Genomic DNA, 56,130 nt, shown 5'->3' with positions numbered 1-56,130 from the left:
GCAGCCTCGGTCGCCTGTACGCGATGGGTGTGGATGCCTATCGCTTGGCGCCGCGCCTGGGTCAACTCAAAGCGCTGCCAGACAGCCGCATCGACGGTGAATCGGGCAGCCTCGGCATGACTCCGACTCAGCGCGTTGTGCGCCAGTTGCCTTGGGCACAATTCGTCAGCGGTCAGGTTCAGCGTCTGCCGGACACCCCGCGCTAATGCCCGACAGGTCACGCTCGCAAAGCGGCAAGGATGCCGAGCGCCAAGCGCTCGAGCATCTGCAGAATCAAGGCTTGCGCCTCTTGGCGCAGAACTGGTTATGCAAACGCGGCGAGCTTGATCTGGTCATGCTTGATGGCGATACAGTAGTATTCGTTGAAGTTCGTTACAGAAAAAACACTCAATGGGGTGGCGCGCTCGCTAGCATCGATGGGCGCAAGCAGCAGAAACTGATTTTCGCTGCGCAGTATTTTCTTCAGCGCGAGTCGCGTTGGGCCAATTCCCCCTGCCGCTTCGATGTGGTGGCGATCGACAGCCATCCGAATCAGCTGAACTGGTTGCAGAATGCTTTCGACAGTTGATGGCCTGCATCCCGAACCGGACAATTCCACCGACAACTTTTGCTCTTTGCTTTGCGGGCTGCACATTCATGTGCCGGACAGCCGCGCTACTTAAGGTCACACAGATGGACATGCAATCCCGAATTCGCCAGCTTTTCCAGGCCAGTATCGACACCAAGCAACAGGCGATGGACGTACTTGCACCGCACATCGAGCAAGCCAGCCAGATCATGGTCAACGCCCTGCTCAACGAGGGCAAAATGCTCTCGTGCGGCAACGGTGGTTCGGCCGGCGACGCCCAGCACTTCTCGTCGGAGCTGCTCAACCGCTTCGAGCGCGAGCGTCCCAGCCTGCCAGCCCTCGCCCTGACCACCGATTCGTCGACGATCACCTCGATCGCCAACGACTACAGCTACAACGAAATCTTCTCCAAGCAAATCCGCGCACTCGGCCAACCCGGCGATGTGCTGCTGGCGATTTCGACCAGCGGTAACTCGGCGAACATTATTCAAGCGATCCAGGCCGCACATGATCGCGAAATGATTGTCGTAGCTTTGACCGGACGCGATGGCGGCGGCATGGCGTCGCTGCTGTTGCCCGAGGACGTCGAGATTCGCGTACCGGCCAACGTCACAGCACGTATTCAAGAAGTCCACTTGCTGGCGATCCATTGCCTTTGCGATCTGATCGACAGCCAACTGTTCGGGAGTGAAGAATGACCCCTAATCGCCTTGGCCTTCTGGCCTTGACCCTGTGCCTCGGCATCAGTGGCTGCACCTCGGTGGTGAACGCCAGCCGTGAAGCACCGATCGACGACGACCGTGGCACCCGCACCTTCGGCAGCAAGATCGACGATTCGTTGATCGAAACCAAAGTGGGTGTAAACGTGGCCAAGGCCGACCCTGCTCTGGACAACGATTCGCACATCGTCGTGACCAGTTTCAATGGTGTTGTGCTGCTGGCCGGTCAAACGCCGCGCGCAGACTTGAAAGCCAAGGCTGAGCAAGCAGCATCAGCCGTGCAACGGGTAAAAACCGTTCACAACGAACTTCAGGTCATTCCGCCGTCTGGCTTCCTGGCGCGCCAGAACGACACCTGGCTGACCTCCAAGATCAAAACGCAGATGCTCACTGACGCCAGCATTCCTGGCTCGCGCATCAAGGTCGTGACCGAGAACGGCATCGTCTACCTGCTCGGCCTGCTGACCAAACAGGAAGCCACTCAGGCGACCAACCTGGTTCAGGGCGTTTCCGGTGTGCAGAAGATTGTGAAACTGTTCGAGTACATCGACTGACAGCCGAAACGCGCCCACAAAAAAAGGCGATCCATCTGGATCGCCTTTTTTATTACTTCACCACTTTCAGGCTTGGCCGGCCACTTGGGCGCGGCGGCTCGCTGTCCGGAGGCGGCTGGTCGTCATCCAGCTCGATGTCGTCTTCGTCATCCATAGGCGACTCGAGATCGAACACCATGCCCTGACCGTTCTCCCGGGCGTAGATACCCAGGATCGCACTGATCGGCACGTACAGGCTGTGCGGGACACCACCGAAGCGACCTTCGAAGGTCACCACGTCGTTATCCATGTGCAAATGACGCACGGCACTCGGCGAAATATTCAGCACAATCTGCCCGTCACTGGCAAAACCCTGCGGCACTTGCACCGCCGGGTATTCGGAATTGACCAGCATGTGCGGGGTGCAATCGTTATCGACAATCCACTCGTAGAGCGCGCGGACCAGATAAGGTCGACTGGAGTTCATAGCGGCTCCTTAAGCCTTAGCGCATATCGCGTTCGACACCAGACAGACTCGCCTGGAAAGCCTCACGCGCAAACTGGCGCTCCATGTAATCAAGCAGCGGCTTGGCTGGCCGCGGCAGTTCAATACCCAGAATCGGCAGACGCCAGAGTATTGGTAATAGGCAGCAATCCACCAGACTTTGTTCCTCACTGAGGAAAAACGGCTTGTCGGCAAACAGCGGCGACACGCCCGTCAGGCTTTCACGCAACTCCTTGCGCGCCACGACTCGCGCGGCTTCCTTGCTCTTCGGATCCAGAATCAGATCCACCAGCCCACACCAGTCGCGCTGAATCCGATGAATCAGCAGACGGCTGTTGGCACGCGCCACCGGGTAAACCGGCATCAATGGCGGGTGCGGGTAACGCTCATCCAGATATTCCATCACCACGGTCGACTCCCACAACGCCAGGTCACGATCGACCAGAGTTGGGAGACTGCCGTAAGGGTTCACTTCAATCAGTTTAGGCGGCTGGCGACCAGCTTCCACATAAATGATTTCGGCGCTGACACCCTTCTCTGCAAGCACAATGCGCACTCGGTGGGAATAGTGGTCGGCGGGGTCGGAGTAACAGGCCAACCGATTGGTCACGCCCATGGCGATCCTCCTCGCTTGTTGAAATTATCGGAACCGGAAAAACGCGCGCGCCCAAAGGGCGCCTCCCGCAACCTCTGGCTGACCAGACGTTGCGTTATCGGAGGCGCCCTTGGGCGCGCGCGATTAACAGCAATGCTTGAAGCGTATCAGTGCACGTCTTTCCAGTATTCACGCTTGAGCAGATAGGCGAACACAAAGAAGAACGCCAGGTACAGCAAAACGTAAGTACCGATGCGCTGATGTTGCAGCTTAACCGGGTTAGCCGAGTAAGCCAGGAAGGTTACCAGATTCTTGACCTTATCATCGAACTGCTCTTTATCCAGAGTACCGGTCTTCGGCACGATGGTCAGCTGATCGCACGCTTCATGAGTCAACGCAGTACCGGTCAGCGGATCATATTGCGTCTTGCCGTTTTCGACGATCGGCACCTGTTTGCAGCCGACCACCTGACGACCTTGCAGACCGACGAGCACGTTTGGCATGCCGACGTTCGGGAAGACCTTGTTGTTTACGCCCCAAGGACGTGTCGGATCTTCGTAGAACGAATGCAGGTAGCCGTAAAGCCAGTCGGTGCCGCGCACGCGCGCGACCAGGGTCAGGTCCGGCGGCGCAGCGCCAAACCAGGTCTTGGCGTCGGCCGGTTGCATGCCGATGTTCATGTGGTCGCCGATCTTGGCACCGGTGAACACCAGCTTCTCCAGCATCATTTCGTGTGGAATGCCCAAGTCATCGGCAACCCGCTCGTAACGCTGGAACTTGGCACTGTGGCAACCCATGCAATAGTTGGCAAACGTACGCGCACCATCCTGCAGGGCAGCTTTGTCGGCGAGGTCGATATCGACTTTTTCCAGCTCCGGACCACCGTGTTCAGCGGCGAAAGACAGCACTGGCAGCGCAGCAAAAATCAGAGCAAAAAATAACTTTTTCATCAGCCAGTCACCCTTTCCGGAACCGGTTTGGTCTTCTCGAGCCTGGTGTAGAACGGCATCAGAATGAAGTAAGCGAAGTACAGGAAGGTGCAGATCTGCGACACCAGAGTCCGCTCCGGCGTCGGCGCCAGAACGCCAAGAATGCCGAGAATCACGAACGAAATGCAGAACACCACCAGCCAGATTTTGCTCATCCAGCCTTTATAGCGCATCGATTTGACCGGACTCCGATCGAGCCACGGCAGCACAAACAGCAAGGCAATCGAGGCGCCCATGGCGATTACGCCCATGAGCTTGTCGGGGATCGCCCGCAGGATTGCGTAGAACGGCGTGAAGTACCAGACCGGCGCGATATGCTCTGGCGTCTTGAACGGGTTGGCTTGCTCGAAGTTTGGTTTTTCGAGGAAGTAGCCACCCATTTCCGGGAAGAAGAACACAATGAAGCAGAAGATAAACAGGAACACCACGACACCGACAATGTCTTTCACGGTGTAGTACGGGTGGAAGGCAATGCCGTCCAGCGGGATGCCGTTTTCGTCTTTGTGCTTCTTGATGTCGACGCCGTCAGGGTTGTTCGAACCCACTTCGTGCAGTGCCAGAATGTGCAGCACCACCAAGCCGAGGATCACGATCGGCAGTGCGACAACGTGCAAGGCAAAGAAGCGGTTCAGGGTGATGCCGGAGATCAGATAGTCACCACGAATCCACTGCGTGAGGTCATTACCGATGACCGGAATCGCACCGAACAGCGAGATGATTACCTGGGCACCCCAATAGGACATCTGACCCCATGGCAGCAGGTAACCCATGAAGGCTTCGGCCATCAGCGCCAAGTAAATCAGCATGCCGAAGACCCAGACCAGCTCGCGCGGTTTTTGATATGAACCGTAGAGCAGGCCACGGAACATGTGCAGATACACCACGATGAAGAACGCTGAGGCACCGGTCGAGTGCAGCAAACGCAGGATCGAGCCGTACTCGACGTCGCGCATGATGTATTCAACGGAGGCGAACGCTTCTTCTGCCGACGGCGTGTAACTCATCGTCAGCCAGACACCGGTGACGATCTGGTTGACCAGCACCAGCAGCGCCAGCGAGCCGAAGAAATAGAAGAAGTTGAAGTTTTTTGGGGCGTAATACTTGCTGAGATGGTCTTCCCACATTTTGGTCGCAGGAAAGCGCGCATCAACCCAATCCATGAACTTGCTCATCACGCTTTCTCCGTATCGACGCCAATGACAATCAGGTCATCGGTCTCATAGGAATGCGGGGGAACTGGCAGGTTCAAAGGCGCAGGTTGCGACTTGTAGACGCGGCCAGCCAGATCGTAGTGGGAACCATGGCAAGGGCAGAAATAGCCGCCGACCCAGTCTTTGCCCAGATCCGCAGGTGCCACTTCGGGACGGAAGGTTGGTGAGCAACCCAGGTGAGTGCAGATCCCGATCAGCAGCAGAATTTCCGGCTTGATCGAGCGCACTTCAGGGTCGACATAGGTGGGTTGCGTGGAGTTTTTGGAGGTTGGATCGGAGAGCTGGCCCTCGATCTTCTTGAGATTCCCCAGGATTTCCTCGGTACGGCGGACAATGAACACCGGCTGGCCGCGCCACTCAGCAATCATCTGCTGTCCTGGCTCGATTTTGCTGACATTCACTTTCACCGGTGCACCAGCGGCTTTCGCCTTGGCACTGGGAAACCATGACCCCACGAACGGGACCGCAGCCCCCACCGCTCCTGCAGCACCCACCACGGATGTGGCTGCTACCAAGAAGCGACGCCGGCCTGCATTCACGCCGTCATTGCTCATTCAGTCCTCTCCCATCAGCTTTTGTGGCCTGTTAAATCAGGCATCTACTAAATAAATCAATGTTACTTATAAAAATTTTGCCGAGATGGTAATGAAAAGCCCCAATTCTGACAAGGGAATTACCCGGAGCTCATACCCTCAAGCCTTGCAGTATAGGGGGTCTACGGAAGTGGCAAGTTGTCGCAGCGCAATTCTTTGATAAATCACAGGCATAAAAAAACGCCCGCTTCCGTGAGGAGGCGGGCGTTCTTTTTGAACGTGGAAGCGGAATTAACGCTTCGAGTACTGCGGACGCTTACGCGCTTTACGCAGACCAACTTTCTTACGTTCAACTTCACGGGCGTCGCGAGTAACGAAGCCAGCTTTGCGCAGAGCGCCACGCAGGGTTTCGTCGTAGTCCATCAGAGCGCGAGTGATACCGTGGCGGATTGCGCCAGCTTGACCACTTACACCACCACCGATCACGGTGACGTAGATGTCGAACTTCTCGACAGTCTCAGTCAGCTCCAGCGGCTGACGAACTACCATGCGGGCAGTTTCGCGGCCGAAGAAGTTTTCCAGCGAACGGTTGTTGATGGAAATGTTACCAGTACCCGGACGCAGGAAAACGCGTGCGGTTGCGGTCTTGCGACGGCCAGTGCCGTAATTTTGAGTCGCCGACATAATGTACTATTCCGTTAAAACTTCAGTTCTTGGGGCTGCTGAGCAGTATGTGGGTGTGCAGCGCCCGCATAGACTTTCAGCTTACGGTACATGTCGCGACCCAGTGGGTTTTTAGGCAGCATGCCTTTAACCGCGGTCTCGATCACGCGCTCAGGGGCTTTAGCGATCAGCTTTTCAAAGTTGATCGACTTGATGCCGCCCGGGAAACCGGAGTGGGAGTAGTACATTTTGTCAGTGGTTTTAGCACCGGTAACACGAATCTGCTCAGCGTTGATTACGACGATGTAGTCGCCGGTGTCAACGTGAGGAGTGTACTCAGGCTTGTGCTTGCCACGCAGACGGCTCGCGATTTCGGTGGCCAGACGACCCAGGGTCTGACCAGCAGCGTCGACGACAAACCAGTCGCGCTTTACTGTTTCCGGTTTAGCAGTAAAAGTTTTCATTCTTTATAGCCTCAGGGGCCGCCCTGTAAATTAGACGGCGGATCTTACTGAATAGTGCGTACTTTGACAAGTCAAAGGCAGCCGGATACAGACGCTTTCGGGGGCTCGGGTCGGCGCGTCCGTTCAACGGCAAGATTCTTCGGCGGCGGCGCATCACTTCCACTGCAGAAAGAGGTCGGCAATTATGCAGATTGCGAAAAATATTTCAACCTGCTTTTATGATTGTTTTGCCCAAGGAGCACCCGATGGACTATCGCCAGCTAGGCCGTACCGACCTGAACGTGAGTGCAATCTGCCTCGGCACCATGACCTGGGGCGAGCAAAACACTGAAGCTGAAGCCTTCGCCCAGATCGAACGGGCCAAGGAAGCCGGGATCAATTTCATCGACACCGCCGAGATGTACCCGGTGCCGCCAAAAGCCGATACCTACGCCACCACCGAGCGCTACATCGGCAATTACTTCAAAAGTCGCGGCGACCGAGCCGACTGGATCCTCGCCAGCAAGGTCGCCGGCCCGGGCAACACCATCGACTACATCCGCGACAAAAATCTGCGCCACAACCGCCAGCACATTACCGCCGCAGTGGATGCCAGCCTCGAGCGCCTGCAGACCGATTACATCGATCTGTACCAGTTGCACTGGCCGGAGCGCAGCACCAACTTTTTCGGACAACTGGGCTACAAACACAAGATCGAAGCCAACCTGACTCCGCTCGAGGACACCCTCGAAGCCCTCGACGAGCAAGTGAAGGCCGGCAAGATCCGCCACATCGGCCTGTCCAACGAAACGCCGTGGGGCACCATGCGTTTTCTGGCCTTGGCCGAAGCCCGTGGCTGGCCGCGTGCGGTATCGATCCAGAACCCGTACAACCTGCTCAACCGCAGCTTTGAAGTGGGCTTGGCGGAAATCGCCATCCGCGAACAGTGCGGCCTGCTCGCCTATTCGCCGCTGGCGTTTGGTTTCCTGTCCGGCAAGTACGAAGGTGGCGCTCGCCCGCCAAAAGGCCGTCTGAGCCTCTACAGCCGCTTCAGCCGCTATTTCAATGCGCAGTCGGAAGCAGCGTGCAGCCGTTATGTGGCGCTGGCCCGTGAACACGGTCTGGACCCGGCGCAGATGGCGTTGGCGTTCGTGACGCAGCAGCCGTTTGTCACCAGCAACATCATTGGTGCGACAACGCTGGAGCAACTGGACAGCAACATTGCCAGTTTCGATCTGAAGCTTTCCGATGAAGTGCTGGCAGGGATTGAAGCGATTCACAAGGATCATCCGAACCCTGCACCGTGATTAAACGCTAAAAGCTTCGCGAGCAGGCTCGCTCCCACAGATACTGTGAACTTCTGTGGGAGCGAGCCTGCTCGCGAAGAGGCCGATCAGATCACCACCAAAGCGGAACGCGGAGCGTCCCCGGCGGCATTCCCACGCAGAGCGTGGGAACGATCATCAAAGCGAGCGCGCAATGATCTCCTTCATGATTTCATTGGTGCCGGCATAGATCCGCTGCACCCGCGCATCCGCCCACGCTCGGGCCACCGGGTATTCCCACATGAAACCGTAGCCGCCATGCAACTGCACGCATTCGTCGAGCACTTTGCATTGCAGGTCAGTGCCCCAGTATTTCGCCATCGCCGCCGTCGGTACGTCGAGCTTACCTTGGAGGTGCAATTCCAGACATTTGTCGACGAACACTCGACCGATCTGAATTTCCGTGGCCATCTCCGCGAGTTTGAAGCGTGTGTTCTGGAAGTCAGCAATCGCCTTGCCGAAGGCCTTACGGTCGCGGGTGTAATCCAGCGTCCACTGCAACGCCGCTTCAGCAGAAGCCAGACCACCAATTGCCACCGTCAGACGCTCTTGCGGCAATTCCTGCATCAGGTAGGCGAACCCGGCCCCAGCCTGACCCAACAGGTTTTCTTTCGGCACACGCACGTCCTGGAAGAATAATTCCGACGTGTCCTGGGCCTTCATTCCCACCTTCTCCAGGCGTTTGCCCTTCTCGAAGCCGGGCGTATTCGCCTCCACCAGAAACAGGCTGGTGCCCTTGGCGCCGGCCTTGGGATCGGTCTTGGCGACGACGATCACCAGGTCCGCAAGAAAGCCGTTGGTGATGAAGGTCTTCGAACCGTTGATGACGTATTCATCGCCATCCAGCACGGCGGTGGTTTTCACGCCTTGCAGGTCGGAGCCAGCGCCCGGCTCGGTCATGGCAATCGCCGTGACCATCTCGCCGGAGACCAGTTTTGGCAGGTATTTGTGCTTCAGTGCTTCACTGCCGTAATGCAGGATGTAGGGTGCGACGATGTCGGAATGCAGGGAGAAACCGATCCCGGTCAGACCGAGCCGGCCGACCTCTTCGATCACGACCGCGCTGTAGAGAAAGTCCGCCCCCAGCCCGCCATATTCTTCCGGCAGGTGCGAGCAGAGCATCCCCGCCTCCCCCGCCTTGTTCCACAGTTTGCGGTCGATATGGCCTTGTTTCTCCCATTGCGCATGGAACGGCACGGCCTCTTTTTCGAGGAAGGTTCGTACGCTGTCGCGGAACAATTCGTGCTCGGAGCTGAACAAGGTTCTGGGGATCATGCGGCACCTTTCTTTCTTGTTGGAGGGAGACGACCTTCAGAGACTAAGCCTCCCCTCTGACACAGGACACTGGACACATCCGACAAAAAATAAGACGATCCAGCCGTCTGGTGACCACTTTCCCTTATAAAAACAAAACAAAAGTTGAATTATGTCCAAGCAAGTCTCCACGCCCTTGCGGCGCGTCAGCATCCTGGCGATCGACCGGGTTTTCGCTTACACCCTCATGCAAGCCAAGGATTTTTTCCATGTGGCGAGCCTTCGTTACGGCAAACAACTGGGCCACGGCCTGACGCCAGCGTTTGAAACGCGGCTGGTCAGCCCCGATGGCCAACCGGTGAAAAGCTTCAGCGATGTCATGATGCCGGTGGATGGCGGCCTGGAAAACACCGATATCATCATACTCCCGGCGTTCTGGGATGATTTCGAGGCGCTGTGCAGCCGTTATCCACAGATCCTGCCCTGGCTGCGCGAACAGCATGCCCGCGGCGCCGTCCTGTGCGGCGAAGCGACCGGCGTGTTCTGGCTGGCCGAGGCCGGATTGCTGGATGGCAAGGAAGCGACGACCTACTGGCGTTTCTTCAACGCTTTCGCCGAACGCTTTCCGAAGGTTTACCTCAATCAGGACAAGCACCTGACCGACGCCGACAACCTCTATTGCGCCGGCGGCACCACATCGGCCTGCGACCTGTATATCTATCTGATCGAGCGTTTCTGCGGGGCGAACGTGGCGCAAGCCGTGGCCCGCGACATTCTTTACGAAGTGCAGCGCAGCTATGCGCCGGGCCGCATCGGTTTCGGCGGACAGAAGCTGCATCAGGACGTGATCATCCTGCAGATCCAGCACTGGCTCGAAGAGCATTTTGCCGACAAATTCCGCTTCGAAGACGTCGCCCGCGAGCATGGCATGAGCATTCGTAACTTCATGCGGCGCTTCCAGACTGCGACTGGCGACAAGCCCCTGCATTACCTTCAACGCCTGCGTATCGAGACGGCCAAAGGCTTGTTGTCAGGCACCCGCAAGAGCATCAAGACTATCAGTTATGAGGTCGGTTACGACGACGCGAGCTTCTTTGCGCGGTTGTTCCGCCAGCACACTGAATTGTCGCCGAATCAGTATCGGCAGCAGTTTCAGCAGGCTGCGTAGCACCTCGCAACAACGTAATGCCTCTGTGGGAGCGAGCCTGCTCGCGAAAGCGGTATGTCAGCCAACAATATCGTTGAATGTGATACCGAATTCGCGAGCAGGCTCGCTCCCACAGGAGGAATTCAGTGCCAATAAAAAGGGCCTGCAATTGCAGGCCCTTTTCGTTTGCCGAATCCGCTTAGGGCTTGTGCGCCCGCGACAGGAATTCGTGGGATTGCATCTCCAGCAGTCGGCTCAGCGTACGCTGGAATTCGAAATTCAGACGGCCGCCGGTGTACAGATCCTTCAGCTCGACTTCAGCAGAAATGATCAACTTCACGTTACGGTCGTAGAACTCGTCGACCATGTTGATGAAGCGGCGAGCGATGTCGTCGGTGGTGACGCTCATCTGCTCGACACCGCTCAGCAGCACGGCGTGGAAGATCTTGCCCAGTTCGATGTAGTCGTTCTGGCTACGCGGGCCGTCGCACAGTTCGCGGAAGTCGAACCAGGCAACGTCATCGCAAGTACGCAGGGCACGGATTTCACGATTCTCGATGATCAGTACATCGTTCTCGACCGCGGCAGTGCACTCCGGCGTCAGTGCCTTGAAGCTCTTGCGCAGGCTTTCGTGAGCGGCCTCGTCGAGTGGATAGTGAAACAACTCCGCTTGTTCGAGGTGACGCAAACGGTAGTCGACGCCGCTGTCGACGTTGACGATCTCGGTGTTCTGCTTGATCAGCGCAATGGCTGGCAGGAAGCGCGCGCGTTGCAGACCGTCCTTGTACAGACCGTCCGGGACGATGTTCGACGTCGCGACCAGGGTCACGCCGTTCTTGAACAATTCTTCCATCAACGTGCCGAGGATCATCGCGTCGGTGATGTCGGAGACGAAGAATTCATCGAAGCAGATCACCCGCGACTCGGTCGCGAAACGCTTGGCGATGATGGTCAGCGGGTTTTTCTCGCCGCCGAGGGTTTTCATTTCTTCGTGCACGCGCTTCATGAAGCGGTGGAAGTGGGTGCGGGTCTTTTCCTTGAACGGCAGCGCTTCGAAGAAGGTGTCGACCAGATAAGTTTTGCCGCGACCCACGCCGCCCCAGAAATACAGGCCCTTGACCGGCGTCTGATCTTTTTTGCCGAACAGTTTGCTCAGCAGACCCGGCTTGTTCTGATCGGCGGCGATCAGATCCTCGTACAGACGCTGCAAGTGACGCACGGCAGTTTCCTGCGCGGCGTCATGGAAGAAGTCCGGGCGTTTCAGATCAGCTTGGTATCGTTCTAAGGGCGTCATAATTCGTTAGCAAGGCAACAAAAACGGGCCGTCACTGTAGCGACGGCCCGTGGGAATGGCAATCGGCCCTTGGTCGGACCGTGCCGCCGATTAGTCCTGAACCGGGGTCAGCGCGACGCGCAGCGCCTCGATGGCGGCGTCACGCGCAGCCGCATCGGCGAACGCCGGGCTGTCGCCAACGCACTCGCCTTCCAGCCAGACACTGAAATTCAGGCCTTCGCTGCGCACATCCAGTGGCTGGCCGGATTGCAGCTGCTTGGTCACCTGCCCAGCGGCTTTGCCGTCGGCGAAGTTGCGCGACAGCAGCAATTGCTCGCCATCGGCTGCCAGCAGACGGAAACGGAAGCTGCCATCGTCTTCACGGAAGCTGACGAAACGCGCGGCTTTCGCGGCTTTCTTCTTGGTGGTCGCGGCAACCTGAACCTGATTGACGAAAGAGCGCAGGCCAACGGCTTCGCGCAGTTCGTTGAGGAACGGCGTTGCCACGGCACGGGCCTTCTTGGCACCGATTTGCAGAATGTCTTCCAGATCCGCCGGACGCTCGATCAACTGGTGATACTTGTCGCGCGCTTCGCCGAGATCGTTGTCGAGCAACTGGAATAGGCGGTTCTTCGCCTCGCCCCAACCCAGACCACCGAGCAGTTCGCTGCGGAACTCGTCAGCCTGCGCTGGCGTGGCGAACGCCTGGAACAGGGTGAACAGGTGCGAGTTGTCCGGATCCTTGGCTTCGCCAGGCGCTTTGGAGTCGGTGACGATCCGCGAGATCGCGTCCTTCATCTCTTTCGCGCTGGAGAACAACGGGATGGTGTTGTCGTAGCTCTTCGACATCTTGCGACCGTCGAGGCCTGGCAAGGTCGCCACGCTTTCTTCGATCAGCGCTTCGGGCATGGTGAAGAATTCTTTGCCCTGACCGAACAAGTGGTTGAAGCGTTGGCCGATATCGCGGGCCATTTCCACGTGCTGGATCTGGTCACGACCGACCGGCACTTTGTGCGCGTTGAACATCAGGATGTCTGCGGCCATCAGCACCGGGTAGCTGTAGAGGCCCATGGTGATGCCGGCGTCCGGGTCTTCACCGGTTTCGACGTTCTTGTCGACCGAGGCCTTGTAGGCGTGCGCGCGGTTGAGCAGGCCCTTGGCCGCAACGCAGGTGAGCAGCCATGTCAGTTCAGGGATTTCCGGGATGTCGGACTGGCGGTAGAAGGTCACGCGGTCGACATCGAGGCCACCGGCCAGCCAGGTCGCGGCGATTTCCAGACGCGAGCGCTGGATGCGCAGCGGGTCATCGCATTTGATCAGGGCGTGGTAGTCGGCCAGGAAGTAGAACGAATCGGCATTGCTGTCGCGACTGGCGAGGATCGCCGGGCGGATGGCGCCGGCGTAGTTGCCTAGGTGCGGCGTGCCGGTGGTGGTGATGCCGGTGAGGATACGGGTACGGTTCGTCATGGGTAATCGCTTGTCAGACTGCAATCAATTCGAGAGACGCGGCAGGATCAGATCCTTGAGATCGGTCAGCTTGCCATGAAAAAAGTGTCCGCATTCTGCCACTTTCAGCAGCTCATGGGGGCGCTGGAGTTGTTCCGACCAGTTGTAAACCAGTTGCGGATCGATGACTTCGTCGGTTTCCGGCTGGATCACGGTAAGTTCGCCGTGTTGCGGCAGTTGATCCTGCTCGCCCAGACGCATCACCGCTGGCGCGACCATGAACAGGTGCTTGAGCTGCTCGCCCTGTGCTTCGAGACGCCCGCCGAGACTTGCTGCAACAAATCCGCCGAAGGAGAAACCGAACAGGGTCAGCGGCAGATCCGGGTGTTTCTCGCGCAGCCATTGGGCGGCAGCCTGGGCGTCATCGACTTCACCGGTGCCCATATCATGGGAACCTTCGCTGGCGCCGACGCCGCGATAGTTGAAGCGCAAGGTAATCAGACCGGCGTCACGCGCGGTGCGCTGCAGGGTCGAGACGACTTTGTTGAGCATGGTGCCGCCCTGCACCGGGTTAGGATGGCAGATCAGCGCGATGCCGCGCGGCTGCTCGTTATCCAAGCTCTTGTTTTCAAGAAGCAGCGCTTCAATTTGGCCAACTGGGCCGGCAATCACTACAGGGGTTTCACGCATCAGCAAGGAAGGAACTCCGTGACCTCGAATCGGGTCGACTCGTCTAGCAAATTGTCTGTGCCAATCTATTGCGAGTGAATCGCGGTATACAGCGCAGGTTCGAGCCGTTAACGTAAAGCAAAGCCGTTTATAGAGGAAGGACTCGTGGAACACTCGCTCTTAGTTTGGTTGTTACCGACTCTTGCCCTGGTTGTGGGTGTCGCCATTGGATTCCTGATCGCGCGCGTTGCGCCGAACGCCGCGCCGAGCCGCACGCAGCGTCAACTGGATGATATCCAGGAGCGCTTCGACAGCTATCAAAACGAGGTGGTCACCCACTTCAACAGCACCGCGATGCTGGTCAAGAAGCTGACCCAGAGCTATCAGGAAGTGCAGGATCATCTCGCCGAGGGCGCCAATCGTCTGGCCCTGGACGAGCAGACCCGCCAGCGCCTGATCGCTGCCCTGCACGCAGACGCGGCAGTGGCACCACGCGAACGCCTGACGCCGCCGCGCGATCAGGAGCCGCCACGCGACTACGCACCGAAGACCCCGAACTCACCGGGCATGCTCGATGAGCAATATGGTCTGAAGAAGTAATCAGCCTGCGCTGACAACAAAAAGCCCCCGGACAGTGATGTGTCCGGGGGCTTTTTTGTGTCTGGAATCTTCGGTGTTTGCAGCGCACCCTTCGCGAGCAGGCTCGCTCCCACAGGGGGAATGCATTTCAAATGTGGGAGCGAGCAAGCTCGCGAAGGGGCCGGCACAGGCCACACAAAAAAATGCCCGATCGCAGGACCGGGCATTCTTCATTCAGGCATTCAGTTACGGATACTGCTGAACCGTACCCGGCTGCTGTTGCTGCTGACCACCATACTGCTGGCCCGGAATCGCCTTCAGGTTCACTTCAACCCGACGGTTCTGCGCACGGCCATTGACGTCACCGTTGCTGGCAATCGGGTTATCCGGACCGGCGCCACGGGCCGACAGGTTGGTACCGCTGACACCTTGCGAGGTCAGGTAAGTCGCCACGCTCTGTGCGCGACGCTGAGACAGGTCCATGTTGTGCTGGCGGCTGCCGGTGCTGTCGGTGTAGCCGACGATTTCGATCTGGTTCTGGTTGAACTCTTTCAACGAGTTGGCCAGGTTGTTCAGCGGCTGGTAGAAGCTGGAAGCGATGTTCGCCGAATCGGTGGCGAAGGTAATGTTGCCCGGCATGATCAACTTGATCTGATCACCCTCACGCTGCACTTCAACCCCGGTGTTGGCCATGCTGGCGCGCAGTTTGGCTTCCTGCTTGTCGGCGTAGTAACCGTAACCGGCCGCCGAAGCACCCACCACAGCAGCGCCGATCAAGGCACCCTTGCCGCGATTGTCGTGACCGATGGCGGCACCGGCGAGCGCACCGGCCAGCGCGCCGAGACCACCGTACTTGGCGGTTTTACTCATGCCTTGAGAGCCACCGTCCGCCTGGCCCTGATTGTCATACGGGTTAGGCGAGGCGCAGCCGGACAGCAAGGCCACGGCAGTAGCGACAATAATCAAACGACGCTTGGTGAACATGGAGAGCTCCTGGTTTGCATTCTATGGCGGCCCTTTTGGCAATGGACCTGTGCGGGCGTTGGATCATGACAATGCACAAAAATTCCGCCGGGCACTCGTGACAAAATATTTAGGCCCTAACGAACGGGTTCTCGCGCATTTCATCGCCCAACCGTGTATCCGGGCCATGCCCGGTGACCACCGTGGCGTCTTCGTCCAGGGTGTACAGCCGCTGTTTGATCGAACGCACGATGGTCGCCTGATCGCCGCCCCACAAATCCGTGCGCCCTACTCCGCGACGAAACAGCGTGTCACCGGCAATCAACAGCTTAGCCTCGGAAAACCAAAAGCTCATGGAGCCGGGTGTATGACCCGGCGTATGCAACGCGACGCCACAGCCGCAGGCCAGCTCTTCATCGTCGCTCAACCAGCGATCCGGTGATGGCACGGGCGTGTATGGCACGCCGAACATCTGGCATTGCATTTCGAGGTTGTCCCAGAGGAACTGATCTTCCTTATGCAGGTGCAAAGTCGCGCCGGTTTTTTCTTTCATCTGCCCGGAAGCGAGGAAGTGATCCAGGTGCGCGTGGGTGTGGATGATGCTGACCACTTTCAGGCCATGCGCATCGAGACGCGCCATGATCAGGTCAGGGTTGCCGCCCGGGTCGACGACGATGGCTTTTTTAGTGATCGGGTCGCCGATGATGGTGCAGTTGCAGTGCAAGGGGCCGACGGGGAAGGTTTCGCGGATCAATGCAGGAACGTGAGAATTCATAGAAAACTCCAAAAATGATGTACGCCGACAGGCGACAGACGGCGGTGCTTTTACTTCAGAATTCTACCTCGCTCGCCGATATCAGGAACCGAGCTGGATATTTGACGCCACCAATAAAAAATAGTGGCCAGATGATGTCAAACCCCAACAACCTGATGCAGAATTGCACATTGTAGCGGCCGCATTTCAGGACGGGCCGCACCCCATCCAGGAAATCCTCATGCCACGTCCCATTGATTCGACCGCCAGCCAGTCTTCCTACCTGACCGCTAATGTCGCGGTAAACAGCCTCATTTCAGGTACGCAATGGGAAAGCTCCAAGTGGTACGACAAAACCGCACCGACCACGCTGACTTACAGCTTTATTGCACCGATTTCTTCGTACTTCGCAACGAACTACAGCGCCGACAATGAATACAACGCTGCTTACGCCCTGACTTCAGCGCAAAAGACTGCTGTGGTCAGTGCGCTGAATAGCTGGAGCTCGGTCGCCAACATTCAGTTCACGCAAACGACCGACAACCTGTTCAATGTGGGCGATCTGCGTTTTGGGGGCTATTCGTTGATGAACGCGGACACTGCGGCATGGGCGTACTTGCCCGGCGGCACGCCAAAGTCCGGCGACGTGTGGATCGGTCCCGAGACCAACGAAGCCGCCCCGAGTGGCGGCTCGTACGATTACCTGACTTTCGTTCACGAAATCGGTCACGCCATCGGCCTGAAGCACCCCTTTGCCTCCAGCGCGTTCAATTCGACAACGCTCAACCCGTTGCTGGACGACGTGCGCTATACCGTGATGAGTTACAACGACTCGTATTCCTACCAGCCCACCACCCCGATGCTGCTGGATATTCTGGCGATCCAGAGTCTGTATGGTGCAAACATGGCTTGGCACGCCGGCAACAACACCTACTCGTGGGCGAGCAATCAGTCGGTCTTCGAAACAATCTGGGATGCCGGTGGTACCGACACGATCGACGCCAGCAATCAGCTGAATGCGGTGCGCATCGACCTTAACGAAGGCGCGTTCAGCCAGATCGGCCAGGCATTCCTCGATCTCAAGAACCTCACCGCATTCAATGAAGGCCTGGCCATTGCCTATGGCGCGAAGATTGAAAATGCCATCGGCAGCGTCAATGACGACAGTCTCATCGGCAACGGCCTGAACAATATTCTCAATGGCCTGGAGGGCGCCGACACCATGATCGGCGGCACAGGCAATGACACTTACGTTGTCGAAAATACCGGCGACACGGTGATCGAGACCAGCACGCTGGCCAGCGAAATCGACACGGTCATGAGCTACATCGACTATACCCTCACGGACAATGTTGAACGGCTCACCCTGATGGGGACCAGCAACATTAACGGCACCGGCAATGCGTTGAAAAACACCATCACCGGCAATTGGGGCGACAACATCCTGGACGGTGGCGCAGGCGCTGATACTTTGATCGGCGGCGCTGGCAACGATACCTATGTGGTCGACAGTGTCAGCGATGTCATCGTCGAAACCAGCACCCTCAAAACCGAAATCGACACCGTGCGCTCGTCGATCAGCTACACCCTCGGCGCCAACCTGGAAAACCTCGAGCTGACCGGCTCGGCCAACCTCAACGCCACCGGCAATGCGCTGAACAATGTTCTCATCGGCAACAGCGGCAACAACGAACTCTTCGGCGGGGCTGGTCTGGACACCATGATCGGTGGCGCCGGTGACGATGCCTACTTCCTCGATCAGGTCGGCGAGCTGGCGCTGGTTCAGGAAAACGCCAATGAAGGCACCGACAGCCTGCGCATCGCTTTCAACGCCACGGCGCAGAACAACACCGTCAACCTCAATCTGAGCAACCTGAGCAACGTCGAAAACGTCTGGCTGCGCGGCACCGGCAACTACATCGTGCTGGGTAACGATCTGGACAACTACCTGCTCGGCAACGCCGGTAACGACAACCTGCAAGGTGGTGCCGGCAACGACAGACTCGACGGTGCGACCGGTGCCGATACCCTCGCCGGTGGTGCGGGTGATGACACCTACGTGATCGACAATGTCGGCGACCTCGTCATCGAGGCCACCGGCGAAGGCCACGACCGCGTGCTCAGCAGCGTCAATTATTCCCTGACCGCCAACGTCGAAGACGCCCAACTGACCGGCAGTGCCAATCTTTCCCTGGTCGGCAACAGCCTCGACAACGTGTTGACCGGCAACAGCGGCAACAACACCCTCAACGGTCTGGAAGGTGCTGACACTCTGGATGGCGGTGCCGGCAACGATACCTATATCGTCGACAACGTCGGTGACATCATCATCGAAAACGGCACCTCGCTGACCGAGATCGACAGCGTGCAGTCGTCGATCAGCTACACCTTGGGCGCCAACCTGGAAAACCTGACCCTGCGCTTCGCCGATAACCTCAACGCCACCGGTAACGAGCGCAACAACGTCATCACCGGCAACGCCGGCAACAACATCCTCGATGGCGGCGCAGGTGCCGACACCTTGACCGGCGGTCTGGGCAACGACACCTACATCATCGACAACGTCCGCGATGTCATCGTCGAAACCAGCACCCTCAAAACCGAAATCGACACCGTGCGCTCGTCGATCAGCTACACCCTCGGCGCCAACCTGGAAAACCTCGAGCTGACCGGCTCGGCCAACCTCAACGCCACCGGCAATGCGCTGAACAATGTTCTCATCGGCAACAGCGGCAACAACGAACTCTTCGGCGGGGCTGGTCTGGACACCATGATCGGTGGCGCCGGTGACGATGCCTACTTCCTCGATCAGGTCGGCGAGCTGGCGCTGGTTCAGGAAAACGCCAATGAAGGCACCGACAGCCTGCGCATCGCTTTCAACGCCACGGCGCAGAACAACACCGTCAACCTCAATCTGAGCAACCTGAGCAACGTCGAAAACGTCTGGCTGCGCGGCACCGGCAACTACATCGTGCTGGGTAACGATCTGGACAACTACCTGCTCGGCAACGCCGGTAACGACAACCTGCAAGGTGGTGCCGGCAACGACAGACTCGACGGTGCGACCGGTGCCGATACCCTCGCCGGTGGTGCGGGTGATGACACCTACGTGATCGACAATGTCGGCGACCTCGTCATCGAGGCCACCGGCGAAGGCCACGACCGCGTGCTCAGCAGCGTCAATTATTCCCTGACCGCCAACGTCGAAGACGCCCAACTGACCGGCAGTGCCAATCTTTCCCTGGTCGGCAACAGCCTCGACAACGTGTTGACCGGCAACAGCGGCAACAACACCCTCAACGGTCTGGAAGGTGCTGACACTCTGGATGGCGGTGCCGGCAACGATACCTATATCGTCGACAACGTCGGTGACATCATCATCGAAAACGGCACCTCGCTGACCGAGATCGACAGCGTGCAGTCGTCGATCAGCTACACCTTGGGCGCCAACCTGGAAAACCTGACCCTGCGCTTCGCCGATAACCTCAACGCCACCGGTAACGAGCGCAACAACGTCATCACCGGCAACGCCGGCAACAACATCCTCGATGGCGGCGCAGGTGCCGACACCTTGACCGGCGGTCTGGGCAACGACACCTACATCATCGACAACGTCCGCGATGTCATCGTCGAAACCAGCACCCTCAAAACCGAAATCGACACCGTGCGCTCGTCGATCAGCTACACCCTCGGCGCCAACCTGGAAAACCTCGAGCTGACCGGCTCGGCCAACCTCAACGCCACCGGCAATGCGCTGAACAATGTTCTCATCGGCAACAGCGGCAACAACGAACTCTTCGGCGGGGCTGGTCTGGACACCATGATCGGTGGCGCCGGTGACGATGCCTACTTCCTCGATCAGGTCGGCGAGCTGGCGCTGGTTCAGGAAAACGCCAATGAAGGCACCGACAGCCTGCGCATCGCTTTCAACGCCACGGCGCAGAACAACACCGTCAACCTCAATCTGAGCAACCTGAGCAACGTCGAAAACGTCTGGCTGCGCGGCACCGGCAACTACATCGTGCTGGGTAACGATCTGGACAACTACCTGCTCGGCAACGCCGGTAACGACAACCTGCAAGGTGGTGCCGGCAACGACAGACTCGACGGTGCGACCGGTGCCGATACCCTCGCCGGTGGTGCGGGTGATGACACCTACGTGATCGACAATGTCGGCGACCTCGTCATCGAGGCCACCGGCGAAGGCCACGACCGCGTGCTCAGCAGCGTCAATTATTCCCTGACCGCCAACGTCGAAGACGCCCAACTGACCGGCAGTGCCAATCTTTCCCTGGTCGGCAACAGCCTCGACAACGTGTTGACCGGCAACAGCGGCAACAACACCCTCAACGGTCTGGAAGGTGCTGACACTCTGGATGGCGGTGCCGGCAACGATACCTATATCGTCGACAACGTCGGTGACATCATCATCGAAAACGGCACCTCGCTGACCGAGATCGACAGCGTGCAGTCGTCGATCAGCTACACCTTGGGCGCCAACCTGGAAAACCTGACCCTGCGCTTCGCCGATAACCTCAACGCCACCGGTAACGAGCGCAACAACGTCATCACCGGCAACGCCGGCAACAACATCCTCGATGGCGGCGCAGGTGCCGACACCTTGACCGGCGGTCTGGGCAACGACACCTACATCATCGACAACGTCCGCGATGTCATCGTCGAAACCAGCACCCTCAAAACCGAAATCGACACCGTGCGCTCGTCGATCAGCTACACCCTCGGCGCCAACCTGGAAAACCTCGAGCTGACCGGCTCGGCCAACCTCAACGCCACCGGCAATGCGCTGAACAACGTTCTCATCGGCAACAGCGGCAACAACGCGCTCAATGGAGGAGTGGGCAACGACACTTTGATCGGTGGCCAAGGCGCGGACATGCTCACCGGTGGCGCCGGGGCTGACACGTTTGTCTTCAATGACATCAGCGAAGTCGGTAAAGGCGCCCTACGTGATGTCATTTATGACTTCAGCAGCCTGCAGGGCGACAAGATCGATCTGTCGGCGTTTGACGCCAATCTCGGCACCGCCGGGCTTGATGCGTTTACCTTCATCGGTTCGGGGGACTTCACTGGCGCCGGTCAACTGCGCTTTGCCGATCAGGTGCTCTCTGGCAATGTCTCTGGCAATGCCGGTGCAGATTTCGAGATTCATCTGGTGGGTGTGAATGCGTTCTCGGCCCAAGACCTCGTGGCCTGAGTGAGATGAAATGACCGTTCTGTGCAATGCAGAACGGCGCAAAAAAAGCCCCGAATCTGTCGGGGCGTTTTTTTGTGCCACGGATACGACTGGTTAACTCAGCACACCCAGTTCCTTGGCCCGCGCCACCGCCTGAGTGCGTCGCTCCACTCCCAGCTTGCTGTTGATGTGGCTGGCATGGGTTTTCACCGTATGCAGCGAAATGAACAACTGCTCACTAATTTCCTGATTCGAACAACCCTGAGCGATCAGGCGCAGAACCGCCAATTCCCGAGAGCTGAGGTGTTCCGCCGGCAGGCACTCCATGGTGGGACGAGCGGGTGCGGCGGGTAATTGCTGCTGCAACGACAAACCCTGCGCTGTCGACGCAAGCGTCGAAAGTTGCCCGCGCATCCAGTCAGGGTAACCATTCAATAACCCGTCGAACGGCTGAAGCACCCCACCCGCCGCAGCCTCCAGGGCCAGTTCGAACGCCTTGCGTGCCTCTGCCTCGCGCCCGCCGCCCAGCAATAAAGCCACTTTCTGCGTCAACGCCATCACGCTGAGCAACTGTCGCCCTGTTTGCTGACCATTTTCATGCAACACATTCAGACGCCCTTCGGCGAGCATCCGTCGTCCCTGAATCACATCCAGAAGCGCCTGTTGCAGCTCCACATGCAGGGGCAACTGTGGATGAAACTCCGGCGGCGCGGCAGCGCGTTCACCTGTGTAGGTTTGCCCCAGTCGCGCCAGCCAGGCTTCGGCCAGATCGGTGCGGCCCTGCGCCAGCCACAGTTCGCATTTGACCAACGTGATCATCGCCAGATAGTAGATCGGCGGTACGTCCCAGATGTGCATCAGCCGCTCGGCTTCGGCCAGTTCCGCGAAGGCTTTGGCGAACTCGCCGGTAGCGCCGTCCAAGCGGGCAATCACGCAATGGCCGATCAGCACGCTGATGTCGCGACAGGCGCGAGCCTCGCCAATACCGGCCAATAATCGCGTGCGGGCAGCCTGTGGCTGCAGGCGCATCGCCAACAGAAAACCTTCGTACAGCGTCAGCCGTGCGCGCACCGCGTACAAGCGTTGCGGCGACAACCCTCGCAAGCGATCCAGACCCAGATGCACTTCCGTGAGCGCACGCAGAATTTCACCCCGCGACTGCAGAACGCGGGCCCGGTCGTAATGCGCCAGCGCTTCGAACAAGGGATTGCCGACACGCTGCGCCAACTCCAGCGATTCGCGGTTAAGCCCTCGGGCACGCCACAGATCACCATCGGCTATGGCCAGATTGGACAAGGTCGACAAGCACATCAACCGCTGGCCGTAACGCTTGGCCGGCAAACTTTCCAGCGCTTCGCTGCAATACTGCAGGGTCAATTCGCGATGGCCGCGCCCTCGGGCAATAATGCCGCTCAAGGCCAGCCACTGCGCCAGCATCGACTTTTGCGCAGTGGCCGAGGGCGCCGGCAGAAACCGGCTCAGGTGACTGGATAATTCTTCGGCAGCATCGAGCTGGCACGCCAGCCCCAGCGCCCAACTGTAGAGAACGATCAAGCGCGGCGTACTGATCAGCAGACTGTCGGGCAGATCCATTTTCCAGCGCAGCAACATGCCGATGTTCTGTTCGGCAAGCAGTTGTTCCTCGGAGAGGTTTTGCACCAGATTCGCCGCCACGTCGAGATGACCGGCGCGCAACGCCTGCTCCACCGCTTCGTCGAGCAACCCCTGAGCGTTGAACCAGCGGCAAGCGCGCAGATGCAGCGTCGCGGTCGGCACCATCGCCTGGGCGATCGGACGACTGCGCAGCAGATCCGAGAACAAATGGTGATAGCGATACCAGTGGCCATGCTCGTCCAGCGGCACCAGAAACACCTGATGCGCCAGCAGGAAACGCAGAATCTCGGCACTGTCATGGGCTTCGCGCACGGCATCGCAGAGTTCGCTGCAAAAGCGTTCCTGTGGCGCCGTGTCGTAGAGAAACGCCTGCACTTCGGCCGGCAGGCAATCGATGACTTCTTCGAGCAGATAGTCGCGGATCAGCCCTTCCCCGCCGTTCAACGCTTGCGGCAACGCCGCATCGCTCCCCGCCTCGGCCACCGCCAGCAGCCAGAAACGCAAACCGGCGACCCAGCCTTCGCTGCGCTGGATCAGGCTTTCCAGCGCCTCGCCGCGCAGTGAGGTGCTGTGCCGATCAAGCAGGCTCAGCGCTTCGTCGTGGGTCAGGCGCAGATCCTGTTCATGCAGTTCAAGTAACTGTCGCGACAGGCGCAAGCGCGCCAGATGCCAGTCCGGTCGTTGTCGACTGGTGACCATGACCAGCAGGCCATCGGGTAAATGATTGAGGAAAAATTGCAGGCAACGGTCGAGCACCGGGCCTTGGGCAAGATGGTAATCGTCGAGCACCAGCAGCAGTGGCGCCGCCGGGTCAAGTTGAAGCGCCAGCTCATCGAGCAAGCCGTCGAGCCATTCTTCGAAGGCAAATGGCTGATGCCGCTGGCGCATTTTCAGCAGGCCCAACGCGCGGCTGCCTAACTGTGGAAAGAAGTCTTGCAGGCCTTCGAGCAAGCGTTCGAGAAAGCGCCCCGGGTCGTTGTCCCGTGGGCTCAACCCCAGCCAGAGGCTTTGCCAATGCGCCGGCAAGCCCTGACAAAACTCCACCGCCAGCGAACTCTTGCCAAACCCGGCCGGGGCGCTGACCAGCAACAGCCGTCCACCGAGCCCGGCTTGCAGGCGTTCGCAGAGTCGTGGTCGCAGCACGTATCCGTCGGGTAATGGCGGGCGAAAAAAGCGCCCGTCCAATGCCGTGACGGCAACACTTGCAGGACCCGGAAGTGGGGACAGATCAGTCATGGCCGGCTCTTGTTCGAATTGCTGTTGGCGGCGTTGCAGATGTCCGCAGACTAGCCTTAAACGTAGCGGTAATGAAGGTTACTGCTACAAATGGCTACAAAAGTCTTTGCAAAACGTTCCAGAAACAAAAACGCCCCGAACCAGTCGGGGCGTTTTTACGAGGATGCGGCCTCGGGGTTACAGCGGTTTAGCGAACACCATCCTGACGCAGGGCGGCTGGAGTGAAGTCGCTGGTGGTGGCGGTGAAACCGAAGTCATACGCCTGCTTCTCTTCGTTCTTCATGCCCAGCGCCAGGTAGCGGCCGGACTGCAGGTCGTAGAGGGTTTCGAGGGCGTACCACGGCACTTGCTTGTCGTAGTAGTTCTCGGCATGCGCCTCAGCCACACGCCACAGCTGACCACGACCGTCGTAGTGGTCGATCACCGCGGCTTGCCAGGTGTCCTCGTCGATGTAGAAGTCACGCTTGGCGTAGATGTGGCGCTGGCCTTCCTTCAGGGTCGCAACCACATGCCAGACACGGCGCAGCTCGTAACGCGCCAGATCCTGGTTGATGTGGCCGGCCTTGATGATGTCGGCGTATTTCAGTTTCGGATCGTCGAGCTTGTAGCTGTCGGAGGCGATGTACATCTCTTTCTTGCCCTCGAGCTTCCAGTCGTAGCGGTCTGGCGCACCGTTGAACATGTCGAGGTTGTCGGAGGTACGCAGGCCATCCGCCGCGGTGCCCGGGCCGTCATAGGACACTTGTGGCGCGCGACGCACGCGGCGCTGACCGGCGTTGTAGACCCACGCCGAACGCGGTTCCTTCACCTGATCGAGGGTTTCGTGCACCAGCAGCACACCACCGGCCAGACGCGCCGGCGCGGTCACTTTCTGCTTGAAGTAGAACAGAATGTTGCCCGGGTTGGCGGGATCGTAGTCCTTCATCTTGTCGCGGAACACGAACTGATCCTGGAAGTACACCAGACTGAACGAGCCGTTCGGCTGTGGCGTCGCCTGGGTCACCAGACGGGTCACGCTGCCACCGCGATAACGGGTGATGTGGTTCCAGATCACTTCCACACCGGTTTTCGGAATCGGGAACGGCACGGCGGTATCGAAGTTTTCCAGACCGTTGCCGCCAGACACCAGGTTGGTGGTGGTGGCGTTCTTCTTGATGGCGGCGAACACATCATCCGGCACGGTCGCGCCGCGATGGGAGGTGTAGACCGGCATCTTGAAGGTGTCCGGATAGCGCTTGAACATCGCGTACTGGCCCGGCGCGAGTTTGTCCTTGTACTTGTCGACGTCTTTGGCCGTGATGGTGAACAGCGGCTGCTCACTGGCATACGGGTTGGACAGGAAACCCTTGCTGTCGACCGAACCGGCATTCTTCGGCAGCGGTTTCCAGGCCGGGATCGAACCGTCGGCGTTACCGGCCATTTCGGCGCCCATCGGCGTCAGGCTTTTGCCCAATTTGTCGGCTTCGGCAGCGGGTACGGCCGCCATGACGCTGGTCGCCAGCAGCGACAGACCCAGAACACCGGCGTGGAACAGACTCTTTGTTATTTTCATATGTGTGTTCGTCCTGAAATGCAGTGCTTAGAAGTTCACGCCGAAGCTGAGCGCAACGAAGTCGCGGTCGTCCACGGTGGTGTACTTGCCGTCGAAGAAGTTGGTGTAAGCCAGGCTCGCGGTGTAGGTGTTCTGGTATTCAGCGTCGACACCGAGGCTGACCGCTTTGCGCCCTTCCTCGAAGTTACCGCCAGGGCCTGGCGAGTAGCCGCTGACGTCATGGGACCAGGCCACGTTCGGCTTGAGGTTCACGCCGGCGAATACGTCGTTGTATTCCCAGATGGCGCGACCGCGGTAGCCCCACGACATCGATGTGGTGAAGCCGTCGTTGTCGCAATTGCGGCTGCGGTTGTTCTGTGGCGACCCTGGTCCTGCACCGTTGATGGTGCTGGCGTTGAGAATGTTGGCGCAGGTATTCACACCACCCGTTGCCGGCAACTCGCCCGGGCCATACACCGGATCGCGGCCATAACGCATGTCAGAACGGCTTTCGAGCCCGCCAACGTAGGTCGCGCCGACTTCGCCGACGAGGGTCAGACGGCTGGCGCCCATGACCTGATCGAAGAAGTGCGTGAACGTTGTCTGGATCTGAGTGATTTCCTTGCGCTCATAGCCATGCAGATCCTGGCCAGGCACGCCGGTGAGCAGCGAAGCGTTGGTCAAAGCGCCGCCCAACGGACGGACACCGGCGAACAGGATGTCGGTGGAGTTGAGTTGCACCGGCGCGTTCGGACGGTAGCTGATCTCACCGCTCCACGCCGTACCGGTAGGCAGGGTGGTGGAGAAGCTCAGGCCGTAGAGGCGAATGTCTTCTGGGTATTCAATGAAGTAATTCGAGTTGCCCGCGACCAGCAGCGGAGCGAGCGCGGCAAACGGCCCCGGCAGTGCGCGCGCAGTGTTGTAGACCGATTGCGGCGCACCGGTGGCGCTGAAGATCGGCGCACGGCTGTGGTAATTCATGAAGTAGGCGCCGAACTCGGTGTCCAGAGGTTCGTACATGTACTTGAAGGAAGCGCCCCACTGGCCGCTGTCACGGGCATCCCGGTCGGCGCCACGGCGCACCAGAACACCTTCTTCGTCGACGTTGACACCGTTGGCGGCCAACGGCCCCAAAGCAATGGCCGGAATTTGCGAACGCTTGTTCAACACGCGCAGGTTGTTGTCGCAACCGTCGGCAACGATGTCCGGCTGTGAGAAGAAAGTGCCGCAGTTGTCGACGACGGTCTGGTCCCATTCCAGTTGATAGAACGCTTCGGCCGAGAGGTTCTCGGTCAGGCTCTGGGACACGTAGAACATGTTGACCGGAATCAGGCCTTCCTTGATTTCGGCACCCGGACGACGGAACGCGGACACGTCGATCGGGTTGATCGAGTTGATGCCGCCGCCGATGAAGGTACTTTCACCCCAGCTCACGACCTGCTTGCCCAGACGCACCGAGCCCGGCTGATCGGCAACCGAATAGTTGTGATAGACGAAGGCGTCGAGGATCTGCCCGCCGGAAGACTTGGCGCCTTCCTTGCGGTTGCTGTCGCTGATGTCCTTGAACTGACGGCTTTCGTCCTTGAGTTCAAAGTCGTACCAGTATTTGCCACGGACGAACACACCGGTGTCGCCGTACTTCAGTTCAAGGTCATGGATGCCCTTGAAGATCTTCGAGAAGGTTTCGCCGCTCTTGAAGTTGGCGTGGCCGTCATCGGACGTCTGCGACAGGCCATGGCCGCCGTTGTTGACGCCGATGAGGTTCTTGTTCGGGCTCTGAGTAGACCAACTGGCACCGATCGACAGAGACGAGTCGAACTGGCCTTCGATTTCACCGACGTTGAAACTGACGCCGAATGCGGGCCCGGCGAGCGAAGAGGCAATACTGACCGCCAGAGGCAGTTTTGCCCGGCGCCAGAACTGGTTTACTGAGGTCATCGACGCTACTCCATGTGCATTATTGTTATGGCAGTGAGTACTTTTAAAAACGCTGTGGAGGACCGGGCGCCAAGGCTGCCCGAACTCACTCCAAAGTTGCTCGCCCCGTCTAGTGCGTGTGCTCCGTTCTTAAAAATCCTTGAGCGGACTATAGCCAGCAGGGGGTACTGCTTGATCCCTCTAAAGTGTGATTTGCAGCTGCCGACCACTCTGGAACAGTCCTTTCGCCAGTCCGACACATGTCGGCACGGCAAGGATGGCCTAATTTTTCGATTTCACAAGCCAAGCGCTTGCTTGGTGGGCCTGGCGCGCCGATTTCGGCGCGCCGGCAGACACTCAAAGTGTCGAGAGGAAGGTGCTGTTGTTGGCCTGCCATTCAGTGATGTCGAGGCGGATGCGCTTCTTGTCGAGCTTGCCGACACTGGTCTTGGGAATTTCGGTAACAAGGGCGATCTGACTCGGGATCGCCCACTTGCTCAAGTGCCCCAGTTCCACGAACGGCTTGAGGTGTTCCTTGAGCTCACGCGCGCCGATCACGTGCCCTTCACGGATCACCAGCAAGGCAAAGGGGCGCTCGCCCCACTGCGGATCGGCGATGCCCACCACTGCTACTTCGCGTACCGCGACGTGACGGCTGATCAGGTCTTCGAGGTCCAGCGAGGAAATCCACTCGCCGCCGGTCTTGATCACGTCCTTGATGCGATCGCGGATGTCGATCACGCCCATGCTGTCGAGCGTGGCGACGTCACCGGTGTGCAGCCAACCACCGGCCCAGAGCTCGGCGCCCTTCTGCGGTTCGTTGAAATAGCCTTCGGTGAGCCACGGCGCGCGCAGCACCAGCTCACCCTGGGTTTCGCCGTCAGCAGGAAGGAAATTGCCTTCAGTGTCGACGATCGCCGCTTCCACCAAAGGTCCCGGCACACCGGCCTTGATTCGATAAGTGGTGCGTTCGTCTTCGCTGCCGGCCATCAATTCATCATTGAGGTGCGCACAGGACACCAGCGGTCCGGTTTCCGACATGCCGTACGCCGCAGTGAGCTGAATGCCTTTGCTCTTGGCGGTTTCGTACAGCGTGCGATTGAGCGCACTGCCGCCGATGACGATTTTCCAGCCGCCGAAATCGGTGCCCTGCGCGCCTTTGGCGTTCAGCAGCATCTGCAGAATGGTCGGTACGCAATGGGAGAAAGTGACCTTCTCCTTGCGCCACAGCTCAACCAGATATTCTGGATCGTAGCGCCCCGGATAAACCTGCTTGAGCCCGAGCATGGTCGCCACGTATGGCAAACCCCAGGCGTGAACGTGGAACATCGGGGTGATCGGCATGTACACATCGTTGGTGCCGAGCAGGCGCACGCTGTCGATGGAGCCCATGATCGTCGACACGCCCATGGTGTGCAGCACCAGTTGCCGATGGGTGAAATACACGCCTTTCGGATTGCCGGTGGTGCCCGTGGTATAGAACGTGGTGGCGACCGAGTTTTCGTCGAAGTCCTGGAAGTCGTATTGCGGGCTTGCCGCTGCGAGCAGTTGCTCGTATTCACCAACCAGATTCGGCAGCTCGGCGGTCTTCTCCGGCAGATCGGTCAGCAGCAGGGTTTTCTCGACCGTGGTCAGGTGCGGCGCAATCGCCTGGTACAAACCGACGAACTCGCTGTTGACCAGCACAAAGCGATCCTCGGCGTGGTTCATGGTGTAGAGAATCTGTTCCGGCGACAGGCGCACGTTGATGGTGTGGATCACCGCGCCAATCATAGGGATCGCGAACATGCATTCCAGGTAACGATGACTGTCCCAATCCATCACCGCCACGGTGTCACCGGCCTTCACACCGGCCGCCGTCAGCACATTGGCCAACCGCGCAACACGCTCGATCAGCGTCGGATAACTGTAGCGAATCTGGTCACGGTAGATGATCTCGCGGGTTTTCTCGTAACGGGCGCCGGACATCAGCAACCGTTTGATCAGCAATGGATACTGGTAGGCCCCATCGGCCGGGGGAATGACGCGAGTCTGCAACATAAGAATCCCTTTTCTGACTGCACGGTGTTGGCGTAGAGATTGGTACTCTAGAACCCTTATACGTCAGCCAAATCAGCCAAAGGAATGATTTGCAGAGCCGTACAAATGCTAGCTTTGCGCCAGCATTTGCCTGTTTTCATCATCGGTCAGGCGGTTTGTCCCACAGCCTCTTCAGAAGGCGTGCGTGGGAAAACCACCGCCGCGAGGAAGGTCAAAGCGCCGAAACCCGCAAGAATCAAGTACAGGCCTACGAAACCGTGGCGCGGTTCGACATAGGAAATCAGTGGAATCGCCGTCGCACTGGCGCCGAACGATAAGCAGTAACGCAGGGCGAAGACCCGTGATTGCCACTGCGGGGCGACGAAGTTGGCGACCATCGCATCGTTGACGGTGACCTGACCGAACACCACGAACATGAACGCTGCACCGAGGGCAATCACCGCCCAGCCATCGGCATAGGCCAGCGCAAATAACAGCGGTGCCTGGCACAGCGTCAGGACAATAAACGGCCATTTCAGGCTGAGACGATGTAACACACGACCAATGCTCAATTGCGCGACCGCACCGAAGGCATAGGCCAGACTGACCACCACGCCGAGGGTTTGCGGCGAGGCAAACAGCTCATGCAAACGTTCCTGAAACAGCTTCGGATAGGTCATGGTGGTGGCGTTGAACACCACGCCGCCGGTGGCCGTGGCCAGCGCCAGCACGCCGAACACCATGATCATCGAAATACGCTGGCCGGCGGCACCTTTGAGTGGTGTGTGCGGGCGCTTCGGAATGGGTTCTTCACGCACCTGCAAGGCGAAGCCAATCCCCAGCACAATCGCCACTGCGCCCGGAATCAGAAACGCCGAGCGCCAGCCGAACTGCGCCACCAGCAACCCTGTGATCAGCGCCGAAAACGCCACGCCCAGATTGCCCCACATGCCGTTGATGCCGATTTCGCGGCCACGATTCTGCGCGTAAGCCACCAGCATCGCCGTACCGACCGGGTGATAAATTGCCGCAAAAATACCGATCAGGGTCAGGCCGATCACCAGCATGCTCGGGCTGTTGCTCAGCCCGGTGAAGATCGCCGAAACGCCGATACCGAAGAAAAACACCAGCATCATCTGCCGGCGGCTCCAGTGATCGCCGAGCCAACCGGCGGGTAGCGAACAGGCGCCGAAGGCAATGAAGCCGCCCAGCGACAAGCCGATCAGCGCGGCGTAATCGAGACCGAAGGCCTGAGTCATGCCGAGCACGGCGGCGGGAAAAATCAGCATGAACATGTGATCGATCACATGCGCGGCGTTGATATAGCGAATGACGTTTCTGGATTGATTCATAGCGGCACGCTTTACGTTGTTGTGTGGCGCTTATGCTAAGTTGGCCATAAAGCGCATTCCTGCCACATAAGTCACTCAATCAGACATGTTGATCAGCCATTTCGAACACGGCCCGGTGAGCGCCTACCCCCGGGATTACCTGGACGGCGCGCACCAGCCGTTGCATCTGCATCGTGAGGCGCAGTTGTTGTATGCCGTCAGAGGCATCATGCGGGTGGTCACGGAATCGGGTGCGTGGGTGATTCCACCGAGTCGTGCGGTGTGGATTCCGCCCGAGGTGGGGCACGAGATTTTCATGAGTGGCGATGTGCAGATGCGCTCGCTGTTCATCGCTCCCGAGCTGTCGCCGGCCGCCCTGCAGCAATGCTGTGTGCTGGCGGTGACGCCGTTGCTGCGCGAGCTGATACTGCGCGCGGTGCAAGGCCCGCCGCATGCCGACAATCCGCTGATTCAGCAATTGATGCTGGAAGAACTCGCCAGCCTGGAAAACCTGCCGCTGCACATTCCGATGCCCACCGACCGGCGCCTGCAAAATATCTGTCTGGCGCTGCTGCACACCCCGGATCACCCAAACACTTTGGAAGACTGGGCGCAGCAGGTCGGCGCCAGCTCACGGACATTGGCGCGGCTGTTTCAGCAACAAATGCAGATGAGTTTCAACGCCTGGCGCCAGCAACTGCGCTTGATGGAAGCCCTGCCGCGCCTGCTCGCCGGGGACAGCGTGCAGCGTGTGGCGCGGGATCTGGGTTACGGCAGCGCGCGGGCATTCAGCGCGATGTTTCGCCGTTTGCTGGGAGAGAACCCCCGCGACTACCTCAACACCCTGAGCAAACTCAGCCAACTCGTGTAGGAATGACCAACCCCCTGTGGGAGCGAGCCTGCTCGCGAAAGCAATCTTCCAGTCAACTGTGATATCGACTGATCCGACGCCTTCGCGAGCAGGCTCGCTCCCACAGGTTGTTCGCGGTGTTTTCTCAATGCATCTCGGTAAACGCGATTTTCACGCCGAGAGCAATCAGCACCGCGCCCATGGTCCGGTCGAACCAATGCCCCATGCGAGCGAAACCGGCACGCACCCGTTGTTGGCTGAACAGCATCGCCACCAGGCAAAACCAGATCGCGGTCGCGACGGCGAGATAAACCCCGTAACCGGCCTGGATCGCCAGCGGCGTGTGCGGGTTGATCACCACGGTGAACAGCGAAAGGAAAAACAACGTGGCTTTTGGGTTCAGACCGTTGGTCACAAAACCCGAGGTGAACGCGCCACGAGCGGTGCGCACACCGGCCTCTTTATGCAGATCATCGGTCACGGTTTTTGCCGGTTGCGCACGCAACGCTTTGAAACCGATGTACAGCAGATAGGCCGCAGCCGCCCATTTCAAAGCGTTGAACAGCACAATCGATTGCGACACGATCAGACCGATACCGAGCAACGAATAACCGACATGCAGGAAAATCGCCGTGCCCACGCCCAGCGCGGTCCACGTCCCGGCGCGACGACCATGGGTCACGCTCTCGCGCACCACCACGGCAAAGTCCGGGCCGGGACTGGCGACGGCCAGCAAGTGGATCAGTGCAACGGTCAAGAACTCGGTCCAGTACATGGGGGCTCCTTTCGGCCAAGCGTATCAATTTGTTTCATCTGGTAGGCTCGGCAGATTACGCCCAACGCTCACAGCACAAAAGGTACAGTTGATGACGAACACGCGCCGCGCGGTATTTCTTGATCACCCTTCGCTGGACCTCGGCGATCTGGACCTCAGTCCGTTGCGTGAGTGTTTCAGTAATCTGCAACTGTTTGCCCAGACCTTGCCCGAACAAGTCAGCGAACGCCTGCGCGGCGCCACCGTCGCCATTTCCAACAAGATCCTGATCGACGCCGCCGCGATGGCCGCCAACCCTGATCTGAAACTGATCCTGATCACCGCCACCGGCACCAACAACGTCGATCTGGCCGCCGCCCGCGCCCACGGCATCACCGTGTGCAACTGTCAGGGTTACGGCACGCCGTCGGTGGCGCAACACACGATCATGCTGCTGCTTAACCTCGCCACGCGCCTGGCCGATTATCAAAAAGCGGTGGGCGAAGGGCGCTGGCAACAGGCCAAACAGTTTTGTCTGCTCGACTATCCGATCGTTGAACTGGAAGGCAAAACCCTCGGTTTGCTCGGTCACGGCGAACTCGGCGGTGCCGTCGCGCGGCTGGCCGAAGCGTTCGGCATGCGCGTATTGCTCGGACAGATTCCCGGGCGCCCGGCTCGCCCGGACCGTTTGCCACTGGATGAGCTGCTGCCGCAAATCGACGCCCTCACCCTGCACTGCCCGCTCAACGAACACACCCGCCACTTCATCGGTGCCCGCGAACTGGCCTCAATGAAACCCGGCGCATTCGTGGTCAACACGGCACGCGGCGGACTGATCGACGAACAGGCGCTGGCCGACGCCTTGCGCAATGGCCACCTCGGCGGCGCGGCTACCGATGTGTTGAGTGTTGAGCCACCGACTCAAGGCAATCCGCTGCTCGCTGCCGACATTCCGCGCCTGATTGTCACCCCGCATAACGCCTGGGGCAGCCGCGAGGCACGCCAGCGCATCGTCGGCCAATTGACCGAAAACGCTCAGGCGTTCTTCAGCGGTAAGGCGCTGCGGGTCGTCAGTTGATAAACTGCGGCACTTTTTTTTGAGGAGCAGTTATGGATCCGCGCAGTGAAGTACTGCTTCGTCAGCCCGAGTTGTTTCAAGGTTCGCTGTTGTTGGCCGGTTTGCCCGCCGACGATTTGCTTGGGCGCCTGCCTAACGCGTTTGGCTGGTGCTGGCATGCCGGCGATCAAGCCGCGCTGGACGCCCGCTTCGAAGGGCGCAGCCATTTCGGTGTGAACGTGCCGGAGCGCGAGTTCGACAGCGCCGTGGTGTTCTTGCCCAAGTCCAAGGATCTGACCGATTACATCCTCAACGCCGTGGCCTCGCGTCTGGCCGGGCGCGAGGTGTTTCTCGTCGGCGAGAAGCGCAGCGGCATCGAAGGCGCGTCCAAGCAGCTCAACCCGTTCGGCAAGCCGCGCAAGCTCGACAGCGCGCGTCATTGTCAGTTGTGGCAAGTGACCGTGGCCAATGCGCCTGAAGCGAAATCTTTGGAAAGCCTGGCGCAGACGTATGAATTGCCGTTGGCCGAAGGCCCGCTGAAAGTCATCAGCCTGCCGGGTGTATTCAGCCACGGTCGCCTCGATCGCGGCAGCGCCCTGCTGCTCGATCATCTGGACAAACTGCCCAGCGGCCACTTGCTCGACTTCGGTTGCGGCGCGGGCGTGCTGGGTGCTGCGGTCAAACGTCGCTATCCGCACAATCAGGTGACGTTGCTCGACGTTGATGCGTTTGCCGCTGCCAGCAGCCGTTTAACGTTGGCGGCGAATGGGTTGGAAGCCGACGTGTTGACCGGTGACGGTATCGATGCGGCGCCGATGGGTTTGAACGCGATTCTGAGCAACCCGCCGTTCCACGTCGGCGTGCACACCGATTATTTCGCCACCGAGAACTTGCTGCGAAAAGCGGCCAAACATCTGAAAAACGGCGGCGAACTGCGCCTGGTTGCGAACAGCTTCCTGAAGTATCAACCGCTGATCGAAGAGCATCTGGGCGTGTGTGCAATCAAGGCCGAGGGCAATGGTTTCCGGATTTACCGGGCCAAGCGCGGCTGAAAATTTGTTCTTGCCGAAACGGATTTGCCTAGGCAGAATCCGCTCCGTCCTAGGGGAGTAGTCTCCCACGAGCGCCAAGCTCGTCCGGCATACGTCAACATACTTGATCCTCAGATCATGGCGTATGCGACCCAAGCGTCCGCAGCAGACGGATCGCAGGGTTTGACAAGACCTATGACACGCACACCTTACCCGGGGCGGGAAGGCTGTACGTGTCATAGCCGTGTCGACCCGCCCCTTAGGAAAATCCTGATGCTGGACTCGTTACTCGTTCCCACCGCAATCGTTGCCTTGGCCGAAATCGGCGACAAGACGCAACTGCTCGCGCTGATTCTCGCCGCTCGCTTCCGCAAACCCTGGCCGATCATTGCCGGTATTGTCGCTGCGACCCTGGCCAACCACGCAGCAGCCGGTGCGGTAGGCGCCTGGTTCGGCAGTTTCTTCTCGGATGCAGTGCTGCACTGGATTCTCGCCGCGAGCTTCACCGCCACCGCGCTGTGGACACTCGTCCCGGACAAGATGGACGACGATGAAGCCAGCACCGCGCGCAAATTCGGGCCGTTCCTGACCACGCTGATCGCGTTCTTCCTCGCGGAAATCGGTGACAAGACCCAGATCGCCACGGTGATGCTGGCCGCGCAATATCCGGAGCTGTGGCTGGTGATTATCGGCACCACGGTGGGCATGTTGATTGCCAACGTGCCGGTGGTATTGGCCGGTAACTTTGCCGCCGACAAATTGCCGCTGACCTTGATCCGCCGCCTCGCGGCGTCGGCGTTCATGATTCTGGCGATCGTTGCGGTGTACAAGGCGATGCAGAGCAGCGGCTGGGTTTAACCCTGATAGAAGGATCGTTCCCACGCTCCGCGCGGGAACGATCACCGACTCAGGACTTCGGCGCTTTTTCGTACAACGGCATTACCTTCGGAATCGCCGCCTGCAACGCCGCAGTGCGGCTACTGGAAGACGGGTGAGTACTGAGGAACTCCGGCGGAGCACCTTCGCTGGCCTTGCTCATTTTCTCCCACAGCGTAATTGCCGCATTGGGGTTGTAACCGGCCCGAGCGGCGAGCTCCAGACCGATCAGGTCAGCCTCGTTTTCATTGGTGCGGCTGTTAGGCAACGTCATCAACAGACTCACACCATTGTTTCCCACCTCCACCAGCGCAGGTGGCGCACCCGCCGCTATCGCCATCTGTTGCGCCATTTGCACGCCATAAGACTTCGACAAGGCCTCGCGACCATGCTCACGCAAGGCATGTGCAATTTCATGGCCCATTACCGCAGCCGTCTCATCGTCGGTCAGTTGCAGTTTGTCGAGCAGACCGGTGTAAACGATGATCTTGCCGCCAGGACCACAGTTGGCATTGAGCTCATCGCTCTTGATCAGATTGACTTCCCATTTCCATTGCGCCGAATCCGGCCGGAACGTCGGCGCCTGAGCAATCAACCGATCGGCGATGACCTGAATGCGTTTGGCATCGGCGCTGGTCTTGTCGAGCACATTCTTGCTGCTCGCATCACCCAGGGTCTGCTGATAATCCTGGGCATACGCTTGATTGACCTGCTCGCTCGACACCAGACTGAACATCCGCTGCTGACGAACCACCCCGACCTCACCGGCACTGGTGGTGTTCACCGTCTCGCAACCATTGAGCAACAGCACCGAGCCCAGTACACCCGCCATCAGCGACTTGTTCATCCCATCACTCCTGATATCCGCACTCTGCGATAGGCAGACTGTAGTAGGAAAAAATTCATACTGAACTGACTGCCCTGCCGGCTAAAGGTTCTGCACCTGTCTGAATGCGACACGGGCACATCCAAAACGGTCAATTCTGCCGCTGGCGCTCATGCCCATGGGACCGTCTGCCGATACATCAGCGCAGACGTCCTCTTGCGTGCGGAGCTCCCATGAAGTTCAAGTCGATCCAGTTTTCCGTCGCCGCCCTGGCCGGCGCCATCGTCCTCAGCGTGGTCGCCGCGCTGGTGCTGTACGCGTTGTTTTCCGGCGCCCGCACGCAAGAAATGGTGCAGCAGCGCACTCAGGCGCAGTTTGAGCAAGTCATCGAACAACGCCTGACGTCGCTGGCACAGACTCAGGTCAGCCAGATTCAACGCGAACTCGAAGCGCCGCTGCTGATTGCCGGCGGACTGGTGCGGGTCAACGCCCTGCTCGGCACACCGGCCGCCGATGGCCAACCGCGCCTGAACGTCAGCCGCGAACAACTGATCAGCCTGATCAAAGAGAACGTCGACAAGAATCCGAAGATCCTCGGCACCTACATCGGCTGGGAAAAAAACGCCCTCGATCACAATGACGCAGCCTATGTCGGCACCAGCGTGGTCGGTATCGATGCGGCTAACGGGCGCTTTCTGCCGTGGTGGTTCCGCAACGACGACGGCAGCCTCGGCCTCGACAAACTGGCCGACGTCGATGATCAGAAAACCCTGTCCACCGGCGTGCGCGCCAGCGAGTACTACCTGTGCTCGAAGGAAAGCAAAAAAGCCTGCGTGATCGATCCGGCGCCTTATAAGGTCGGCGACAAGATCGTCATGCTCGCCTCGTTCATTGAACCGATCATGCTCAACGGCACGTTCCAAGGCATCGTCGGCGCCGACCTGTCGGTGAACTTCATTCAGGAAATGCTTCTGGCCGCCAACCAGAAACTGTATGGCGGTGCCGGGCAAATGGCCCTGATCGGCGGCAACAGCCGAATCGTCGCCTACACCCAGGACCCGAGCAAATTCGGCGAAAAAGTCAGCGATATTCTCGACGCCGAGCAGATTGCCAATCTGGCCAATCTCAAGCGCGGCGAAGTGACTTACTCGGTGAACAAGGACAAGGGCCGCATCGAGTTGTACCTGCCGTTCGGGCTCGGCCAGACCGACGCGCGCTGGACGCTGATGCTGCAGTTGCCGCTCAACGCGGTGATGGCGGATCTGCAAAAGCTGCAGGGGGATCTTGAGGCCCAGCGCAAATCCGACACCTTCGGCATGGCCATGGTCGGTTTGATCATTGCGGGCATCGGCCTGTTGGTGATCTGGCTGGTCGGCCATGGCATCGCCCGACCGTTGAAACAAATGGTGGCGATGCTCGATGACATCGCCAAGGGCGATGGCGATCTGACTCGGCGCCTGAGCAGTGATCGCAGCGATGAACTGGGCTCGATTGCCAAAGGCTTCAATACCTTCCTGAGCAAGTTGCAGGCAATGATCACGCAAGTGGTGACGTCGGTGCAGAGCGTCAGCGATTCCTCGGAACACACCGCTGACATCGCCATTCGCACCAACATCGGCATCCAGAAACAAATGGCCGAGATCGATCAGGTCGCCACCGCCGTGCAGGAAATGACCGCCACAGCCCAGGACGTGGCGCGCAACGCGACGCAGGCGGCGCAAGCGGCCAGCCATGCCGATCAGGCGGCGAGTCAGGGCATGCAGATCGTCCGCGATACGTCTAACTCGATTGGCGTGCTGGCGCTGGAAATCGGCAAAGCGGTGGGCGTGGTGCAGACCCTGGCCAAGGACAGCGAGAACATCAACGCGATTCTCACGGCGATTCGCGGGATCGCCGAGCAGACCAATTTGCTCGCGTTGAACGCGGCGATTGAAGCGGCCCGCGCGGGCGAGCAGGGTCGTGGTTTTGCCGTGGTGGCGGACGAGGTGCGCAACCTGGCGCAAAAGACGCAGAAGGCCACCGAAGAAATCCAGAGCATGATTCAGCAACTGCAACAGGGCACCCGCGATGTCGTACGGGTCATGGAAGACAGCCAGAACCGCACCGACCAAAGCGTGCAGCACGCGGCGAAAGCGGCCGAGGCGCTGGAGACGATTACCCAGGCGGTGTCGGTAATCAATGACATGAACACGCAGATCGCCAGTGCGGCGGAAGAGCAGAGCGCGGTGGCGGATGACATCAACCGCAATGTGATCAATATCGGCCAAGTGGCCAATGAAGTGGCGGGCGGCGCGGATGAGTCGAGTTCGGCGAGTGCCGATCTGACCAAACTGGCGGAGCAACAGCGGCGGTTGATCAATCAGTTCAAGGTCTGAAGACGTCGGAAGGTTTTTCGAACCTTATCGCGAGTAGGCAATGCATCAACCCGGGGTCAGACACTCCGGCCCGTTGAGCTTCGGATCATTGATCAGATTCGCCAGCACCCGCTCGCGCAACGCCGCCGGTTCACTGGCCAGCAAACCCTGCAACACATGCAGCGGCGTCTCGGGATCGAGCCACGCCGCTTGCCCCGCCTCATCGAGAATCAGCGGACGGCGCTGACTCGACGCGGGCTGAGTGATCACCGCCGTACTCAACCAGACCTGCTCCTGCACCGGATACGCCTCCCAGATCGCTGCGAAAAACAGCGATGAGCCCTCCCCCGGCGTCAGCCAGTACGGGCGTTTGCGTTGGGTGCCTCGCCATTCGTAAAAACCATTGGCTGGCAGCAGGCAGCGACGCTGGCGCAGCGCCTCGCGGAACATCGGTTGCTCGGCCACGGTTTCGGCCCGGGCATGCGCCGGGGTTTTCGACAGATCGGTCAGCCACGGCGGTGTCAGCCCCCAGCGCGCTCGCGCCAAGGTGCGCTCGCCATCTTCACCGGCACGCAACATCAACACCGAATCATTGGGGGAAATGTTCCACTGCGCCTGCTGATCGGCGGGAAAACCTGGCAGGGCCGCAAACTCGCGGTTCCAGCGAAACAGGGCATAACGTCCACACATGGGGCAACAAGACTCTAAATAAAACGATCGTCAGCCTAACAGACCAGCGTCCCGGGGAAACTCTCCGGTTCATCGCCGGGCAGCGGCAGCGCGGCATTGTACGCGGTGATCAACTCTCGGGCATATTCGGCCTGATCGTTGTCGACCGACAGCCCCAACAGGCCGAAGATCGGCAACTCCCCGGTGCCGCCGAGCAAATCGCGGCCAATCAAGTGCGCCTCGATGCCTTCGCTGGCGAGCATGCCCTTGAGCATTTCCCCTTCCATCAGGTTTTCCGGCTCGTAGATTCGCTGCATGGGCGCGCCTCACTCGTTTTCGCTGAAGACTTCCAGAAACCAATCCTCTCCATGGACCTGCAAGACGAACGTGATTGGCCGGCAACACACCTGACAGTCTTCGATATAGGTCTGATCGCCGCCAGACAGGTCCACCGTCGTCTCAACAACCTCCCCACAATAAGGACAATCATACTGAGCGGTTTCCAGCATCGCGGTCTCCCAAGTGACTTGTGCGTATAATCGCCGGTCTATTTGCAGGGCTATTTTTGTCTGGCTACTTTTTCAGACCGTGCCCCGTTGGTTTTCGATCAAAACCTTTACTTACCCTAGCCGTTTCCAACAAGAGAGCATGATGGGCGAATTCGATGCCATCCGACCTTACGACGACAGCGAAGTACCTGTGGTACTGGCAAGACTGCTCGGCGACAAGGCGTTTCTAGATATCCTCACCCACTTCCGCTTCCCGCGTTTTGCCGGTGCCTTCGGCTGGATGCTCAAACCACTTATAGCCCATCGGCTGCGTCGTGAGTTCGCCGACGTGACGTCGGTGGCGACGTTGCAGGACAAGGTCGAGTCCTACGTCGACCACACCATCGAGCGCGCCACCGACGGCGTGACCTACACCGGTGTCGAGCAATTCAAGTCCGGCAGCGCCTATCTGTTCATCGCCAACCACCGCGACATCGTGATGGACCCGGCCTTCGTCAACTACGCTGTGTACCACGCCGGCCTGCCGACACCGCGCATCGCGATCGGCGACAACCTGCTGCAGAAGCCGTTTGTCAGCGACCTGATGCGTTTGAACAAGAGCTTCATCGTCCACCGTTCGATCACCGGCCGTCGCGAGAAAATGGCCGCGTATCAACTGTTGTCGGCGTACATCAACCATTCGATCCGCAATGATTGCGCCTCGATCTGGATAGCCCAGGCTGAAGGTCGGGCGAAGGATGGCGACGACCGCACCGAGTCGGCGATCCTCAAGATGTTCCACATGAGCCGCAAGGATGAGCCGTTCGGCGAAGTCATTCAGTCGCTGAACCTCACCCCGGTGTCGATCAGCTACGAATACGACCCGTGCGACCAGGCCAAGGCCCGCGAGCTGTACATCCGCGCCACCACCGGCACCTACGCGAAAGCGCCGGGCGAAGATGACGTGAGCATTGCCAAGGGCATCACCGGTTACAAGGGCCGGGTGCACGTGAACTTTGCACCGCCCATCACTGAGTTGTTCGAAGACACCAAGCAATTGGCGGTCGAGATGGACAAGCAGATTCTCGGCGGCTACCGCTTGTTCCCGGTGCATTACCTGGCGTACGCGCAGTGGGCCGATGCCGATCCGCAACTGACTGTGCCGAAGGCTGCCGAGGTGTTCCCGGCGGATGAACTGGCCAAAGCGCAGGAAGAGTGGCAGAGCCGACTGGACGCTTGCCCGCAGGAGCATCGTCCGTTTCTGGTGCTGCAATATGCGACGCCGGTGCGTAATCAGTATCGCGTGAAGGCCGGGTTGCCGTTGTAACCGGTATCAACAGACGCAAAAACGGCGCCCTCGGGCGCCGTTTTTTTTTGCCTGAAGCTTTTAGAAGCGCGTGCTGATCCAGGAAACGATCAAGGCCAGAGCCAGGCAGGCAAAACCGAAACGATAGAAAAACCGGTTCATGCGCAGGGTCGCCCAGTCCAGCAGCGGTTCGGCATTGGGCTGTGCCTGGCGCTGCGCGGCGATACTGGCCATGGCGCGTTGTTCACGGCGGCGAGTCGCGTGCAGCAGCCAACTGCCTGGAAACGCCAAGAGCAGCGCCAGCAGGTTGATCAATTTGGCGGGATGGGCGGTAAACAGCGTCATCAAGTGCAGCGACATCACAGACCTCTATCTAAACCGGTATGGCAGGCGCCAGATCGACGACCGCGGCGCGGATTCTACCGAAACCGGAGTGCCCTGCCCCAGCCTTTGCGACAAATTACATGACAATCGACCGATGGCTGTCCTGTGTCACGGCTTCGTCATGTGGATAAACCAAGATGCGCGCCTCGAAACGCACATGGAACGCGACATGCTTCACGCTGAAAACCAGGATCGCCTGTACCTCATCACTCCTTACGACGAACAGCAAAGCCTGGTCGGCAGCCTCGCCTTCAATGTTCAGGATCGCCATTGGCTGGTGTATTGCGCGCTGGGCGGGCATCAACATGCGGATTTGCCCGAGACGGATTTGCTGACCGGCGTCAGCGTGCTCGACTTCTATTCCCAGGCTGCCTGAATGAAACTCCCCGTGTAGGAGCTGCCGAAGGCTGCGATCTTTTGATGTGGGGTTTAAGATCAAAAGATCGCAGCCTTCGGCAGCTTCTACAGGGAATCGATCTGCATAAAAAAGCCCGGAACCATCACTGGCCCCGGGCTTTTTTGCATCAACCGAAAGCTTACTCGGCGAGCACCTGACCCACTGTCGGGTCCTTGAACAGACGTGTCAGCGCATCGCTCAACACATCGCTGACCAGTTTGGTGTTGGTTTCCTGGTTCGGCGCCATGCCGAAACGCTGGTCCAGCGACGCGCCATAACGGCCGCTGTAGCGGCGGTTAGCGTTCTGCACGTCGGAGCGGAAGGTCGCGCCGATGGTGGCTTCAGTCACGTACATGCCTTCTTTCGGCGACTGATATTTCAGCTCGGCGAGGGTCACGGTCAGCTGTGGCGCATTCGGCGCGTTGTTGGTCGGGGTGAAACCGAGCAGGCGCACGGCGGCTTCAGCCTGAGCCTGCAACTTCGGCAGGATCTGCTCGCGCTGCACGGTGATGGCGCTGGTCTCAGGGTACAGACCGCCACGGGTACCGAGGGTTGGCGACGGACGACCGTCGACTACACGCACAACAACAGGCTGGCCACGACCGACCGCAGGCAGCTGGGTGGTCAGCTTCGGCTCCGGGTTCAGTTGTTGCGGGCTGTGGGCGCAGCCGGCCAGGGTCAAACCGGCCACAGTGATCAAACCGAACAACAGGCGTTGCAACATGCTCTTCTCTCCAGAATCAGGCACAAACAGGCCGGCAGTATAGCGGTGGGCCACTGCGGGTAACCAGCGCCCGACAGCGAATACTGAAATGTCTGACAAACCCCGTCGAAAGCGGTTCCTGTCACAGATTGTTCACCCGCCATACACCTTCACGTCACGGCGCATTGGCAACCTTGCAATCAGTCCCCCACAAGGTACTCAGCCATGCGTTATCTGATCTCGTTGTTCGCCCCTCGTCCGCTGCATCGCAGCTTCGCCCTGCTCGACCGCAACGGCCATTGCCAGGCATTCAAGCAATGCAGCCTGCAACCGATGGGCGACGGTTGGGTGGAAATCGAAGAAATCCGCCTCAACTGGTTGCACCAGCCATTGCCCGCCAGCGCCCGCGTCATAGCGTCGCAGCCCCGCGCACGGGTGCAAGCGATGTTGAGCATCTGACCGGATGCCTAATAAAAGTCATTAAACACGACCAACTCCCCGCATTTCTTCGATACAATCTCCCCCCGATTATAAGGACGTCTCCTGATCGGGCCCCGCAACAGCGTCAATGCGCATGCATCGACACCCAAAATCGCCCACAGAGAGCCGCCCACACAGATCGAGTGAAGTTGGCGCGCTTGCCTGTTCTTCCGGCAAAAACCCCGCTTTTCGCGAATCTGCAGAGCTGTCATGACGCTCGGCCATCGCGTTGTTTTTGCCCCTGCGGGCACGGTGCCAGGCTGTGACAGCCCTTTTTGAGGTTCACGTCTTCAAAAGAGCGTGAAAAAAACGGGTTTTCACAACTTCACAAGAGTGTGGCGAGCAAATGAAAAGTTTTGCGTCTGAACATGCACCATTAGCGTCTGGAACAGCCCAACGACACAGGACCGGGTATACCTCGAATATCGGAGCCTGAAGCCTGTCCGCTACGGATTTGGTTGCACAAAAACGGATGTCTCGACCATAAGTCGAATTGCCAGCTGCGTGCTGAAATGAGTTCATGGAGCTCTTGAAAGCCAAGCCGCATACGTCCGTCGAAGTTGCGAAAAATTGCGAAGATTCGGACATGGCGAACCTGACCACGGATAGCCCGGACACCACTGACCTGTCCCGGAACGCCTGGCAGCCATGCCGACAATTTGGTGCTGCAGATTTTGGAGACGCGTTAAATGGCGCATAACGAAGCAGTCGACGTAGTTCTGGTTGGGGCCGGCATCATGAGTGCCACCCTCGCCGTTCTGCTCAAAGAGCTCGACCCCGCGATCAAGCTGGAAGTCGTCGAGCTGATGGATTCCGGTGCCGCCGAGAGTTCCAATCCGTGGAACAACGCCGGTACCGGCCACGCCGGTCTGTGCGAGCTGAACTACACGCCGCAGGCTGCCGATGGCACCGTCGACATCAAGAAAGCCGTGCACATCAACACCCAGTTCGAGGTGTCTAAGCAGTTCTGGTCGTACCTGACCAAGAAAGGCACCTTCGGCTCGTGCAAATCCTTCATCAGCCCGGTGCCGCACCTCAGCTTCGTGCAAGGTGACAGCGGCGTTTCCTTCCTCAAGGAACGTTTCGACGTCCTGCACAAGCATCACGCGTTCTCCGATATGGAGTACACCGAAGACAAGGCCAAGATGGCCGAGTGGATGCCGCTGATGATGCCGGGCCGCTCGCCGGACGAAGTTCTCGCTGCGACCCGCGTGATGAACGGCACCGACGTCAACTTCGGCGCGCTGACCAATCAGTTGCTCAAGCACCTGACCAGCGCCCCGGACACGCAAGTCAAATACTGCAAGCGCGTCACTGGCCTCAGGCGTAACGGCGCCGGCTGGACCGTCAGCATCAAAGACGTCAACAACGGCAACACCCGTGAAGTCGACGCCAAGTTCGTCTTCCTCGGCGCTGGCGGCGCGGCACTGCCGTTGCTGCAGGCTTCGGGCATCGAAGAAAGCAAAGGCTTCGGCGGCTTCCCGATCAGTGGACAGTGGCTGCGTTGCGACAACCCGGAAGTGGTCAAACAGCACCAGGCCAAGGTGTACAGCCAGGCCGCTGTAGGTTCGCCACCGATGTCGGTGCCGCACCTCGACACCCGCGTGGTCGACGGCAAGAAATCCCTGCTGTTCGGGCCATACGCCGGTTTCACTACCAAGTTCCTCAAGCACGGTTCCTTCATGGACCTGCCGCTGTCGGTTCGCGCCGGCAACATCGGGCCGATGCTGGCCGTGGCGAAAAACAACATGGACCTGACCAAGTACCTGGTCAGCGAAGTCATGCAATCGATGGAACAGCGTCTGGATTCCCTGCGCCGTTTCTACCCAGAGGCGAAAGCCGAAGACTGGCGCCTGGAAGTGGCCGGCCAACGGGTACAGATCATCAAGAAAGATCCGAAAAAGGGCGGCATCCTGCAGTTCGGTACCGAACTGGTGTCGGCGAAGGACGGTTCCCTCGCCGCCCTGCTCGGCGCTTCGCCGGGTGCGTCGGTGACCGTTTCGATCATGCTTGAGCTGATCGAGAAGTGCTTCCCGGCCAAGGCCAAAGGCGAGTGGGCCGGCAAACTGGCCGAGATTTTCCCGGCCCGTGAAAAGGTCCTGGAAACTGATGCTGCTCTGTATCGCAAGATCAACACGCAGAACAACATCGCGCTGGAACTGGTTGAAGAAAGCAGCGAGACCCCAAGCTACGCTTGATCCCGCCGCATAAAAAACGCCCCGTACTCAGTGAGTGCGGGGCGTTTTTTTATGCTTGGGAAAAGTCTCAGGTGCGGGACTTTTCGATCAGCTCGATGTATTCCGGGGCGTTGCGCTGATCGGCGATCAGATCAACGAAGGTCTTGCCCTGCTCGTCCTTGCCATCAACGTCGTAGCCAGCCTCAACGAAGAAGCCCAGAAAGCGCTCGAAGTCATCGATACGCAGGCCACGGTAAGCCTTGATCAGTTTGTGCAGCGACGGCGAAGTGGCGTCGACCGGCTCAAAATCGAGGAACAGCTTGATCTGCTCATCGCCGATCTCGTCACCAATCACTTGTTTCTTATCTTTACGCATTGCCGACTCCAGCTCGCAGACATTACACGGGGCGGGCAGTTTACCCCTGCCCGGCCGCCCGGCTCAACGCGATCGCACCGCCCCGGTGTGCAAATCGGCCCAGATATGGCCGTTGGCGTAACTGAGGAACTGCACATACACGGTGTCATTGCGCAGCAGATCGATGATCACGCGGTATTGGGCCAGCGGGTAAAACAGCGTCAGGGTTTTGTTCTTGTCGTCGTAGATCGGCTTTTTCAGGCTTTTGCTTTCGCCGTCGAAATTCACCAAGACTTGAGCGATCGTCGCGCCTTTGTTCAGGGATTTGCCCTTGAGGCGGATCAGCAGCGGTGAGGTGACCGGGATCGGTTGCTGGTTGGACTGGCGCTGCGCACCGACCACCACGGAATAATCGGTGACCTGCAGCAGTTGTTGCTGTTCAGGTTCGGCGTCGCGCACGGTCAGATCGTCGGGCGGCAGGAATTGGCTGTGCATCGGCGCGGCGGACAGCGGCAGGCTGAGGGTCAGCAACAGGGCGGCGAAGCTGCGGATCAAGAGGCGCATGACAGGCTCCGGAGGGCGGGGCCGAGCACTCTAGCATGGGTATCGCGGATGGATCAGCACACACAAAACAACTGTGGGAGCGAGCTCGCTCCCACATTTAGATCGAAGCGCGGATTACATGCCTTTAACGGCAAAGATCCCGTTGGCGTTGCGCCAGTAGCCTTTGTAGTCCATGCCGTAACCGAAGATGTAGCGGTCGATGCACGGCAGGCCGACGAAATCGGCTTTCAGGTCAGGACGTGCTTTGCGGTCGTGATCCTTGTCGATCAGCACGGCGGTGTGCACTTTGCGCGCGCCGGCGTGTTTGCAGAAGTCGATGATCGCGCCCAGGGTGTGACCTTCGTCGAGGATGTCGTCGATGATCAGCACGTCGCGGTCGATGAACGAGACTTCCGGCTTGGCTTTCCAGAACAGGTCGCCACCGCTGGTTTCGTTGCGATAACGGGTCGCGTGCAGGTACGAGGCTTCCAGCGGGAAGTGCAGATGCGTCAGCAGTTTGCCGGAGAAGATCAGACCGCCGTTCATCACACAGAACACCACCGGGTTGCTGTCAGCCAGTTGTTCGTTGATGTGTGCACCGACACGGGCGATGGCCGCTTCGACTTCAGCTTCGGTGTACAGGCAGTCAGCCTCTCGCATGACTTGACGGATATGCTCGAGATCAGCGGACATGGCGCTCTCCGGGGGGGTGGTTGGCGGGGGGTATAACCGCGAAAAGCGGGCAAAGGTACGCATCTAGCGCGGTCGAATCAAGCCTTTATGGACTAACGTACAGAATGTCCTATAGGACATCACCCTCGGATAGATTAATCTAGGCCGGTTTTTTTGCCCGCCGCCGGAGTTTTTCCATGCCCATCCTCGAGATCCGCCATCCGCTGATCCGTCATAAACTCGGCCTGATGCGCCGCGCCGATATCAGCACCAAGAACTTCCGTGAGCTCGCTCAGGAAGTCGGCGCCCTGTTGACCTATGAAGCTACAAAAGATTTGCCGCTGGAGTCCTACGATATTGCAGGCTGGTGCGGCACCGTGTCGGTCGAGAAGATCGCCGGCAAGAAGATCACCGTCGTGCCGATCCTGCGCGCCGGCATCGGCATGCTGGAAGGCGTGCTGAGCCTGATCCCGGGGGCCAAGGTTTCCGCGGTGGGCGTCGCCCGCAACGAAGAAACCCTGCAAGCGCACACCTATCTGGAAAAACTGGTTCCGGAAATCGACGAACGGTTGGCGATGATCATCGACCCGATGCTCGCCACCGGCAGCTCGATGGTTGCGACCATCGACCTGCTGAAAAAGGCAGGCTGCAAAGACATCCGCGCGATGGTGCTGGTTGCCGCGCCGGAAGGCATTGCTGCCGTCGAAAAAGCTCACCCGGACGTGACCATCTACACCGCGTCCATCGATGAGCGCTTGAACGAGCACGGCTACATCATTCCTGGACTTGGCGACGCCGGTGACAAGATCTTCGGCACCAAGCAGAAGGACGCGTAACCATGCAGCAAGAGTTCAACGATCCGCTCTGGCGCACGGTGCTGTCCGGCGCCCAGATGCTGTTCGTGGCTTTCGGCGCTTTGGTGCTGATGCCGCTGATCACGGGCCTGGACCCGAACGTGGCACTGTTTACCGCAGGTCTGGGGACGATTCTGTTCCAGATCGTCACCGGGCGTCAGGTGCCGGTGTTTCTGGCGTCGAGCTTCGCTTTCATCACCCCGATCATTCTCGCCAAGGGCCAGTTCGGCCTCGCCGCGACCATGGGCGGCGTGATGGCGGCCGGTTTCGTCTACACCTTCCTCGGCCTGGCCGTGAAGATCAAAGGCACCGGATTCATCGATCGTCTGCTGCCGCCGGTGGTGATTGGTCCGGTGATCATTTCCATTGGTCTGGCCATGGCGCCGATTGCCGCGAACATGGCGATGGGCAAGGCTGGCGACGGTTCCGAATTGATCCACTACCAGACCGCGATGCTGATCTCGATGCCAGCGCTGCTGACCACGTTGATCGTGGCGGTGTTCGGCAAAGGCATCTTCCGTCTGGTGCCGATCATCTCCGGCGTACTGGTCGGGTTTGCCATGTCGTTCTATTTCGGCGTGGTCGACACCGCGAAGATTGCCGCTGCGCCCTGGTTTGCGATTCCGCACTTCACCGCGCCGGAGTTCAACTGGCAGGCGATTCTGTTCATCGTTCCGGTGGCACTGGCTCCGGCCATCGAGCACATCGGCGGCGTGATTGCCGTGGGTAGCGTGACCGGTCGTGATTACCTGAAGAAGCCGGGCCTGCATCGCACCCTGCTCGGTGACGGCATTGCTACCACCGCTGCCGGCCTGTTCGGCGGCCCGCCAAACACGACCTACGCCGAAGTGACTGGGGCAGTGATGCTGACCAAGAACTACAACCCGAAAATCATGACCTGGGCGGCGGTTTTCGCCATCACCCTGGCGTTCATCGGCAAGTTCGGCGCGCTGCTGCAAAGCATTCCGGTGCCGGTGATGGGCGGGATTCTGTGCCTGCTGTTCGGTTCGATCGCGGCGGTGGGGATGAACACCCTGATCCGTCACAAGATCGATTTGGGCGAAGCGCGCAATCTGGTGATCGTCTCGGTGACGTTGGTGTTCGGGATTGGCGGTGTGCTGGTCGGCACCGGCACCGGTCCAGACGACTTCGGCCTCAAAGGCATCGCGCTGTGCGCGGTGGTAGCGATTGCGCTGAACCTGATTCTGCCGGGCAATGACGGCTGGAAGAACAAGAAGGCGGATGAGCCGCTGATCTAAAGCCTGAGTGATCGTTCCCACGCTCTGCGTGGGAACGCCTCTAGGGACGCTCCGCGTCCAGTGACGCGGAGCGTCACGGGCTGCATTCCCACGCAGAGCGTGGGAACGATCATCACAACGCCAGCGGTGCTCGTTCGCAGAGAGTCGCCAAGGCTTTCGCCCAATGCGGGTCGTCATTCAGGCACGGCACCAGCACCAATTCCTCGCCCCCCGCTTCGCGGAACTGTTCCTTGCCGCGATCACCAATCTCTTCCAGTGTCTCGATGCAATCGGCAACAAACGCCGGGCACATCACCAGCAACTTCTTCACACCGCTTTTACCCAGCTCATCCAGCCGCGCTTCGGTGTACGGTTCGATCCATTTCGCCCGGCCCAAGCGTGATTGAAACGACACCGACCACTTGCCATCCGGCAGGCCCATGCGCTCAGCGAACAGCGCCGCCGTGCGCAGGCATTGCGCGCGATAACAGGTCGCCATGACCGCAGGCGAGGCGTTCTTGCAGCAATCCTCGTTCTTGAAACAATGATTGCCGGTCGGATCAAGCTTGGTCAGATGCCGCTCAGGCAAGCCGTGGAAGCTCAGCAGCAAGTGATCGTAATCCTGCTGCAAATGCGGCTTGGCGCTTTCAACCAGCGCTTCAAGGTATTCCGGCTGATCGTAGAACGGTTGCAGTACCGACAATTGCACGCTGAGCTTCTTCTCGCGGATCACCCGTTTGGCTTCTTCGATCACCGTGGTCGTGGTGCTGTCGGCGAACTGTGGATAAAGCGGCGCGAGCGTAATGCGCTTGTGCCCCGCCGCGACCAGTTTGAGCAAGCAGGTTTCAATCGATGGCTCGCCGTAACGCATCGCCAGTTCTACCGGGCCCTGGGTCCACTGCGCTTTCATCTGCTGTTGCAGACGACGGCTGAGCACCACCAGCGGCGAGCCCTCCTCCCACCAGATCGACGCATAGGCGTGGGCCGATTGCTCCGGGCGCTTGATCAGGATCAACGACACCAATAGCCGCCGCACCGGCCATGGCAGGTCGATCACGTACGGGTCCATCAGAAATTGATTGAGGTAGCTGCGCACGTCGGCCACCGAGGTGGAGGCCGGGGAACCCAGGTTGACCAGAAGCAAAGCGTGATCGGTCATGCAACGTCCTATTTCAGAGGCGGCTGGAGAGATCGTCCAGGGCCGCGCGTAAATCCGTGAACTGGAAAGTGAAACCCGCTTCCAGCAAGCGTGCCGGCAGAGCCTTTTGACCGCCGAGCAACAACAAAGACATCTCGCCGAGGCCGACCTTCAGCGCCAGGGTCGGCATCGGCATGAACGCCGGGCGGTGCAGAACGCTGCCCAGCGTCTTGGCAAATTCGCGATTGCGCACAGGGTGCGGCGCGCACGCATTATAAGGACCAGTGGCTTGCTCGCGGTGCAGAAGAAAATCAATCAGGGCGATTTGATCGTTGATATGAATCCACGGCATCCACTGCCGGCCATTGCCCAAAGGCCCGCCCAGACCGAGCTTGAACGGCAGCAACAACCGCGACAAAAAGCCGCCCTCGGCCGACAGCACCAACCCGGTTCGCACCAGCACCACACGAACGCCTTGACCCTCGGCACGTTGCGCGGTTTCTTCCCAGGCGATGCACAACTGACTGGCGAAATCGTCGATTACTGGCGGCGATTCTTCTGTGAGTTCGCGCTCACCGCCATCGCCGTACCAACCGATCGCCGAACCGGAAATCAGCAGTGCCGGTTTCTGTGATCGGGTTTCCAGCCACGCCAGCAAGGACTCCGTCAGGGTGATGCGGCTGCTCCACAACAACGCTTTGCGTCGATGGGTCCACGGCCGATCGGCAATCGGTGCGCCCGCCAGATTGACGATCGCGTCCACGGGCTCGTCGCCCAAGTCTTCAAGACGGGCAATACCGCGCACTTGCGCGCCGCAAATCTTTGCGACTTTCTCCGGTTTACGGCTCCACACCGTCAGCCGATGCCCCTGCCCTGACCAGTGTCGGCAGAGCTGACGTCCGATCAAACCAGTACCGCCGGTCAGCAATATGTGCATGACATCTTCCTCGCGTGGCGTTTAACCCGGATCACTAGTCTATTTTTAAAAGCAGGGATCTTTTCTATCGGGCAGGCTCTATTGTTTAACCATAGGCCAAGCTGTCAGAACGAGAACGCTAGAAGTTATACCAAAAAACAAAATTGTACAGGTTTCATCCACGGCGTAGTCTGTACAGAAAGGTAAACGAGGCCCCTATGACTGTACCTATCGCAATCATCGGCACCGGCATCGCCGGGCTCTCCGCCGCCCAGGCTTTGACAGAGACCGGGCATACCGTGCAACTGTTCGATAAAAGCCGCGGCAGCGGCGGGCGCATGTCGAGCAAGCGCAGCGACGCCGGCTCGCTGGACATGGGCGCGCAATATTTCACCGCCCGCGACCGCCGCTTCGTCACCGAGGTGCAGCGTTGGCAAAGTCAGGGCTGGGTCGCCGAGTGGACGCCGCAGCTCTACACCTATCAGGGCGGGCAACTGAACCTGTCGCCGGACGAGCAGACCCGCTGGGTCGGTGCGCCGCGCATGAGCGCCATCACCCGTGGCTTGCTCGATGGCCTGGAAGTGCATTTCGCCTGTCGCATCACCGAAGTGTTTCGCGGTGAAGAGCATTGGCACCTGCAGGACGCCGAGGGCTTCACGCATGGTCCCTTCAGCCACGTCGTGATCGCCACACCCGCGCCGCAAGCCACTGCACTGCTGGCCGCCGCACCGAAACTCGCCGGTGCCGCCGCCGGGGTGAAAATGGACCCGACCTGGGCCGTTGCCCTCGCTTTCGAAACACCACTGGATACGCCAATCGAAGGCTGCTTCGTGCAGGACAGCCCACTCGACTGGCTGGCGCGCAACCGCAGTAAACCGGGGCGCGACAACACCCTCGACACCTGGGTGCTGCACGCCACCAGCGCGTGGAGCCGGCAACACATCGACCTGTCCAAGGAAGCGGTGATCGAGCATCTGCACGGCGCGTTCGCCGAATTGCTGCACAGCGCGATGCCGGCGCCAAGCTTCAGCCTCGCCCACCGCTGGCTCTATGCGCGACCCGCGACGGGCCACGAATGGGGCACGCTGGCCGATGCCGATCTAGGCTTGTATGCCTGTGGCGACTGGTGCCTGTCGGGGCGCGTGGAGGGTGCCTGGCTGAGTGGTCAGGAGGCTGCGCGTCGTTTGCACGAACACCTGCAATGAACCGCATCAATCCGCGCAAATTGCTGCTGTCGAAATGGACAGCAGCCCTCCCGCAGAATCGCGAAAAGCACTTTCTGGTCACCGAGCTGTTCCGAGATGAGGAAGGCACGGTGCTGGAAGTCGAATTGCAGGCGGTGCTGACCAAACGTGCTGAACGGCTTGATTGGCAGATTCTCAAGAACAGCGAGCACTGGTTATTGGGTTGGCAATAAACCCTACAGAGATCGCATCCCAATTCAAAAAGTTATACAAAAAATTTGACTTGTACACCTTTGAATCTATGCTAAGCCAATGTTGTACAGAGATTGCACTCTGTACAGGTTTAGATTCGAGGTGCCTATGCTTGCCCTGCCTGCCGCCAAACCGAAAATCGCCATCAGCGCCTGTCTGTTGGGTGCCGAAGTGCGCTACAACGGCGGGCACAAGGAATCGCGCCTGTGCAGCCGTACCCTCACTGAATATTTCGAATTTGCTCCGGTCTGCCCGGAAGTCGCGATTGGCTTGGGCATTCCACGAGAGCCGATCCGCCTCGTCGGTCATCCCGACCATCCGCAAGCCATCGGCACGGTCAATCCGTCGATCAACGTCACTCAGCCACTGGCTGAATATGGCGAAAAAATGGCCGGTGAACTCAATGACATCTGCGGCTACATCTTCATGCAGCAATCGCCGTCCTGCGGGCTGGAACGGGTCAAGGTCTACCACGCCAACGGCGCCCCGGTGAATGGCGGCGGGCGCGGAATTTATGCTGAAGCCTTCTGTGCCCGACACCCGGACTTGCCAGTTGAAGAAGCCGGGCGCCTCAACGATCCGGTGCTGCGGGAGAACTTCATCACCCGCGTGCTGGCCTACAGCGCTTGGCAGCAAGTGCTTGCCAACGGCTTGAGCCGCCGTGCCCTCACCGAATTCCATTCGCGCTACAAGTACCAACTGATGGCGCACAACCCGCTGCAATACAAAGCGCTGGGCAAACTGCTGGGCAATATGGCGCATACCGATCCCAACGAACTCGGCCCGCGCTATTTCAGCGAGCTGATGGCGGCGTTGAAAAAATGCGCCACTCGCGGCACTCACTGCAACGTGCTGCTGCACATCAGCGGCTATCTGAAACAAGTGATCAGCGCCGACGACAAACAGGAAATGGTCCACGTCATCGACCAGTACCGCCAAGGCATCGTGCCGCTGGTGGTGCCGTTGACGCTGCTCAAGCATCACTTTCGCCAACACCCCGATCCGTACATCGCGCAACAGGTTTACCTGCAACCGCATCCGGAAAACCTCAGCCTGCGAAACGCCATCTGATGAACGACAAACTCGACTCCAGCGCCCAGGAAGACCTCGGCGCCGATTTCAAGAAAGCCCTCGACGACGGTTGGCTGCCGATCCGCGAAGTCGCGCGGCAGACCGGCGTCAACGCGATCACCCTGCGGGCGTGGGAACGCCGCTACGGGCTGATCGTGCCGCAACGCACGCCCAAGGGCCATCGGCTATATTCGGCGGAACATGTGCAGCGCATTCTGGCGATCCTCACCTGGCTCAACCGTGGCGTCGCGGTGAGTCAGGTCAAGCCGCTGCTCGACACCCCGCAAGCCTTCAATGAATCGGTGGAAAACGATTGGCAGCGCCTGCGCCAGACACTGCTCGGCGCCGTCACTCAACTCAACGAACGCAACCTCGACGACAGTGTCAATCAAGCGATGGCGCTCTACCCGCCGCGCACCTTGTGCGAGCAATTGCTCATGCCGCTGCTCAGTGAACTGGAGCAGCGCTGGCAAGGCCAGTTCGGTGCGCAGATGGAGCGGGTGTTCTTTTTTTCCTGGTTGCGCAGCAAATTCGGCGCACGCATCTACCATAACAACCGTCAGTTGCACGCTGCGCCCTTGCTGTTGATCAACCACTCCGACCTGACACTGGAACCTCATCTGTGGCTATGCGCGTGGCTGATCAGCAGCGCCGATTGCCCGGTGCAAGTGTTCGACTGGCCGCTGCCGGCCGGTGAACTGGCGCTGACCGTCGAACACCTGCAGGCCCGTGGCGTACTGCTGTATTCCAGCAAAGCCATGAACCTTGCGCAGTTGCCGAAGCTGCTGAATGGCGTCAGTTGTCCAAAAATGATTGTCGGACCAACGGTATGCATCCACCACGCCGAGTTGTCCGTAAGAACTACCGAGATCGCTGATACGTTCCTGGCTGAAGATCTGCTTTCAGCGCACCAGGCACTCGTTCAGCGTGGGCTGATTTAATGATGGATTTACGCTCATGCAATTGATCTGGCTGCGCAGCGACTTGCGCCAACTCGACAACACCGCCCTAGCGGCCGCCGCAGCTCGCGGCCCGACCGTGGCCGTGTACTTGTTGAGCCCGCAGCAGTGGCTGGAACATGATGACGCCGCGTGCAAAGTCGATTTCTGGCTGCGCAATCTCAATGAGCTGAGCAACAGCCTCGGCGAACTGCACATTCCCTTGTTGATCCGCACCGCCAATCACTGGGATCAGGCCCCGGCGGAATTGCTCAAGCTGTGCCGGCAATTGAAGATCGAAGCGGTTCACGTCAACGAAGAATATGGCGTCCACGAAAGCCGTCGCGATGCGGCGGTGGCCGAAACCCTGCAGGCCGAGGGCATCGACTTTTACAGCTACCTCGATCAATTGCTGTTCAAGCCCGGCACCGTGCTGACCAAGACCGGCACCTACTTCAAGGTGTTCAGTCAATTCCGAAAGGTCTGCTACGAGCGTCTGCACCGCTCGATGCCGGCATTGGTCAAAGCCCCCGGCAAACAGGCAAAACTGGCGATCGATAGCGATCCGATTCCGGCTTCTGTCAAAGGCTTCGCCACCCCGAGCGAATCCCTTCAAGCGCTTTGGCCGGCCGGCGAGCAAGAAGCCCGACGCCGCCTCGATACGTTCACCGACGCGCAAATCGATTACTACCAAAGCGAACGCGACTTCCCGGCGAAACCCGGCACCAGTCAGCTCTCGGCGTATCTGGCGGCGGGCGTGATTTCGCCGCGCCAATGCCTGCACGCGGCGTTGCAAAGCAATCAGGGCGAATTCGAGAGCGGCAAGGTCGGCGCCGTCACCTGGATCAACGAACTGCTGTGGCGCGAGTTCTACAAACACATTCTGGTCGGCTATCCACGGGTTTCGCGCCACCGCGCCTTCCGCCCGGAAACCGAAGCGCTGGCCTGGCGTGACGCGCCGGAAGATCTCGCCGCTTGGCAGGAAGCGCGCACCGGTCTGCCGATCATCGACGCGGCGATGCGCCAACTGCTCGAAACCGGCTGGATGCACAACCGTCTGCGCATGGTGGTGGCGATGTTCCTGACCAAGAACCTGTTGATCGATTGGCGCGAGGGCGAACGCTTCTTCATGCGTCACCTGATCGACGGCGACCTGGCAGCGAACAACGGCGGCTGGCAGTGGAGTTCATCGACCGGCACTGATTCGGCGCCGTACTTCCGCATTTTCAATCCGTTGAGCCAGTCGGAAAAATTCGACAGCGAAGGCCTGTTCATCAAGCACTGGCTGCCGGAACTGGCCGGGCTTAACAAAAAGGAAATACACAATCCGGCGCATCTTGGCGGACTGTTTGGCGTCGCCGATTATCCGTCGCCGATCGTTAACCTCAGCGCCTCGCGTGATCGTGCCCTCACCGCATTCAAGAACCTGCCCTCGCGCACGACGATGGGAGATGGCGATGAGTGAATTCCTGCGCCGCTTTGCCCGCCAGTTTGGCGAGTTGAACAAAGACAACCTGCATCGGCTGGGCGAGCTGTACAGCGAGGACATTCATTTCACCGACCCGCTGCACGAGGTGCAAGGGCTGGGGCAGTTACGTGGTTACTT

The 56,130-nt window shown here is 59.3% G+C and carries 55 protein-coding genes, 1 pseudogene and 1 riboswitch (2 of these 57 cut by a window edge); of the genes and pseudogenes, 26 read left to right on the top strand and 30 right to left on the bottom strand.

Annotated features, from left to right (window positions below):
* The 4 genes from ACQ4OE_RS13180 to ACQ4OE_RS13165 form a co-directional block, all read left to right on the top strand.
* Positions 1-206, top strand: the 3' portion of a protein-coding gene (locus ACQ4OE_RS13180) for a penicillin-binding protein activator (RefSeq protein WP_122590039.1). It extends 1,606 nt beyond the left edge of the window; only the last 206 of its 1,812 coding nucleotides appear in the window; its start codon lies off the left edge, out of view; its stop codon occupies positions 204-206.
* The gene (locus ACQ4OE_RS13175; RefSeq protein WP_430946878.1) at positions 206-568 is read left to right on the top strand and encodes a YraN family protein; all 363 of its coding nucleotides are present in this window, start codon (positions 206-208) and stop codon (positions 566-568) included. Before ACQ4OE_RS13180 ends, ACQ4OE_RS13175 begins: the two co-directional genes overlap by 1 nt.
* A 104-nt stretch (positions 569-672) precedes the next feature.
* Positions 673-1,266: a phosphoheptose isomerase gene (locus ACQ4OE_RS13170; protein WP_122590043.1), complete on the top strand. Its 594-nt coding sequence runs from the start codon at positions 673-675 to the stop codon at positions 1,264-1,266.
* Positions 1,263-1,841 (top strand): BON domain-containing protein, encoded by a 579-nt coding sequence (locus ACQ4OE_RS13165; RefSeq protein ID WP_122590044.1) that lies wholly within the window; start codon positions 1,263-1,265, stop codon positions 1,839-1,841. Before ACQ4OE_RS13170 ends, ACQ4OE_RS13165 begins: the two co-directional genes overlap by 4 nt.
* Before the next feature lie 52 nt (positions 1,842-1,893).
* On the opposite strand, the gene ACQ4OE_RS13160 is transcribed toward ACQ4OE_RS13165, so the two are convergent.
* The 7 genes from ACQ4OE_RS13160 to rplM form a co-directional block, all read right to left on the bottom strand.
* A complete protein-coding gene (locus ACQ4OE_RS13160; protein WP_122590046.1) occupies positions 1,894-2,307 on the bottom strand; it encodes a ClpXP protease specificity-enhancing factor in 414 nt (137 codons plus the stop codon).
* Positions 2,308-2,323: 16 nt separating this feature from the next.
* Positions 2,324-2,941, bottom strand: coding sequence for a glutathione S-transferase N-terminal domain-containing protein (locus ACQ4OE_RS13155; RefSeq protein ID WP_007961620.1), 618 nt, complete (start codon positions 2,939-2,941; stop codon positions 2,324-2,326).
* Between the two features lie 146 nt (positions 2,942-3,087).
* Positions 3,088-3,870, bottom strand: a complete 783-nt coding sequence (locus ACQ4OE_RS13150; RefSeq protein WP_122590048.1) for a cytochrome c1 — start codon at positions 3,868-3,870, stop codon at positions 3,088-3,090.
* Positions 3,870-5,081, bottom strand: coding sequence for a cytochrome b (locus ACQ4OE_RS13145; RefSeq protein ID WP_122590050.1), 1,212 nt, complete (start codon positions 5,079-5,081; stop codon positions 3,870-3,872). Before ACQ4OE_RS13145 ends, ACQ4OE_RS13150 begins: the two co-directional genes overlap by 1 nt.
* Positions 5,081-5,674, bottom strand: coding sequence for a ubiquinol-cytochrome c reductase iron-sulfur subunit (gene petA / locus ACQ4OE_RS13140; RefSeq protein ID WP_007917031.1), 594 nt, complete (start codon positions 5,672-5,674; stop codon positions 5,081-5,083). The genes ACQ4OE_RS13145 and petA overlap by 1 nt, the downstream gene beginning before the upstream one ends.
* 270 nt (positions 5,675-5,944) lie before the next feature.
* A complete protein-coding gene (rpsI, locus tag ACQ4OE_RS13135) occupies positions 5,945-6,337 on the bottom strand; it encodes a 30S ribosomal protein S9 (protein WP_008080273.1) in 393 nt (130 codons plus the stop codon).
* Between the two features lie 14 nt (positions 6,338-6,351).
* The gene (rplM, locus tag ACQ4OE_RS13130; RefSeq protein WP_007917032.1) at positions 6,352-6,780 is read right to left on the bottom strand and encodes a 50S ribosomal protein L13; all 429 of its coding nucleotides are present in this window, start codon (positions 6,778-6,780) and stop codon (positions 6,352-6,354) included.
* A gap of 245 nt (positions 6,781-7,025) precedes the next feature.
* On the opposite strand from rplM, the gene ACQ4OE_RS13125 reads away from it, so the two are divergent.
* The gene (locus ACQ4OE_RS13125; RefSeq protein WP_430946877.1) at positions 7,026-8,066 is read left to right on the top strand and encodes an NADP(H)-dependent aldo-keto reductase; all 1,041 of its coding nucleotides are present in this window, start codon (positions 7,026-7,028) and stop codon (positions 8,064-8,066) included.
* A gap of 156 nt (positions 8,067-8,222) precedes the next feature.
* Here ACQ4OE_RS13125 and ACQ4OE_RS13120 read toward each other — a convergent pair whose 3' ends face one another.
* Entirely contained in the window at positions 8,223-9,359 is a 1,137-nt protein-coding gene (locus tag ACQ4OE_RS13120; RefSeq protein WP_064120486.1) for an acyl-CoA dehydrogenase family protein, read from the bottom strand.
* A 250-nt stretch (positions 9,360-9,609) separates the two neighbouring features.
* Here ACQ4OE_RS13120 and ACQ4OE_RS13115 point away from each other — a divergent pair, with 250 nt between their 5' ends.
* Positions 9,610-10,506, top strand: coding sequence for a GlxA family transcriptional regulator (locus ACQ4OE_RS13115; RefSeq protein ID WP_430946943.1), 897 nt, complete (start codon positions 9,610-9,612; stop codon positions 10,504-10,506).
* 178 nt (positions 10,507-10,684) lie between these two features.
* Here the strand turns inward: ACQ4OE_RS13115 and zapE are convergent, their stop codons facing one another.
* From zapE to ACQ4OE_RS13100, 3 genes are all read right to left on the bottom strand, one after another.
* Positions 10,685-11,779, bottom strand: coding sequence for a cell division protein ZapE (zapE, locus tag ACQ4OE_RS13110; RefSeq protein ID WP_038361044.1), 1,095 nt, complete (start codon positions 11,777-11,779; stop codon positions 10,685-10,687).
* A gap of 90 nt (positions 11,780-11,869) precedes the next feature.
* A complete protein-coding gene (locus ACQ4OE_RS13105; protein WP_430946876.1) occupies positions 11,870-13,225 on the bottom strand; it encodes a tryptophan--tRNA ligase in 1,356 nt (451 codons plus the stop codon).
* A gap of 24 nt (positions 13,226-13,249) precedes the next feature.
* Entirely contained in the window at positions 13,250-13,894 is a 645-nt protein-coding gene (locus ACQ4OE_RS13100) for an alpha/beta hydrolase (RefSeq protein ID WP_430946875.1), read from the bottom strand.
* Between the two features lie 144 nt (positions 13,895-14,038).
* Between ACQ4OE_RS13100 and ACQ4OE_RS13095 the strand changes: the two genes are divergently transcribed.
* The gene (locus tag ACQ4OE_RS13095; protein WP_187678015.1) at positions 14,039-14,473 is read left to right on the top strand and encodes a YhcB family protein; all 435 of its coding nucleotides are present in this window, start codon (positions 14,039-14,041) and stop codon (positions 14,471-14,473) included.
* A gap of 225 nt (positions 14,474-14,698) precedes the next feature.
* Here ACQ4OE_RS13095 and ACQ4OE_RS13090 read toward each other — a convergent pair whose 3' ends face one another.
* Positions 14,699-15,436: an OmpA family protein gene (locus tag ACQ4OE_RS13090; protein ID WP_122595431.1), complete on the bottom strand. Its 738-nt coding sequence runs from the start codon at positions 15,434-15,436 to the stop codon at positions 14,699-14,701.
* A 109-nt stretch (positions 15,437-15,545) separates the two neighbouring features.
* Entirely contained in the window at positions 15,546-16,190 is a 645-nt protein-coding gene (locus ACQ4OE_RS13085; RefSeq protein ID WP_430946874.1) for an MBL fold metallo-hydrolase, read from the bottom strand.
* 220 nt (positions 16,191-16,410) lie between these two features.
* Here ACQ4OE_RS13085 and ACQ4OE_RS13080 point away from each other — a divergent pair, with 220 nt between their 5' ends.
* The gene (locus tag ACQ4OE_RS13080; protein WP_430946873.1) at positions 16,411-21,384 is read left to right on the top strand and encodes a M10 family metallopeptidase C-terminal domain-containing protein; all 4,974 of its coding nucleotides are present in this window, start codon (positions 16,411-16,413) and stop codon (positions 21,382-21,384) included.
* A gap of 93 nt (positions 21,385-21,477) precedes the next feature.
* Here ACQ4OE_RS13080 and ACQ4OE_RS13075 read toward each other — a convergent pair whose 3' ends face one another.
* From ACQ4OE_RS13075 to ACQ4OE_RS13055, 5 genes are all read right to left on the bottom strand, one after another.
* Complete coding sequence (locus ACQ4OE_RS13075) at positions 21,478-24,213, bottom strand: LuxR C-terminal-related transcriptional regulator (protein WP_430946872.1); 2,736 nt, start codon at positions 24,211-24,213, stop codon at positions 21,478-21,480.
* A gap of 187 nt (positions 24,214-24,400) precedes the next feature.
* Entirely contained in the window at positions 24,401-25,765 is a 1,365-nt protein-coding gene (locus ACQ4OE_RS13070; protein ID WP_122595435.1) for a DUF1329 domain-containing protein, read from the bottom strand.
* A gap of 27 nt (positions 25,766-25,792) precedes the next feature.
* Entirely contained in the window at positions 25,793-27,682 is a 1,890-nt protein-coding gene (locus ACQ4OE_RS13065) for a DUF1302 domain-containing protein (RefSeq protein ID WP_122595436.1), read from the bottom strand.
* A 336-nt stretch (positions 27,683-28,018) separates the two neighbouring features.
* Positions 28,019-29,701: a fatty acid--CoA ligase gene (locus ACQ4OE_RS13060; RefSeq protein WP_430946871.1), complete on the bottom strand. Its 1,683-nt coding sequence runs from the start codon at positions 29,699-29,701 to the stop codon at positions 28,019-28,021.
* 146 nt (positions 29,702-29,847) lie between these two features.
* On the bottom strand, positions 29,848-31,032 hold the full coding sequence (locus ACQ4OE_RS13055; RefSeq protein WP_122595438.1) for an MFS transporter: 1,185 nt from the start codon (positions 31,030-31,032) through the stop codon (positions 29,848-29,850).
* Positions 31,033-31,117: 85 nt separating this feature from the next.
* On the opposite strand from ACQ4OE_RS13055, the gene ACQ4OE_RS13050 reads away from it, so the two are divergent.
* Positions 31,118-31,882, top strand: coding sequence for an AraC family transcriptional regulator (locus tag ACQ4OE_RS13050; protein ID WP_122595439.1), 765 nt, complete (start codon positions 31,118-31,120; stop codon positions 31,880-31,882).
* A gap of 124 nt (positions 31,883-32,006) precedes the next feature.
* Here the strand turns inward: ACQ4OE_RS13050 and ACQ4OE_RS13045 are convergent, their stop codons facing one another.
* Positions 32,007-32,636 (bottom strand): LysE family translocator, encoded by a 630-nt coding sequence (locus ACQ4OE_RS13045; protein WP_430946870.1) that lies wholly within the window; start codon positions 32,634-32,636, stop codon positions 32,007-32,009.
* 91 nt (positions 32,637-32,727) lie between these two features.
* Here ACQ4OE_RS13045 and ACQ4OE_RS13040 point away from each other — a divergent pair, with 91 nt between their 5' ends.
* From ACQ4OE_RS13040 to ACQ4OE_RS13030, 3 genes are all read left to right on the top strand, one after another.
* Entirely contained in the window at positions 32,728-33,693 is a 966-nt protein-coding gene (locus ACQ4OE_RS13040) for a 2-hydroxyacid dehydrogenase (protein ID WP_430946869.1), read from the top strand.
* 32 nt (positions 33,694-33,725) lie between these two features.
* Positions 33,726-34,724, top strand: coding sequence for a class I SAM-dependent methyltransferase (locus tag ACQ4OE_RS13035; protein WP_122595442.1), 999 nt, complete (start codon positions 33,726-33,728; stop codon positions 34,722-34,724).
* Positions 34,725-34,763: 39 nt separating this feature from the next.
* Positions 34,764-34,888: riboswitch (yybP-ykoY riboswitch) on the top strand.
* A gap of 88 nt (positions 34,889-34,976) precedes the next feature.
* A complete protein-coding gene (locus tag ACQ4OE_RS13030; RefSeq protein WP_430946868.1) occupies positions 34,977-35,561 on the top strand; it encodes a TMEM165/GDT1 family protein in 585 nt (194 codons plus the stop codon).
* Between the two features lie 49 nt (positions 35,562-35,610).
* Here the strand turns inward: ACQ4OE_RS13030 and ACQ4OE_RS13025 are convergent, their stop codons facing one another.
* Positions 35,611-36,426, bottom strand: coding sequence for a M48 family metallopeptidase (locus ACQ4OE_RS13025; RefSeq protein WP_430946867.1), 816 nt, complete (start codon positions 36,424-36,426; stop codon positions 35,611-35,613).
* Positions 36,427-36,530: 104 nt separating this feature from the next.
* Here ACQ4OE_RS13025 and ACQ4OE_RS13020 point away from each other — a divergent pair.
* Together ACQ4OE_RS13020 and ACQ4OE_RS13015 are read left to right on the top strand one after the other, a co-directional pair.
* Positions 36,531-37,925, top strand: a pseudogene (locus tag ACQ4OE_RS13020) (HAMP domain-containing protein); the annotation flags it as partial.
* 12 nt (positions 37,926-37,937) lie between these two features.
* Positions 37,938-38,780, top strand: a complete 843-nt coding sequence (locus ACQ4OE_RS13015) for a methyl-accepting chemotaxis protein (protein WP_430946942.1) — start codon at positions 37,938-37,940, stop codon at positions 38,778-38,780.
* Positions 38,781-38,825: 45 nt separating this feature from the next.
* Here the strand turns inward: ACQ4OE_RS13015 and ACQ4OE_RS13010 are convergent, their stop codons facing one another.
* Genes ACQ4OE_RS13010 through ACQ4OE_RS13000 form a run of 3 tightly spaced genes read right to left on the bottom strand, consistent with a single transcriptional unit; the run spans position 38,826 to position 39,937 of the window.
* The gene (locus ACQ4OE_RS13010) at positions 38,826-39,449 is read right to left on the bottom strand and encodes an SOS response-associated peptidase (protein ID WP_122595446.1); all 624 of its coding nucleotides are present in this window, start codon (positions 39,447-39,449) and stop codon (positions 38,826-38,828) included.
* A gap of 35 nt (positions 39,450-39,484) precedes the next feature.
* Positions 39,485-39,745, bottom strand: a complete 261-nt coding sequence (locus tag ACQ4OE_RS13005) for a putative signal transducing protein (protein ID WP_007912819.1) — start codon at positions 39,743-39,745, stop codon at positions 39,485-39,487.
* A gap of 9 nt (positions 39,746-39,754) precedes the next feature.
* On the bottom strand, positions 39,755-39,937 hold the full coding sequence (locus ACQ4OE_RS13000; protein WP_064392893.1) for a CPXCG motif-containing cysteine-rich protein: 183 nt from the start codon (positions 39,935-39,937) through the stop codon (positions 39,755-39,757).
* Positions 39,938-40,079: 142 nt separating this feature from the next.
* Here ACQ4OE_RS13000 and ACQ4OE_RS12995 point away from each other — a divergent pair, with 142 nt between their 5' ends.
* Positions 40,080-41,243, top strand: a complete 1,164-nt coding sequence (locus ACQ4OE_RS12995; RefSeq protein WP_430946866.1) for a 1-acyl-sn-glycerol-3-phosphate acyltransferase — start codon at positions 40,080-40,082, stop codon at positions 41,241-41,243.
* Positions 41,244-41,303: 60 nt separating this feature from the next.
* On the opposite strand, the gene ACQ4OE_RS12990 is transcribed toward ACQ4OE_RS12995, so the two are convergent.
* Positions 41,304-41,582: a hypothetical protein gene (locus tag ACQ4OE_RS12990; protein WP_122595448.1), complete on the bottom strand. Its 279-nt coding sequence runs from the start codon at positions 41,580-41,582 to the stop codon at positions 41,304-41,306.
* 193 nt (positions 41,583-41,775) lie between these two features.
* On the opposite strand from ACQ4OE_RS12990, the gene ACQ4OE_RS12985 reads away from it, so the two are divergent.
* A complete protein-coding gene (locus ACQ4OE_RS12985) occupies positions 41,776-41,982 on the top strand; it encodes a hypothetical protein (protein ID WP_008083982.1) in 207 nt (68 codons plus the stop codon).
* Between the two features lie 160 nt (positions 41,983-42,142).
* Here the strand turns inward: ACQ4OE_RS12985 and ACQ4OE_RS12980 are convergent, their stop codons facing one another.
* Positions 42,143-42,727: a YajG family lipoprotein gene (locus ACQ4OE_RS12980; protein ID WP_008086137.1), complete on the bottom strand. Its 585-nt coding sequence runs from the start codon at positions 42,725-42,727 to the stop codon at positions 42,143-42,145.
* 204 nt (positions 42,728-42,931) lie between these two features.
* On the opposite strand from ACQ4OE_RS12980, the gene ACQ4OE_RS12975 reads away from it, so the two are divergent.
* Positions 42,932-43,165, top strand: coding sequence for a hypothetical protein (locus ACQ4OE_RS12975; protein WP_007912834.1), 234 nt, complete (start codon positions 42,932-42,934; stop codon positions 43,163-43,165).
* A gap of 710 nt (positions 43,166-43,875) precedes the next feature.
* On the top strand, positions 43,876-45,384 hold the full coding sequence (gene mqo / locus ACQ4OE_RS12970) for a malate dehydrogenase (quinone) (RefSeq protein ID WP_430946865.1): 1,509 nt from the start codon (positions 43,876-43,878) through the stop codon (positions 45,382-45,384).
* Positions 45,385-45,451: 67 nt separating this feature from the next.
* On the opposite strand, the gene ACQ4OE_RS12965 is transcribed toward mqo, so the two are convergent.
* From ACQ4OE_RS12965 to ACQ4OE_RS12955, 3 genes are all read right to left on the bottom strand, one after another.
* Complete coding sequence (locus tag ACQ4OE_RS12965; RefSeq protein WP_201231306.1) at positions 45,452-45,739, bottom strand: PA4642 family protein; 288 nt, start codon at positions 45,737-45,739, stop codon at positions 45,452-45,454.
* Between the two features lie 63 nt (positions 45,740-45,802).
* The gene (locus ACQ4OE_RS12960; protein WP_430946864.1) at positions 45,803-46,282 is read right to left on the bottom strand and encodes a hypothetical protein; all 480 of its coding nucleotides are present in this window, start codon (positions 46,280-46,282) and stop codon (positions 45,803-45,805) included.
* Between the two features lie 114 nt (positions 46,283-46,396).
* Entirely contained in the window at positions 46,397-46,954 is a 558-nt protein-coding gene (locus ACQ4OE_RS12955; protein ID WP_122595453.1) for a hypoxanthine-guanine phosphoribosyltransferase, read from the bottom strand.
* A gap of 176 nt (positions 46,955-47,130) precedes the next feature.
* Here ACQ4OE_RS12955 and upp point away from each other — a divergent pair, with 176 nt between their 5' ends.
* Positions 47,131-47,769, top strand: a complete 639-nt coding sequence (gene upp / locus ACQ4OE_RS12950) for a uracil phosphoribosyltransferase (RefSeq protein WP_007912842.1) — start codon at positions 47,131-47,133, stop codon at positions 47,767-47,769.
* Between the two features lie 2 nt (positions 47,770-47,771).
* Positions 47,772-49,046, top strand: coding sequence for a uracil-xanthine permease family protein (locus tag ACQ4OE_RS12945; RefSeq protein ID WP_008086144.1), 1,275 nt, complete (start codon positions 47,772-47,774; stop codon positions 49,044-49,046).
* Between the two features lie 112 nt (positions 49,047-49,158).
* Here the strand turns inward: ACQ4OE_RS12945 and hemH are convergent, their stop codons facing one another.
* Positions 49,159-50,184 (bottom strand): ferrochelatase, encoded by a 1,026-nt coding sequence (hemH, locus tag ACQ4OE_RS12940; protein ID WP_430946863.1) that lies wholly within the window; start codon positions 50,182-50,184, stop codon positions 49,159-49,161.
* Between the two features lie 13 nt (positions 50,185-50,197).
* Positions 50,198-51,100 (bottom strand): TIGR01777 family oxidoreductase, encoded by a 903-nt coding sequence (locus ACQ4OE_RS12935; protein ID WP_430946862.1) that lies wholly within the window; start codon positions 51,098-51,100, stop codon positions 50,198-50,200.
* A 197-nt stretch (positions 51,101-51,297) separates the two neighbouring features.
* Here ACQ4OE_RS12935 and ACQ4OE_RS12930 point away from each other — a divergent pair, with 197 nt between their 5' ends.
* The 6 genes from ACQ4OE_RS12930 to ACQ4OE_RS12905 form a co-directional block, all read left to right on the top strand.
* Entirely contained in the window at positions 51,298-52,284 is a 987-nt protein-coding gene (locus ACQ4OE_RS12930; RefSeq protein ID WP_430946861.1) for an NAD(P)/FAD-dependent oxidoreductase, read from the top strand.
* Positions 52,281-52,496 carry a TIGR02450 family Trp-rich protein gene (locus ACQ4OE_RS12925; protein ID WP_430946860.1) on the top strand — a complete coding sequence of 72 codons (216 nt, stop codon included), beginning with the start codon at positions 52,281-52,283 and terminating at the stop codon, positions 52,494-52,496. The genes ACQ4OE_RS12930 and ACQ4OE_RS12925 overlap by 4 nt, the downstream gene beginning before the upstream one ends.
* A 127-nt stretch (positions 52,497-52,623) precedes the next feature.
* Positions 52,624-53,586, top strand: a complete 963-nt coding sequence (locus ACQ4OE_RS12920) for a YbgA family protein (protein WP_430946859.1) — start codon at positions 52,624-52,626, stop codon at positions 53,584-53,586.
* Positions 53,586-54,527 carry a MerR family transcriptional regulator gene (locus ACQ4OE_RS12915; protein WP_430946858.1) on the top strand — a complete coding sequence of 314 codons (942 nt, stop codon included), beginning with the start codon at positions 53,586-53,588 and terminating at the stop codon, positions 54,525-54,527. The genes ACQ4OE_RS12920 and ACQ4OE_RS12915 overlap by 1 nt, the downstream gene beginning before the upstream one ends.
* Before the next feature lie 16 nt (positions 54,528-54,543).
* Positions 54,544-55,989, top strand: a complete 1,446-nt coding sequence (gene phrB, locus ACQ4OE_RS12910; protein ID WP_430946857.1) for a deoxyribodipyrimidine photo-lyase — start codon at positions 54,544-54,546, stop codon at positions 55,987-55,989.
* A protein-coding gene (locus tag ACQ4OE_RS12905; protein WP_430946856.1) for a nuclear transport factor 2 family protein crosses the window boundary here: on the top strand, positions 55,982-56,130 show its beginning. The gene runs 274 nt beyond the window's last position; the window shows 149 of its 423 coding nt (coding positions 1-149); the start codon lies at positions 55,982-55,984; its stop codon lies off the right edge, out of view. Before phrB ends, ACQ4OE_RS12905 begins: the two co-directional genes overlap by 8 nt.

The sequence above is a fragment of the Pseudomonas sp. WC2 genome (assembly GCF_050586545.1).
Classification (GTDB): domain Bacteria; phylum Pseudomonadota; class Gammaproteobacteria; order Pseudomonadales; family Pseudomonadaceae; genus Aquipseudomonas.
The sequence above is the reverse complement of the archived record's forward strand: the minus strand, read 5'-3'. Positions and strand labels throughout refer to the sequence as shown.

Bases quoted from the DNA above. Each gene is read 5' to 3' on its own strand.
- ACQ4OE_RS13175 (WP_430946878.1), top strand. From the start codon at position 206: ATGCCCGACAGGTCACGCTCGCAAAGCGGCAAGGATGCCGAGCGCCAA.
- ACQ4OE_RS13170 (WP_122590043.1), top strand. From the start codon at position 673: ATGGACATGCAATCCCGAATTCGCCAGCTTTTCCAGGCCAGTATCGAC.
- ACQ4OE_RS13165 (WP_122590044.1), top strand. From the start codon at position 1,263: ATGACCCCTAATCGCCTTGGCCTTCTGGCCTTGACCCTGTGCCTCGGC.
- ACQ4OE_RS13160 (WP_122590046.1), bottom strand. From the start codon at position 2,307: ATGAACTCCAGTCGACCTTATCTGGTCCGCGCGCTCTACGAGTGGATT.
- ACQ4OE_RS13155 (WP_007961620.1), bottom strand. From the start codon at position 2,941: ATGGGCGTGACCAATCGGTTGGCCTGTTACTCCGACCCCGCCGACCAC.
- ACQ4OE_RS13150 (WP_122590048.1), bottom strand. From the start codon at position 3,870: ATGAAAAAGTTATTTTTTGCTCTGATTTTTGCTGCGCTGCCAGTGCTG.
- ACQ4OE_RS13145 (WP_122590050.1), bottom strand. From the start codon at position 5,081: ATGAGCAAGTTCATGGATTGGGTTGATGCGCGCTTTCCTGCGACCAAA.
- petA (WP_007917031.1), bottom strand. From the start codon at position 5,674: ATGAGCAATGACGGCGTGAATGCAGGCCGGCGTCGCTTCTTGGTAGCA.
- rpsI (WP_008080273.1), bottom strand. From the start codon at position 6,337: ATGTCGGCGACTCAAAATTACGGCACTGGCCGTCGCAAGACCGCAACC.
- rplM (WP_007917032.1), bottom strand. From the start codon at position 6,780: ATGAAAACTTTTACTGCTAAACCGGAAACAGTAAAGCGCGACTGGTTT.
- ACQ4OE_RS13125 (WP_430946877.1), top strand. From the start codon at position 7,026: ATGGACTATCGCCAGCTAGGCCGTACCGACCTGAACGTGAGTGCAATC.
- ACQ4OE_RS13120 (WP_064120486.1), bottom strand. From the start codon at position 9,359: ATGATCCCCAGAACCTTGTTCAGCTCCGAGCACGAATTGTTCCGCGAC.
- zapE (WP_038361044.1), bottom strand. From the start codon at position 11,779: ATGACGCCCTTAGAACGATACCAAGCTGATCTGAAACGCCCGGACTTC.
- ACQ4OE_RS13105 (WP_430946876.1), bottom strand. From the start codon at position 13,225: ATGACGAACCGTACCCGTATCCTCACCGGCATCACCACCACCGGCACG.
- ACQ4OE_RS13100 (WP_430946875.1), bottom strand. From the start codon at position 13,894: ATGCGTGAAACCCCTGTAGTGATTGCCGGCCCAGTTGGCCAAATTGAA.
- ACQ4OE_RS13090 (WP_122595431.1), bottom strand. From the start codon at position 15,436: ATGTTCACCAAGCGTCGTTTGATTATTGTCGCTACTGCCGTGGCCTTG.
- ACQ4OE_RS13085 (WP_430946874.1), bottom strand. From the start codon at position 16,190: ATGAATTCTCACGTTCCTGCATTGATCCGCGAAACCTTCCCCGTCGGC.
- ACQ4OE_RS13080 (WP_430946873.1), top strand. From the start codon at position 16,411: ATGCCACGTCCCATTGATTCGACCGCCAGCCAGTCTTCCTACCTGACC.
- ACQ4OE_RS13075 (WP_430946872.1), bottom strand. From the start codon at position 24,213: ATGACTGATCTGTCCCCACTTCCGGGTCCTGCAAGTGTTGCCGTCACG.
- ACQ4OE_RS13070 (WP_122595435.1), bottom strand. From the start codon at position 25,765: ATGAAAATAACAAAGAGTCTGTTCCACGCCGGTGTTCTGGGTCTGTCG.
- ACQ4OE_RS13065 (WP_122595436.1), bottom strand. From the start codon at position 27,682: ATGACCTCAGTAAACCAGTTCTGGCGCCGGGCAAAACTGCCTCTGGCG.
- ACQ4OE_RS13060 (WP_430946871.1), bottom strand. From the start codon at position 29,701: ATGTTGCAGACTCGCGTCATTCCCCCGGCCGATGGGGCCTACCAGTAT.
- ACQ4OE_RS13055 (WP_122595438.1), bottom strand. From the start codon at position 31,032: ATGAATCAATCCAGAAACGTCATTCGCTATATCAACGCCGCGCATGTG.
- ACQ4OE_RS13050 (WP_122595439.1), top strand. From the start codon at position 31,118: ATGTTGATCAGCCATTTCGAACACGGCCCGGTGAGCGCCTACCCCCGG.
- ACQ4OE_RS13045 (WP_430946870.1), bottom strand. From the start codon at position 32,636: ATGTACTGGACCGAGTTCTTGACCGTTGCACTGATCCACTTGCTGGCC.
- ACQ4OE_RS13040 (WP_430946869.1), top strand. From the start codon at position 32,728: ATGACGAACACGCGCCGCGCGGTATTTCTTGATCACCCTTCGCTGGAC.
- ACQ4OE_RS13035 (WP_122595442.1), top strand. From the start codon at position 33,726: ATGGATCCGCGCAGTGAAGTACTGCTTCGTCAGCCCGAGTTGTTTCAA.
- ACQ4OE_RS13030 (WP_430946868.1), top strand. From the start codon at position 34,977: ATGCTGGACTCGTTACTCGTTCCCACCGCAATCGTTGCCTTGGCCGAA.
- ACQ4OE_RS13025 (WP_430946867.1), bottom strand. From the start codon at position 36,426: ATGAACAAGTCGCTGATGGCGGGTGTACTGGGCTCGGTGCTGTTGCTC.
- ACQ4OE_RS13015 (WP_430946942.1), top strand. From the start codon at position 37,938: ATGATCACGCAAGTGGTGACGTCGGTGCAGAGCGTCAGCGATTCCTCG.
- ACQ4OE_RS13010 (WP_122595446.1), bottom strand. From the start codon at position 39,449: ATGTGTGGACGTTATGCCCTGTTTCGCTGGAACCGCGAGTTTGCGGCC.
- ACQ4OE_RS13005 (WP_007912819.1), bottom strand. From the start codon at position 39,745: ATGCAGCGAATCTACGAGCCGGAAAACCTGATGGAAGGGGAAATGCTC.
- ACQ4OE_RS13000 (WP_064392893.1), bottom strand. From the start codon at position 39,937: ATGCTGGAAACCGCTCAGTATGATTGTCCTTATTGTGGGGAGGTTGTT.
- ACQ4OE_RS12995 (WP_430946866.1), top strand. From the start codon at position 40,080: ATGGGCGAATTCGATGCCATCCGACCTTACGACGACAGCGAAGTACCT.
- ACQ4OE_RS12990 (WP_122595448.1), bottom strand. From the start codon at position 41,582: ATGTCGCTGCACTTGATGACGCTGTTTACCGCCCATCCCGCCAAATTG.
- ACQ4OE_RS12985 (WP_008083982.1), top strand. From the start codon at position 41,776: ATGCTTCACGCTGAAAACCAGGATCGCCTGTACCTCATCACTCCTTAC.
- ACQ4OE_RS12980 (WP_008086137.1), bottom strand. From the start codon at position 42,727: ATGTTGCAACGCCTGTTGTTCGGTTTGATCACTGTGGCCGGTTTGACC.
- ACQ4OE_RS12975 (WP_007912834.1), top strand. From the start codon at position 42,932: ATGCGTTATCTGATCTCGTTGTTCGCCCCTCGTCCGCTGCATCGCAGC.
- mqo (WP_430946865.1), top strand. From the start codon at position 43,876: ATGGCGCATAACGAAGCAGTCGACGTAGTTCTGGTTGGGGCCGGCATC.
- ACQ4OE_RS12965 (WP_201231306.1), bottom strand. From the start codon at position 45,739: ATGCGTAAAGATAAGAAACAAGTGATTGGTGACGAGATCGGCGATGAG.
- ACQ4OE_RS12960 (WP_430946864.1), bottom strand. From the start codon at position 46,282: ATGCGCCTCTTGATCCGCAGCTTCGCCGCCCTGTTGCTGACCCTCAGC.
- ACQ4OE_RS12955 (WP_122595453.1), bottom strand. From the start codon at position 46,954: ATGTCCGCTGATCTCGAGCATATCCGTCAAGTCATGCGAGAGGCTGAC.
- upp (WP_007912842.1), top strand. From the start codon at position 47,131: ATGCCCATCCTCGAGATCCGCCATCCGCTGATCCGTCATAAACTCGGC.
- ACQ4OE_RS12945 (WP_008086144.1), top strand. From the start codon at position 47,772: ATGCAGCAAGAGTTCAACGATCCGCTCTGGCGCACGGTGCTGTCCGGC.
- hemH (WP_430946863.1), bottom strand. From the start codon at position 50,184: ATGACCGATCACGCTTTGCTTCTGGTCAACCTGGGTTCCCCGGCCTCC.
- ACQ4OE_RS12935 (WP_430946862.1), bottom strand. From the start codon at position 51,100: ATGCACATATTGCTGACCGGCGGTACTGGTTTGATCGGACGTCAGCTC.
- ACQ4OE_RS12930 (WP_430946861.1), top strand. From the start codon at position 51,298: ATGACTGTACCTATCGCAATCATCGGCACCGGCATCGCCGGGCTCTCC.
- ACQ4OE_RS12925 (WP_430946860.1), top strand. From the start codon at position 52,281: ATGAACCGCATCAATCCGCGCAAATTGCTGCTGTCGAAATGGACAGCA.
- ACQ4OE_RS12920 (WP_430946859.1), top strand. From the start codon at position 52,624: ATGCTTGCCCTGCCTGCCGCCAAACCGAAAATCGCCATCAGCGCCTGT.
- ACQ4OE_RS12915 (WP_430946858.1), top strand. From the start codon at position 53,586: ATGAACGACAAACTCGACTCCAGCGCCCAGGAAGACCTCGGCGCCGAT.
- phrB (WP_430946857.1), top strand. From the start codon at position 54,544: ATGCAATTGATCTGGCTGCGCAGCGACTTGCGCCAACTCGACAACACC.